The 57,671-nt window shown below is 49.1% G+C and carries 49 protein-coding genes and 1 tRNA gene (1 of these 50 running past the window's edge); 28 read left to right on the top strand and 22 right to left on the bottom strand.

Annotation, left to right across the window (positions count from 1 at the left end; translation table 11 throughout):
• The 5 genes from JXQ28_14155 to JXQ28_14135 form a co-directional block, all read right to left on the bottom strand.
• A protein-coding gene (locus JXQ28_14155; protein ID MBN2278875.1) for a hypothetical protein crosses the window boundary here: on the bottom strand, positions 1 to 375 show its start. Its footprint begins 831 nt before the window's first position; the window shows 375 of its 1,206 coding nt (coding positions 1-375); the start codon lies at positions 373 to 375; the stop codon falls past the left edge of the window.
• Positions 376 to 433: 58 nt separating this feature from the next.
• Positions 434 to 1,921, bottom strand: a complete 1,488-nt coding sequence (locus JXQ28_14150) for an oligosaccharide flippase family protein (GenBank protein MBN2278874.1) — start codon at positions 1,919 to 1,921, stop codon at positions 434 to 436.
• 107 nt (positions 1,922 to 2,028) lie between these two features.
• Positions 2,029 to 3,822 (bottom strand): VCBS repeat-containing protein, encoded by a 1,794-nt coding sequence (locus JXQ28_14145; protein MBN2278873.1) that lies wholly within the window; start codon positions 3,820 to 3,822, stop codon positions 2,029 to 2,031.
• A gap of 267 nt (positions 3,823 to 4,089) precedes the next feature.
• Positions 4,090 to 6,354, bottom strand: a complete 2,265-nt coding sequence (locus JXQ28_14140) for a thrombospondin type 3 repeat-containing protein (GenBank protein ID MBN2278872.1) — start codon at positions 6,352 to 6,354, stop codon at positions 4,090 to 4,092.
• Between the two features lie 193 nt (positions 6,355 to 6,547).
• Positions 6,548 to 8,665: a C10 family peptidase gene (locus JXQ28_14135; protein MBN2278871.1), complete on the bottom strand. Its 2,118-nt coding sequence runs from the start codon at positions 8,663 to 8,665 to the stop codon at positions 6,548 to 6,550.
• A 303-nt stretch (positions 8,666 to 8,968) separates the two neighbouring features.
• Between JXQ28_14135 and JXQ28_14130 the strand changes: the two genes are divergently transcribed.
• Positions 8,969 to 10,990 (top strand): S9 family peptidase, encoded by a 2,022-nt coding sequence (locus tag JXQ28_14130; GenBank protein MBN2278870.1) that lies wholly within the window; start codon positions 8,969 to 8,971, stop codon positions 10,988 to 10,990.
• A 69-nt stretch (positions 10,991 to 11,059) separates the two neighbouring features.
• Here JXQ28_14130 and JXQ28_14125 read toward each other — a convergent pair whose 3' ends face one another.
• The 8 genes from JXQ28_14125 to JXQ28_14090 form a co-directional block, all read right to left on the bottom strand.
• On the bottom strand, positions 11,060 to 11,449 hold the full coding sequence (locus tag JXQ28_14125) for a hypothetical protein (protein MBN2278869.1): 390 nt from the start codon (positions 11,447 to 11,449) through the stop codon (positions 11,060 to 11,062).
• Between the two features lie 89 nt (positions 11,450 to 11,538).
• Positions 11,539 to 11,928, bottom strand: coding sequence for a hypothetical protein (locus JXQ28_14120; protein ID MBN2278868.1), 390 nt, complete (start codon positions 11,926 to 11,928; stop codon positions 11,539 to 11,541).
• A 451-nt stretch (positions 11,929 to 12,379) separates the two neighbouring features.
• Entirely contained in the window at positions 12,380 to 14,719 is a 2,340-nt protein-coding gene (ccsA, locus tag JXQ28_14115; GenBank protein ID MBN2278867.1) for a cytochrome c biogenesis protein CcsA, read from the bottom strand.
• 6 nt (positions 14,720 to 14,725) lie between these two features.
• Positions 14,726 to 15,124 carry a cytochrome c maturation protein CcmE gene (locus JXQ28_14110; protein MBN2278866.1) on the bottom strand — a complete coding sequence of 133 codons (399 nt, stop codon included), beginning with the start codon at positions 15,122 to 15,124 and terminating at the stop codon, positions 14,726 to 14,728.
• Entirely contained in the window at positions 15,114 to 15,230 is a 117-nt protein-coding gene (locus JXQ28_14105) for a CcmD family protein (protein MBN2278865.1), read from the bottom strand. Before JXQ28_14105 ends, JXQ28_14110 begins: the two co-directional genes overlap by 11 nt.
• A gap of 1 nt (position 15,231) precedes the next feature.
• Positions 15,232 to 15,909, bottom strand: coding sequence for a cytochrome c biogenesis protein CcsA (ccsA, locus tag JXQ28_14100; protein ID MBN2278864.1), 678 nt, complete (start codon positions 15,907 to 15,909; stop codon positions 15,232 to 15,234).
• An 80-nt stretch (positions 15,910 to 15,989) separates the two neighbouring features.
• Positions 15,990 to 16,673 carry a heme exporter protein CcmB gene (locus JXQ28_14095; GenBank protein MBN2278863.1) on the bottom strand — a complete coding sequence of 228 codons (684 nt, stop codon included), beginning with the start codon at positions 16,671 to 16,673 and terminating at the stop codon, positions 15,990 to 15,992.
• Positions 16,642 to 17,259 carry an ABC transporter ATP-binding protein gene (locus JXQ28_14090; GenBank protein MBN2278862.1) on the bottom strand — a complete coding sequence of 206 codons (618 nt, stop codon included), beginning with the start codon at positions 17,257 to 17,259 and terminating at the stop codon, positions 16,642 to 16,644. The genes JXQ28_14095 and JXQ28_14090 overlap by 32 nt, the downstream gene beginning before the upstream one ends.
• 378 nt (positions 17,260 to 17,637) lie before the next feature.
• On the opposite strand from JXQ28_14090, the gene JXQ28_14085 reads away from it, so the two are divergent.
• Both JXQ28_14085 and JXQ28_14080 read left to right on the top strand, forming a co-directional pair.
• The gene (locus JXQ28_14085) at positions 17,638 to 20,562 is read left to right on the top strand and encodes a trypsin-like peptidase domain-containing protein (protein MBN2278861.1); all 2,925 of its coding nucleotides are present in this window, start codon (positions 17,638 to 17,640) and stop codon (positions 20,560 to 20,562) included.
• A gap of 361 nt (positions 20,563 to 20,923) precedes the next feature.
• Positions 20,924 to 21,292, top strand: a complete 369-nt coding sequence (locus JXQ28_14080; GenBank protein ID MBN2278860.1) for a PilZ domain-containing protein — start codon at positions 20,924 to 20,926, stop codon at positions 21,290 to 21,292.
• Positions 21,293 to 21,379: 87 nt separating this feature from the next.
• Here the strand turns inward: JXQ28_14080 and priA are convergent, their stop codons facing one another.
• From priA to JXQ28_14065, 3 genes are all read right to left on the bottom strand, one after another.
• A complete protein-coding gene (gene priA, locus JXQ28_14075; GenBank protein MBN2278859.1) occupies positions 21,380 to 23,797 on the bottom strand; it encodes a primosomal protein N' in 2,418 nt (805 codons plus the stop codon).
• A gap of 35 nt (positions 23,798 to 23,832) precedes the next feature.
• Entirely contained in the window at positions 23,833 to 25,218 is a 1,386-nt protein-coding gene (locus tag JXQ28_14070) for a tetratricopeptide repeat protein (protein MBN2278858.1), read from the bottom strand.
• A 93-nt stretch (positions 25,219 to 25,311) separates the two neighbouring features.
• Positions 25,312 to 26,676: a DUF4139 domain-containing protein gene (locus JXQ28_14065; protein MBN2278857.1), complete on the bottom strand. Its 1,365-nt coding sequence runs from the start codon at positions 26,674 to 26,676 to the stop codon at positions 25,312 to 25,314.
• Positions 26,677 to 26,976: 300 nt separating this feature from the next.
• Between JXQ28_14065 and JXQ28_14060 the strand changes: the two genes are divergently transcribed.
• The 6 genes from JXQ28_14060 to JXQ28_14035 all read left to right on the top strand — a co-directional run bounded on the left by JXQ28_14060 (position 26,977) and on the right by JXQ28_14035 (position 33,120).
• On the top strand, positions 26,977 to 28,257 hold the full coding sequence (locus JXQ28_14060; protein ID MBN2278856.1) for a sigma-54-dependent Fis family transcriptional regulator: 1,281 nt from the start codon (positions 26,977 to 26,979) through the stop codon (positions 28,255 to 28,257).
• Between the two features lie 278 nt (positions 28,258 to 28,535).
• On the top strand, positions 28,536 to 29,069 hold the full coding sequence (locus JXQ28_14055; protein ID MBN2278855.1) for a hypothetical protein: 534 nt from the start codon (positions 28,536 to 28,538) through the stop codon (positions 29,067 to 29,069).
• 69 nt (positions 29,070 to 29,138) lie between these two features.
• Positions 29,139 to 30,173, top strand: a complete 1,035-nt coding sequence (locus JXQ28_14050) for a tetratricopeptide repeat protein (protein ID MBN2278854.1) — start codon at positions 29,139 to 29,141, stop codon at positions 30,171 to 30,173.
• Between the two features lie 26 nt (positions 30,174 to 30,199).
• Positions 30,200 to 32,041 (top strand): tetratricopeptide repeat protein, encoded by a 1,842-nt coding sequence (locus JXQ28_14045; protein MBN2278853.1) that lies wholly within the window; start codon positions 30,200 to 30,202, stop codon positions 32,039 to 32,041.
• A gap of 95 nt (positions 32,042 to 32,136) precedes the next feature.
• Positions 32,137 to 32,346, top strand: coding sequence for a hypothetical protein (locus tag JXQ28_14040; GenBank protein MBN2278852.1), 210 nt, complete (start codon positions 32,137 to 32,139; stop codon positions 32,344 to 32,346).
• Between the two features lie 90 nt (positions 32,347 to 32,436).
• Complete coding sequence (locus JXQ28_14035) at positions 32,437 to 33,120, top strand: CDP-alcohol phosphatidyltransferase family protein (protein ID MBN2278851.1); 684 nt, start codon at positions 32,437 to 32,439, stop codon at positions 33,118 to 33,120.
• Positions 33,121 to 33,182: 62 nt separating this feature from the next.
• Here the strand turns inward: JXQ28_14035 and JXQ28_14030 are convergent, their stop codons facing one another.
• The 5 genes from JXQ28_14030 to ispE all read right to left on the bottom strand — a co-directional run bounded on the left by JXQ28_14030 (position 33,183) and on the right by ispE (position 36,261).
• On the bottom strand, positions 33,183 to 33,863 hold the full coding sequence (locus tag JXQ28_14030; protein MBN2278850.1) for a 50S ribosomal protein L25: 681 nt from the start codon (positions 33,861 to 33,863) through the stop codon (positions 33,183 to 33,185).
• A 34-nt stretch (positions 33,864 to 33,897) separates the two neighbouring features.
• The gene (locus JXQ28_14025; protein ID MBN2278849.1) at positions 33,898 to 34,845 is read right to left on the bottom strand and encodes a ribose-phosphate pyrophosphokinase; all 948 of its coding nucleotides are present in this window, start codon (positions 34,843 to 34,845) and stop codon (positions 33,898 to 33,900) included.
• 151 nt (positions 34,846 to 34,996) lie between these two features.
• Positions 34,997 to 35,071 (bottom strand) — tRNA-Gln (locus JXQ28_14020).
• Positions 35,072 to 35,076: 5 nt separating this feature from the next.
• Positions 35,077 to 35,352: a SpoVG family protein gene (locus tag JXQ28_14015; GenBank protein ID MBN2278848.1), complete on the bottom strand. Its 276-nt coding sequence runs from the start codon at positions 35,350 to 35,352 to the stop codon at positions 35,077 to 35,079.
• A gap of 33 nt (positions 35,353 to 35,385) precedes the next feature.
• Positions 35,386 to 36,261: a 4-(cytidine 5'-diphospho)-2-C-methyl-D-erythritol kinase gene (gene ispE / locus JXQ28_14010; protein MBN2278847.1), complete on the bottom strand. Its 876-nt coding sequence runs from the start codon at positions 36,259 to 36,261 to the stop codon at positions 35,386 to 35,388.
• A 219-nt stretch (positions 36,262 to 36,480) separates the two neighbouring features.
• On the opposite strand from ispE, the gene JXQ28_14005 reads away from it, so the two are divergent.
• The 12 genes from JXQ28_14005 (at position 36,481) to prfA (ending at position 50,333) form a co-directional block, all read left to right on the top strand.
• The gene (locus JXQ28_14005) at positions 36,481 to 38,409 is read left to right on the top strand and encodes an aconitate hydratase (GenBank protein ID MBN2278846.1); all 1,929 of its coding nucleotides are present in this window, start codon (positions 36,481 to 36,483) and stop codon (positions 38,407 to 38,409) included.
• A gap of 23 nt (positions 38,410 to 38,432) precedes the next feature.
• A complete protein-coding gene (gene gcvT / locus JXQ28_14000; GenBank protein MBN2278845.1) occupies positions 38,433 to 39,548 on the top strand; it encodes a glycine cleavage system aminomethyltransferase GcvT in 1,116 nt (371 codons plus the stop codon).
• Positions 39,549 to 40,277 (top strand): 2-phosphosulfolactate phosphatase, encoded by a 729-nt coding sequence (locus JXQ28_13995; protein MBN2278844.1) that lies wholly within the window; start codon positions 39,549 to 39,551, stop codon positions 40,275 to 40,277.
• A gap of 36 nt (positions 40,278 to 40,313) precedes the next feature.
• On the top strand, positions 40,314 to 42,236 hold the full coding sequence (locus JXQ28_13990) for a hypothetical protein (GenBank protein MBN2278843.1): 1,923 nt from the start codon (positions 40,314 to 40,316) through the stop codon (positions 42,234 to 42,236).
• 18 nt (positions 42,237 to 42,254) lie between these two features.
• Positions 42,255 to 44,336 (top strand): VWA domain-containing protein, encoded by a 2,082-nt coding sequence (locus JXQ28_13985; GenBank protein ID MBN2278842.1) that lies wholly within the window; start codon positions 42,255 to 42,257, stop codon positions 44,334 to 44,336.
• Positions 44,333 to 46,249, top strand: coding sequence for an ATP-binding cassette domain-containing protein (locus JXQ28_13980; GenBank protein ID MBN2278841.1), 1,917 nt, complete (start codon positions 44,333 to 44,335; stop codon positions 46,247 to 46,249). The genes JXQ28_13985 and JXQ28_13980 overlap by 4 nt, the downstream gene beginning before the upstream one ends.
• Positions 46,212 to 46,817 (top strand): flavodoxin family protein, encoded by a 606-nt coding sequence (locus JXQ28_13975; protein MBN2278840.1) that lies wholly within the window; start codon positions 46,212 to 46,214, stop codon positions 46,815 to 46,817. Before JXQ28_13980 ends, JXQ28_13975 begins: the two co-directional genes overlap by 38 nt.
• A gap of 120 nt (positions 46,818 to 46,937) precedes the next feature.
• Positions 46,938 to 47,198: a hypothetical protein gene (locus JXQ28_13970; GenBank protein MBN2278839.1), complete on the top strand. Its 261-nt coding sequence runs from the start codon at positions 46,938 to 46,940 to the stop codon at positions 47,196 to 47,198.
• Complete coding sequence (locus tag JXQ28_13965) at positions 47,195 to 47,785, top strand: class I SAM-dependent methyltransferase (GenBank protein MBN2278838.1); 591 nt, start codon at positions 47,195 to 47,197, stop codon at positions 47,783 to 47,785. The genes JXQ28_13970 and JXQ28_13965 overlap by 4 nt, the downstream gene beginning before the upstream one ends.
• A 99-nt stretch (positions 47,786 to 47,884) precedes the next feature.
• Positions 47,885 to 48,121: a 50S ribosomal protein L31 gene (gene rpmE / locus JXQ28_13960; GenBank protein ID MBN2278837.1), complete on the top strand. Its 237-nt coding sequence runs from the start codon at positions 47,885 to 47,887 to the stop codon at positions 48,119 to 48,121.
• Positions 48,122 to 48,231: 110 nt separating this feature from the next.
• Positions 48,232 to 49,197 (top strand): DUF1385 domain-containing protein, encoded by a 966-nt coding sequence (locus JXQ28_13955; GenBank protein ID MBN2278836.1) that lies wholly within the window; start codon positions 48,232 to 48,234, stop codon positions 49,195 to 49,197.
• Between the two features lie 50 nt (positions 49,198 to 49,247).
• Entirely contained in the window at positions 49,248 to 50,333 is a 1,086-nt protein-coding gene (gene prfA, locus JXQ28_13950; protein ID MBN2278835.1) for a peptide chain release factor 1, read from the top strand.
• Between the two features lie 31 nt (positions 50,334 to 50,364).
• On the opposite strand, the gene JXQ28_13945 is transcribed toward prfA, so the two are convergent.
• Positions 50,365 to 51,141, bottom strand: coding sequence for a hypothetical protein (locus tag JXQ28_13945; protein ID MBN2278834.1), 777 nt, complete (start codon positions 51,139 to 51,141; stop codon positions 50,365 to 50,367).
• Positions 51,142 to 51,331: 190 nt separating this feature from the next.
• Here JXQ28_13945 and JXQ28_13940 point away from each other — a divergent pair, with 190 nt between their 5' ends.
• The 7 genes from JXQ28_13940 to JXQ28_13910 all read left to right on the top strand — a co-directional run bounded on the left by JXQ28_13940 (position 51,332) and on the right by JXQ28_13910 (position 57,403).
• The gene (locus tag JXQ28_13940; GenBank protein ID MBN2278833.1) at positions 51,332 to 52,783 is read left to right on the top strand and encodes a TldD/PmbA family protein; all 1,452 of its coding nucleotides are present in this window, start codon (positions 51,332 to 51,334) and stop codon (positions 52,781 to 52,783) included.
• Between the two features lie 4 nt (positions 52,784 to 52,787).
• The gene (locus tag JXQ28_13935; protein MBN2278832.1) at positions 52,788 to 54,143 is read left to right on the top strand and encodes a TldD/PmbA family protein; all 1,356 of its coding nucleotides are present in this window, start codon (positions 52,788 to 52,790) and stop codon (positions 54,141 to 54,143) included.
• A gap of 296 nt (positions 54,144 to 54,439) precedes the next feature.
• On the top strand, positions 54,440 to 55,273 hold the full coding sequence (prmC, locus tag JXQ28_13930; GenBank protein MBN2278831.1) for a peptide chain release factor N(5)-glutamine methyltransferase: 834 nt from the start codon (positions 54,440 to 54,442) through the stop codon (positions 55,271 to 55,273).
• Between the two features lie 4 nt (positions 55,274 to 55,277).
• Positions 55,278 to 55,916 (top strand): endonuclease III, encoded by a 639-nt coding sequence (nth, locus tag JXQ28_13925; GenBank protein MBN2278830.1) that lies wholly within the window; start codon positions 55,278 to 55,280, stop codon positions 55,914 to 55,916.
• Between the two features lie 47 nt (positions 55,917 to 55,963).
• On the top strand, positions 55,964 to 56,569 hold the full coding sequence (locus JXQ28_13920) for a DUF2953 domain-containing protein (GenBank protein ID MBN2278829.1): 606 nt from the start codon (positions 55,964 to 55,966) through the stop codon (positions 56,567 to 56,569).
• On the top strand, positions 56,562 to 56,984 hold the full coding sequence (locus JXQ28_13915; GenBank protein ID MBN2278828.1) for a sporulation protein: 423 nt from the start codon (positions 56,562 to 56,564) through the stop codon (positions 56,982 to 56,984). Before JXQ28_13920 ends, JXQ28_13915 begins: the two co-directional genes overlap by 8 nt.
• 158 nt (positions 56,985 to 57,142) lie before the next feature.
• Entirely contained in the window at positions 57,143 to 57,403 is a 261-nt protein-coding gene (locus tag JXQ28_13910; GenBank protein ID MBN2278827.1) for a hypothetical protein, read from the top strand.
• The last annotated feature ends 268 nt before the right edge of the window (positions 57,404 to 57,671 follow it).

Below are 57,671 nucleotides of genomic sequence, written 5' to 3'. Positions count from 1 at the left end.
TCTTATGGCTGGATGAAATTCAAGATTCTCTAACGAGCCGCGAATATTCTCGATATAAACCGGCCGGGAATCGGGCCAGTACTGGAATGAATCCACGCGACCCGATTCATTAAGGAAAAAATGAAGGTTATATTCCAGGGGATAGCGGCTGGCGGGAATGTTTTCCCCTTCAATCGGTTCAAAGGCCCGGTCAGGGACAGGTATTTCCACCCCCAGCAATTCGAAAGCCTGACCATAAGGTCCTCCCCAGGTCAGCACAACAATCATGAAAATCAGCGTCGCCCGGTAAATCATTACCTGATTATAAACCCCTTTATCGCCGGTGTCAATTGCCCCGGACAATTTTTCATCCCTTGCACCAGGAGTCGGAATCATGCGGATTTCGATCTCCATAATATTGATACAAAATTATGTCAAATACGGATAAAGTTTCCTATGCCTTACCGCTCAGACGCGATATAATTGTCCTGATTTCCTCCCGATCGAAAATGAGTCCGGCCGCAAGTACACCGGCCATCCCGACCGCGGCGATTTCTGCAAAGAATACTGCCCAGTTTTCCGGCGGCTTCAGAAAACACAAAAATCTTGATATCAGGAAAGAAACCGCCAGGGCCGTCAAGGAGGCTTTCAGCATATTTCGATAAAAGGCCGCCAGATTAATATCCAGAATCATCTTGATCATCACCGGAACTGCAATGACATAGATAATAACCTGCGGAATTGCCGTACCATAGGCAACACCGGCAAGTTCATAATACCTGACCAAAATAATACTCAGCACCAGATTAAAAATCCCTTCGGCAATTATGACGTACAGCAGGTATTTATGTTTCTCAACCCCATACATTATGGAATTCGCGATAGACTGAGGCAGAAAAGCCGCCGCCGGAAGAATTAATATCCGGAGAATCATTGCCGATTGGTCATATCCCGGCCCCATCCAGAGTTTGATCATCGGTCCCCCGAAAACCATCAACCCGCCGGCTACCATAAAAGTGGCAAAATAGAGATATTTGGTGCCCCGCGTGTATATAAAGCGAATATTATCCTTTTTATTCAAAGCTTCATAATGACTGATCATGGGCCGAAGAGGAAAACTGACTGCCAGGACAAATGATCTCAGGTAAACGATGAATCCCGCCGCAATGGCATACATCGTCACCGACGAGGCATCGAGAAAATACCCGATCAAAACATTATCGGTATTGGCAATTAAAAGCCAGGCAATCGATATTAGAAAAGAAATAAAACCATAATTGACCAGAGTCCGGAATGTCTCCCGGTTGGCCAGCCGCGGATTTATACGGATTTCCGGGCGTATCCGGCGCAAAATCACGGCTCCGGCAATCATTTTTAAAAAGCCGAAAACAACATAACAGAGGGCAAAGGGAATCAATCCATACCCCGATTTAAACAGGATTATAATCGCCCCCGTGCGCAGGATATCCTCGGCTATCATTAAACCATAGGTAATATCAAAACGATGGAAGGCCCCGTGCGAATCGCCCCAGCACAACAGGCCGAAATTGAGAGCCGTATTGATACCCACCAGAAATAAAACTACCCGGCCCTGCCAGACAAGATCGGATGGGATTTTAAACCAGTCGAGCGCGAAAAAAGATAAAATCAGGGTCAGACCGATTACTGCCAGGCTGACCAGCGAATAGATGATAAACCCGGTGTTAAGCAGGGCATTGATTTTGTCATATTCACCCAGACCCAGGAATTTCGATATAAAACGAATCAGCGCCTGTTTCAGCCCCAGGTCCAGAATCGTCATGTAGTTTATTATGGAAACCGCCAATACCCAGACCCCATAGCGATCATTGCCGAGAGTGTGAATGATATATGGATTGACCAGAAAAACAAGAATTGCCCGGACCCCGAGCGAAGCCCAGCTGGTGGAGATATTTTTTCCCAACTGCCCGACAATATTCGCCATGATGGGGCAATATAATGAGATAAAATTCCGAGAGTAATATTTTTATCCAGGCAATCGGCATCACCAAGCTGCCGATTTTGGTCACATTAACAAATCGGCGCCGGTCCGGCACGATACAAATAATTAATTAAAAACGTCGCATCGAGAATATTAACTGTTCCACCGCCATCGGCATCGGCCGCCTGCACCGGTTCCGGAGCCGATCCGCCCCGATAAAGATAATTTATTATGAAGGCCACATCAAGTAGATTGACTGACCCGCCACCGTCGGCGTCGCCGCAGACAAATTCACAGGCATCGCCGATGCCGTCTTGATCGGTATCGGTCTGATCCAGATTGGGAATGTCCGGGCAATTGTCACAGGAATCACCAACCAGATCGAAATCGCTGTCAATCTGAGCCGGATTGTAAACCAGCTGGCAGTTATCGCAGACATCGCCGGTCCCGTCATCATCGACATCCCCCTGATCGGGATTATAAGTCTCAGGGCAATTATCACAGGCATAACCGAACTGATCTCCATCGCTGTCATACCGGGCAACCGTCTCAGCCGCCCATTCGGATCGTTGATAACTGCCATCCTGACTCTGAACCGACCAGTATATCACGCAATAAGGCGTCATATCGATTGTGATCGTCCAACTTGTATTATGCTCCGCATTGGGACACCAGCCCGGCGTCATCCCTGACATAATATCCTGGCCATCGGGAACCGTTCCGACCCGAAGGTTATACTTGAGCAAAGCCACCGGGGTATGATCATCCGAAGCGGGATTCCAGTGAAAAGTCACCGAACCGGAATCGGCGGCGGCATAAAGCCCGCCCGGCGTTGTCGGGGCCAGATTGATGATCGTATCAAGGATATTGTAATATATATATCCGTCACATCCGGCCTGATCAGGAAGTCCGTCATTATCAAGATCACCCAGCCCGCGCCAGTACGGCCAGGATTCGCCTGCGGAAGCGAGAAAACCGGTCCCGTTGTTTAGATATTTCGGCGCCACATCATCGTCACCATCGCAGTCAATATCAATCGATCTAAAATACCCGAAATCACCCGGCACTCCCAACGGATCATCCAGAAGTGTAAAATCCCCGGTCGTGGTGTTAAGATAACGATAAGTGGAACTACTCAGGTACTCCATCAGAAGAATATCCAGAAAACCGTCATTATTGAGATCGGTGAAAGTGCTCCAGGGCGATCCCGAAACATATGTATCCCTCAGGAGTACCCGCCCCGAAAAATCACGGCCGCCTTTGTTGACATATACGGCTGAAGCATTATCGTTATTGGACCATAGAAGATCATAATCGCCGTCATTGTCGAAATCGCCGACATCGACATCCTTGGAAATTCCATTCGGTTTGATGGCCTGATCAAAAAAGGTGCGGTTACCCTGATTCCAGAGTATATCGGCCGGGTAATCGAAACCATGGCCATTGACAACGATATCAAGATAACCATCATTATCCAGATCCCGAACCCGCCCGGCATAGACTGCCCCCGGACGGACATCATAGGCCGAATCGGATATGAAATGACCGGTTCCATCATTAAAATATATATAAACATGATCGCTGTCGGTCTGAACAAAATCCAGATCGCCATCATTATCCAGATCCCCCAGCTCATTGCTTCCCATCCCGACCGACAGGGAATCATAATAGATAAATCCGGTGTCGTCGAACAAGTAAACGGCCCCGGCAATAATATCATTGTGACCGTCATTATTAAGATCGGCAACGATATTCCTGCAATTTCCCCCGATAAAAATCCCGGATTTGGAAAAAACAGCCGCTCGCCCGGTTCCAAATACAATAAAACCGATCAGGATCATTATTAATATCCGCCCCTCCCGCAATACTCGTCGCCGATTCATAAGCCTCCTCACCCCATAAAATTAGCCATAGCCGTCATCAACCCACCCTGTTACGATCCGCAGGCAAATCAAATTTCTATACTCCTGAGATCGGATCTCTTCTGTCCACAGGTTTCAAAATTAAAGCATTATCTTAAACCGCTGATCCCCTGATAGACGTAATAGTCCGCATCTCAGTCAAAAATAAATACGGAAAAATGGCGCTCCCGGTTTCAGAACATTCTTCTCTTAATTATCAGCTCTTATTATTATCAGCTCTTATTATTATCAGCACACCGGCGCCGGTCCCCCGCGATAAAGGTAATTTATCAGGTAGGTAACATCCAGGATGTTTATACTGCCGCTCCCATTCATATCACCCGCCTCATCAAGTGGTGTCGGCGGCGGGCCGGAGCGGTAAAGGTAGTTTATTAAGTAGGTGGCATCCAGGATATTAACCGCCCCGCTTCCATCGGCGTCGCCGCAGATATAATCACAGGCATCGCCGATTCCGTCGAAATTACTGTCGGTCTGATCCGGGTTGGCCACCCGCGGGCAGTTATCGTCCGGACAGGTATTGGCCGGATATTCCGGGTCGCCATATCCGTCGCCATCGATATCGGTACAGTCATCACAGGGGTCACCCAGACCGTCATCATCGGCATCGAGCTGATCGGCATTGGCAATCGAGAGGCAATTATCACAGACATCACCCACCCCGTCACCATCGCCGTCAGCCTGATCATCGTTGTAAATATCGGGACAATTATCGACCGTACAGGTATTGCCCGGATAACCGGGATCTCCATAGCCATCACCATCACTATCGGTGCATAAATCACATACGTCGCCCATCCCATCACCGTCCCCGTCAAGCTGATCGAGATTGGCCGCCGCCGGGCAATTGTCGCACTCATCCCCGATCGTATCGCCATCGGCATCATCTTGTGAGACATTGGCCACAGTCGGGCAGTTGTCGCATTCATCGCCGACCTCGTCGCCATCGGTATCGGTTTGCAGGGAGTTGGCCAGCGCCGGGCAATTGTCACAGTCATCTCCGACCCCGTCGCTATCCTCATCGAGTTGATTTGGGTTCGCCAGTGACGGACAGTTATCGCAAACGTCACCGCAACCGTCACCGTCCGTGTCGGTCTGGGCCGTATTGCTCATCAGCGGGCAGTTATCATCATAGAAATAAATCCCATCACCATCGTAATCGATTGAATCGAAACGAACCATTTGCAGATAAACATTATCGTCGCCAATCAGACTATAGGAGTAAACGACTCGAACACCATTCTCACCGATATCGGCACTTCGATAATCCTCGACCACCTCGTGCCCGGTTTCGCTGATCGGTTCGGGCGTACTCCAGTCGGCGCCCCCGTTATCGGTTTGACTGCCGTACAGAATCTTATCCCTGATAAAAGTACAAACGAAAGTCGTCCCCCCGACATAGTCCAGCTCGGGGTAATTTTCACCGTCAACCGATCCGGCCACATAACTGCTGTTGGTCAGATGATCGAGATCGCCATCATCGGTATACCAGCAGATGATATCATAATCACCCGGTGTGCTTTCGTTGTAAGTTGCGGCCAATATCACCAGATTGTCGTTGTTGGCGGCTACCACGGGGTAAATAATATGCTGATCGGGATCGGTAAAGGATTTCTCCAGGGCGGTCGTGGTCGAATCCCAGTTGGCGAAATAATCCTGCCGGATAAACAATTTATACTGCTCATCGGTATCGTCATAGCGGTCATAAACAGCATATGTTTTCGAAGTGACATGGTCAATCGCCGCCGAGGTTGTCCGACAGCTGTCGGCCGCGGAGTAATAACTGATCATGCTGTAACCGAGAGCATCGGTCTGATAGAAAATATGCGGCGCATCAAACAAATCATAACCAGGGTAATCGCGGCTGGCCACCGCCGACATGAAACCCCAGTTCCATGATTGAGCCCCGTCATCGGCGGCCAGTTCAATCATTTTAATACTGTGCCATCCCTGCGAGGCATAACTGGCCCACCAACCCTCCCAGCTCCCTCCATTAACCGGTCCCGGGAAACTCATCAGCATAAAGGCCCCGCCGTTCTGGAACGCGAACGGAGCGACATAAGCCCCGTAAAACTGGGTCCCGGATCCCCAGTAATCAATCGTCGGATAGGTGGATCCGTACAGATCCAGATAGGCCGTCGAGGCCCAGTCGCTGTCGTCATCGATCCGTCCCCGCCAGTAAAGAACACTCGGCGGTGCCAAATCCGGATAATATTCAAATCCCTGAATCAGGTTTTCCGCATTGTCATAAGCCAGAGCCGGATGTAACCGGTAGTAGATCGAGGTGTCTCGGGTATCCTTTGGATTGAAACCGATCGGATCGACTTTGATCTCTTCCATTTTTATTGACGCCCGTTCCGGTTTTTCGGAGATTATTATCGAATGGATCGCCTCTTGATTGGTTAATACGACCGTTCTCTCGGCGAATGCCAATCCACAGATTGTCAGATAAATAAGTACCAAAAAAAGACCTGCCGATAATCCAAGAGTTTTCATACCGATTTCCTCCCGGTTATAGAGTTTTGGAATTATCTCCACTTAGGGCATTATATAAACAGTAGTAAAAGCGGTAAAATGAAACACCCCGCATTTATGACTTATTTATTATAATATTGGTTGAAAAAAAGGCCCTGTCAATCTATTTCATAAATCAACAGGACCGTTTTTTCAAAAAGATGGGCCAATATCGTCAGGGACAAATCGGGCCCGGGCCATTTTTATAAAGATAACTTATCATGTAGGTCACATCCAGAATATTCGTAGCTCCACTGCCGTTAACATCACCGGCCGCCGATGGAATCGGTTCCGGACCGCTCCGGTAAAGATACGTAACCATATAGGTCACATCCAGGATATTAACGGCCTCATTGAAATCGGCGTCTCCGCAGAGATAATCAAGCGATATCGTGGCCGATTCAAGCAGGGGACAGTAGTTTAAAATCGGACCATAAAAAAGCGGTTCATAAGAGGAGTATCCCTCGAATCTTACCTCCGTGGTCTGATCCAGACTGCTTCCGGCCGGAATGGTAAAATATATTTTCAGGATTGGGCCGTTTCCGGCCTCCAGGTCGGCGGTTGTACTCTCGATGTTGTAGAGAGAAAACATACAGGTTTTGTTGACTGGATCAAGACTGATTCTTTTGGCATAGTCGAAATACTCCGTCCGGCAACCGATAGTATTGAAAGAGTCATATGTAATCCCCAGCAGTCCACTGTACTGCACGGGCATCTTAATTCCGCGCAGAGGCACCGTATTGGCGGCGTTGACAACCACCTCCACCGACTGCCCCGGATCCCCTTTGATACTCATCGCCATCATGGTATCGGCCAGGACGGTAATGTACTTGGTGGTGGCATAACTGCGAATCTCGCCGCCGGCGTTGACTTGTAGTGTAACATCATAGCGCCCCGGCTGGGTGAAAAGATGTTTGGGCGATTGCACCTCAGATGTTCCCCCATCGCCGAAATTCCAACTCCAGCTATCCACCGTTAGCTCGCTTTCGCCGAAAAACTCCACCTCAAGGGGATACTGCCCCCAGGTTGTATCGGCTGAAAAATACACCCCGCGATCCGGTACAATATTGGTCATAGCATACTCAACCGAGGGACTGCAGCCGTCCCAGTTGCAATACAGATCATCGATGGCGTACCAGTAATTGTTGCTGCCGCCCCAGCCGTAATTCATATGCACCTGGTGGGTCTCACCGTACATTCTCCAGCCGTCGCAGACAATCGAATGACTGCTGATCCGGTACTGCATTGGCCGCCCGGCCTCGATTTCGCTTTGCATCAGGTTCGACCAGTTCAACAAATTATAGGCATAGCGATCATGCTTCTCGATTTGATTGAGATATCGAAAATGATCCGGGAAAACCTGCTGAACATCGGCCGTGTAAGCCCCGGAACCGCACACGCCGTAATCCATATTGAAAGCCACCCCGACCTCAAAACACAACTCGGTCAGGGCGTTTATTTGATCGAGGGTGCAACCACCGGTACACTGGTCGACAATATTGTCCCAGTCATAGGGATCGGTGTAGTCCGCCGTAATAATCTGGGAGGCACTGCTTCCTTCACAGGAATTATCCCCGTACCAAAAATATCCGTGTGTTCCGGTTCCCTCCGGCGGCCACCGGTGGTACGCCAGAATCTGAGCCGCGGCCGTGGCCACACAACCCACCACCGTTCGCCCGCCGTCGCCGTACGGGCATAACTGATTATAAGGATAATCCTGATGCCACTTGGTGGTCAGAAGCGGCCCCAACTCATCCATCGGAGCCGGTTTGTTTCCCTTCAGATCATCCTGAAACTCCTTTTCACTTTTAAGATATCTCGCCCACTCGATTCCATGTTCCGGTCCGAACATCATTTCATCTCTATCCATCTGAGCGGCCTCGATACTCCCGTAACGCTCGATGTACATTCCGATCCGATTGGCCAGAACCTCCCGCAACAGGACCGGAACCCCGTCGGCATCATTCCAGTCGATCCCGTTTTCATCCGAGTACGCCATAATCGGCGGCATTTCTTTTAACACGGGAATAACCGCCCAGCCCTCCGGTTCGAATTTGAAACATCGTCCCAAAAGCATTCCATCCTGCCGGATTTCTTCTTCCGATATTCTTTGCGGATCGGCCGCACCGGCCCAATCGCCCTGCATCATCGTGATATGGGTCAGCCAGTTGCCGCAAACCAGATCCATCTCCTCTTTGGTGGCCATGGTGCCGAAGACTGTTCCGGTCAATAATGTCATGATTAGTGCGGCCCGGATAAATAGCCGGGTTTTATGAAAGAACGATGTGAGCATGATCATCCTCATCTCTTATGCGGTTCTCGAGGCCAAACGTGAGGTAATGTCTTTGTCCAAATATAATTATAAATCAAAAAGTGTCAAGAAATTATAGGAACCGACAGGCAGTATCTTATAAACTGGAGGCTTAATTTTTGAGATTTGAAATTATAGGGATTGACGGCAAAATGCCTTTTGGGTGTAACCCCTTTAATTTCTTTCATCAAGCAAAGGGGTTCGACAGAAGTTAGTTGCTGCGTGATATTGAAATTCGTATGGTTATTTATGTAACGAAATAAAACCCAAAAATCCGAGGTGACCATGTCAAGAATAAAATCCCCCAAAATAAAAAAACGACGACTCGTGGCTGAAGATCTCTACCGGCTGGAATTAATGACATGGGCCGTTCTGTCACCCGATGAAAGCCGGGTGGCCTATACGGTCGAGACCATATCCGAGGACCACCGGAAATACTTCTCTCATATTTATGTCGCAGACTGTAAAACCGGTCGCACCCGGCAATATACTCATGGTGAGGTTAATGATCAAAGCCCGCTTTGGTCGCCCGATGGACGGCACCTTGCTTTTATATCCACCCGAAACAAAAAAAGCGGAATTTATATTATCCCGACCGAGGGTGGCGCGGAACGGAAAATTATTGAAGAGGATGGCTCTTTCTCCAGTCTGGTCTGGACGCCCGATGGACGCGAACTGGTTTTTGTCTTCCGGTATAACGATTCTCACACCGAAAAGGATGACAAAAAGAAAAGAGAGACTCCGCTCTATCGTCATATCACCCGTATTTTCTACCGTCTCGACGCCTCGGGCTTTCTGCCCAAAGACCGCTATCATATCTGGAAAGTCGAGATTGAGTCAGGTCATAAAACACAATTGACCGGAGACAGCCGCTATGATGATTATGCTCCGGCGGTCTCACCCGATGGTAAGATGGTGACCTTCGTATCCAACCGTTCCAAAAATCCTGATGTTGATTCCCTGTTGAATGACCTCTTTATTATGCCGCTCAAAGGAGGGAAAGAAAAGAAAATCAAAACCCCGGCCGGACCGATCACTGCCCCGGTTTTCTCACCTGATAGTAAGCGAATCGCTTATATCGGTCATGATAACCCGGACGATGGCTGGGGGGTGGAAAATCTTCATATTTGGACCGTCGGTGTTACAGGCCGCCCGGCCGCACGTGACCTCATGCGTAATTTCGACCGGAGTGTCTATGATACCACTATCAGTGACATGGGTGAAGGCCTAGGAATACAGCCGCTGTTCTGGTCACCGGATGGCAAACGTATTTATTTCGCTTCGTCCGATACCGGCTCAACTCACCTTTTCTATATCCCCTTTCGCGGCGGACGACCGACCCGTATCACCAGGAAACCATGCCATATCAAATGCTTTGATCTTGGTCAAAAAGGACGAACTGTCGCCGCTGTTTATGGCGACCTGACCACTCCGGGTGACCTTCATCTCCTGAAACCAGTCTATGATGCTGACCGAAAATCACAAAAACTGATAACCCTCAACAAAAGGCTTTTTTCCGAAATCGACTTCCCCAAAACCCGTGAAATCTGGTTTAAAAGTCATGATGGTATCGAACTCCAGGGCTGGCTGGTCACCCCTCCGGCATTTAACCGCAGGAAAAAATACCCGGCTATTTTGGAGATTCATGGAGGCCCTCGAACCCAGTACGGCTTCACTTTTTTCCATGAAATGCTGTGGCTGGCTTCCAGAGGATATATCGTCTTTTATACCAATCCGAGGGGCGGCACCGGACGCGGCGAGACTTTCGCCGATGCCATTTCCGGAGGCTGGGGTGAGATCGATTACCGCGACTGTCTTTCGGCCGCCGATTACCTGGAAAAATTGCCTTATATCAACCCCCGAAAAATCGGCGTTACCGGCGGTTCCTACGGCGGTTACATGACTAACTGGATTGTCGGTCATACCAATCGTTTCCGCGCCGCCGTGACCCAGCGTTCGGTGGTCAATCTCGAATCCTTCTATGGTTCCTCTGACATCGGTTATAATCTGAGAAAGGAATTCGATGGCGATCCCTGGACCAATTTCGAAAATTATCGGAAATGCTCCCCGCTGACCTATGCCGGGAATATAAAGACTCCGCTTCTGATAATCCATTCCGAGCAGGATTTGAGATGCGGTATCGAGCAAGCCGAACAGCTTTTCGCCACCCTGAAAATCATGAAAAAGACGGTTGAGATGGTTCGTTTTCCCGAAGAACCCCACGGCCTGTCCCGTCATGGACGACCCGATCGAAGAATTGCCCGGCTGGAATGGATACTGAAATGGTTTAACAAATATCTGAAATAATATCAGCCCCGAGAAATCAAATAGCCGGCCCCAAAAAGCCGGCTTTTTTACCGGCGGGTAATATATTGATTAAAAACCCTTTTCTTTCAAAAATCGGTCGGCCTCATCATAAGACCGAAAAAGCTTGGCGGATTCATCGGCGCCAGCCTGCTCAATCATCTGTTTGAGTTGGCGGGTCGTAACCGGATTATCAATGGCATAGATCGAATATACGGCGCCGTTTTCATGACACCAGCGCATATGCTCACCGATTATCTGGATTATTTCCGGATACGATGACTTCCAGTTGGCCAGATTGGTTAATTTCGACCATTTTTCCCTCAAAAGCGGCTGGACTGCCTGCATATAATCCTCATGATAACTGCGGGCCGTTTCCTCCTTCCAGATGCTATATATCTTTGAAATGACAATCTTGCGCTGCTCATCAATCTCAATATTGTAATACATACTTAGGCTCATGCTGCAACTCCTGATGTATTTGTTCCGAATTGTCCGTCTGGCGGCAATACTTTCTGTTTCCGGCAGTGGTTGAATTCTTTTAACGTTTTCTAAAAACCATTCTCTTTGAGAAATCGGTCGGCCTCTTCGACAGTTCGAAACACCCGGCTGATTTCTTCGGTGCCCCCGATTCCGAACATCCGCTTTAACTGGCTCAAGGTCACCGGATTATCAATGACGTTAACCGAGTAAACCATCCCGTTCTCCCGGCACCATTTTAAATGCTGTCCGATAATTTCAATGATTTCGGGATATGATGACTTCCAGTTACGCAAATCTATCAACTTCGCCCAGGGGCCTTTTAATAGAGGTTTGGCTGTTTCCATAAATTCCCGATAATAGTCATTGGCCGTCTCTTCTTTCCAGATACCATATATCTTCTCCCTTATTATTTTCCGATCCGGATCCGCCTCGATTGTAAAATTCATACTAATATTCATTATAACTCCGATCAATACTGGATATAGCGGAAAACCACGCGTACTATAAGGGCGAAAATGGTATCGACTAGCGATGCTCTAATAAATGATATATCGGCAAAAAGTCAAACACTTTCTGCCGCTCCACAAATAAAAAAGATGCCGCCGTTACCGGCGACATCCTTCTGGGAGGGACTATGTGTAAGGCACTATATTATACGCCGAATTATTAAATTGATCTCAAAAAAATTTAATTTTTTTAGATTTTTTCTCACTATTCTGCGGTTGATACAATTGTCACGGTTTTGTCATTAATATCCCATATGCCGAACTCCCGGAGTAAAAAAAGGATATCTCACTTCAACAGTATAAAACGATAGATTTATGTTAGAATATTAACGTCAGATAGTTGCCGATCATAGACTCAGACAATCCATTCTCCCCCCATCGCAACAGCCGTGGAAATCACCGCTTAAGATTGGTTGTAAAGGCGGCGCCAAAAAGATAAGAATATGCCCGCGAAGACCATAAGAGTGCCGATCCAGAGCAAATTGATCAACGGTTTTCGAGAGATATCGAGAATCAGCCGATCCGGTGGGGCGGTTTCGATCAAACCCGGTATTGAAAAAGCCGCCATTCCATTGTCGGCATAAATCCGATCCAGAAAGATATCATAATCCAATCCCGATGCCAATCGAACCGGTTCCGATTTCATTGACCCCGTCCCACCCGATGGATCACTGACCAGGAGCGGCGTCACCGTATCTATCGTCCCATTGTATTCTACCTGCAACCTGGCTCCGACCGACATGGCCGACTGTGACGCGTGCGACCCAATTTTAAAACCTAAAAAAGTTATCGAAATACTGTCCAGGACCCGGGTTTCCCCTTTACTCAGTATCAGCCCATGCCCACTTTCGGTTTCCTGAACCTCCTGTGGAGACAGATACAAGTCGGAAAACAGCCTTTTTTCGATATGTGGGCGTTTCATAATCCCGTCCATCCGCCGGGTATAGAAATAATGAGGAAAGGCCTCAATCCGTCGACCATCCTTTTCCAGGGTCAGCAATATCTCATTGTTTGGCTCCATAATACTTCCCCGCATCCCATGATAGATAATATCATAACCCATGGCCGTGGAACACCATTCCCTTGGCAGGGTAATCCTTTCGCTGGAAGAAAAAGCCGACGATGCCAGAATTCCGAGAATCATCAAGCCATACCCGAAATGCGTCAGATGCCCGCCCAGATGACCGATTCGATCCGGGATATATTTCCATATTGCGATAATCTGGGAAGCCGCCGCAGTGGCAGCGGCCCCGATAAAAAATAAATAGGAAAAATCGGTGACATCCAGCAATACGGCGACTGCGACCGCCACCACTCCAATGACCATGGCCGCGATGATTTTGCCGGACCAGTCCCCATTCAGATAAATCATTATGGTGAAAACATATATCAGAGCCATCAGGGATATCGTCAGATTGGACATTTCGGTCAAAAATATTATCCCGCCAACAAGCAGGCCAAACGCTCCGGCAATCGTCACCCTCAATTTTAGATCCTCCCCCTTTCGGCCGGCCATATTTATAAACGGGCCCAGGGTCATAAACAGGCTGAAGACAATCGCCAGCGGAAAGGCAAAGGTATTATAGGTCGCCGGTTCGGCGGCCGTTGGTGCTTCCGAAATATACCTGGTCAAAAACGGCAAAGAAGACCAGAATAATACGATCAGACCAAAGGCCAGAAGCAGAACCATCCCCGCCAGAAGAATAAAATCTCGTGAATAAATATTGTAATTCATCGGCCTCCCGATAATCTCTCCGCGGTTGGCCCTTAGAAATATAATAATAGTTCCGATCAGGAAAAGGGTCACGAAGGCAATCAGGACAGCGTTAACCCCCAGATCGACAAATGAATGGACCGAAAAATCGGCCAGCACTCCTGAACGGGTTAAAAAAGTGCCGTAAACCACCAGGAGAAAAATAAAGACCGATAGGAGAAGATTCGATCTTCTCATCGCCCCGATTCTCTTTTCGATCAACATACCGTGAACCAGCGCCAGCGAAATCAACCAGGGAATCAGGGAAGTATTTTCAACCGGGTCCCAGGCCCAGTAACCACCCCAGCCAAGAGTTTTATAGGCCCAGTAACCGCCTAAGACATTGGCAATGGCCAAAGCCAGCGAGGTTAAAACTACATACGGAAAGACCAGCCTCAGCCAGTCGGTGTAATCACGGCGCATCATGGCTGTCACGGCCAGCGCAAACGGCACCCCCGCCATGGCGAAAGCCATAAACATCACCGGCGGATGAATAACCATCCAGGGATCCTGTAACAACGGATTTAACCCGGCTCCCTCTGAAGCCGCGAATTTTAGCGGTTCGAACGGCGATAATGTGATCAGCATAATCATCAAAAATAAATTGACGAAAGTATACACCACCATTCCCGACAAACGATACCGCCCCCCACCGTGAATTATGATCAGACCGAACAGCGAACTGAATAGAAGCCATAGAAGATAGGTTCCTTCCTGCCCGCCCCAGAAGGCCGACACCAGGTAAAAAAACGGCAGATCGGTCGAGGAATAACTGAAAACATACTCTATATTGAAATCATGGCTGAAGAAAAGATAAAATAAATATGTCGAGGCCGCCGCCACCATGACAATCTGAAGGTAATAGGCCCTGGTGGCCAGATTATAAAGATTCTTCCTGCCGATAGAGGTAATTAAAAAGGCCGTTCCCGAAAGAAGGGCCATACCGAATGACAGGAAAATTGCCAGATTGCCCGGAAGTCCAGAGTCCATATATTTCTATCCCTGTGATTGTTCCGCCAGCCCCTGGTATTTCGATGGGCACTTCACCAAAAGCTTCTCGGCCTCGAAAACACCATTCCCCGGTTTTCCTATGACAAGAACCGAAGTGGCCTGGTCGAAATTCCCCGGGACTATACCGCCGTAAACGACTTTCATCCGCTCCGGGATTTTTTCACTGTCGTTCTTGAGTTCGATTATGGAAAATTCCAGCCGATTTTTTTCGGCATCAAAATGAACATCATTGAAATCTATCCGGCCCGCCACCTGAACTGTTCGTGTGGCTTCCCGGGCTTCGGCAAAAGTGACATATTTAATTGTGGTTTTCAGGAAAGCCGAGGCTCCCCAAATAACGAAAACAACTATGATTATCGATCCGATAATATATTTAGCTTTCATTCTTCTTTTCCAGTTTTCTCAACTTCTTATCCAGCGAAAACATATATAAGAATATCCCCAGCCAGATTATGAGAACAACAAGCATTACGATAAAGTTCACATCCATTTTAACTCCCCGATAGACTTTTTTCTGCCAGCCGGGCGGTCCTGACCGACAGGCCGTACATCCATAAAAACAGCATCGTAAATGAAAAAAGCGACAATCCAAAAATAATCGCGACCGACGCGCCCATGGTTATCTGCCCGGTTTTATCCACAATCGAATCGGACGGGTGTTGCGAAAAAACGGCATAAATACGGGGCAGGATAAATATTAAAAACAGCGCCGACACCGCAAACAGAATCGACATAACCGCCGAGAGCGCCGCCCGTGTCTCGGGATTGGGCAAAGCCGACCGAAGGGCAAAATAGGCGCCGTAAATAATCAGAAGAATAAAAATCGAAACTTCCCTGATTTCCGACCAGTTCCAGAATTCACCCCAGGTCATCCGTGCGAAGATCGAACCTGTAACAGTCGCCAGAATGCAGAAAATCAGGCCCAGTCGGGCCGCCGTTACCGCCCTCAAATCATCATCCATTCGGTGATTTTTGAGATATCTTATGGAAAAAAACATGGATATGATAAAGGCCAGCGAAGCCACCCAGGCCTGAGGAACATGAAAATAAAAAATCCGATAAACATCCGTCGCGCCGACCGCACTCCCGGGATTCATCGGCGACGGAGTCATAAAAGCGGCGATTATCACGGCGCCCATAACCGGCAGTAAAAGTATTTTCCACCACATAATATCTTAAGCAATCTTACGTATTGAAACGGCCATAAAGTAACTAAAATAATCTACAATTTTAATCCTCTTTGACATCTTTACTGTCGCCAGACAAAATCAAACAACATCATCGAAACCGTTATCATAACCACATTATAGGCAACCAGAAGTTGCAGTGGCGCGGAGATATCGCCAAAACCACCGCCCGCCAGACCGACCTTGCTGATCTCGATCACCGCTATCAAAAGCGGCGCCAGCACCGGAAACGACAACACCGTAAACAAGGCACCCTTGATCGATGCCCTGGCAACTATGGCCGCAATGATGGTAGTCGCCCCGGCCAGACCGGCTACGCCTAAAGCCAATCCCGTTAAAAATACTGCCCAGTTATTCGGTGAACTATGGAACAGAATTATAAACAGCGGAACGATCAATATTGCCAGCGTTGTCAGGAGAAGCAGATTGAACAACAGCTTGCCGAAAAAAATAGTCAATCCGGGCGACGATAATTTCAGAATCATTGCCGTCCCGGTTTCTTCCTCCCGAATGAACACTTGCGCCAGACCGGACATGGCGGCGAAAAAGAGAATAATCCAGAACAGGGCCGCCAGCAGTTCGGTCGACGGTACCATCATCCCCAGCGACATGGATATCACCGTCAGTGTCACCAGCGCGAACATCACCACGGCGTTGACGGCATACCGGGTCCGAAATTCCGAAACCAGATCCTTACGCGTGACCGCCAATATCTTAGCCGCCCAGTTGACAGAGTTGTCCGGCAAGCGAATACTCCTCCTTCTCATTGGTGGCCAGTATCAAAATGACATTCTCCCGGTATAAATCGATCAATCCACGAATGATTCCCCTACCGGCTTCATCAAGATTGGCGCTCGGTTCATCGAGTAATAATACTTTTGGCCGCTTGATAATGGCCGCGGCGTATTTAAGACGCTGTTTCATCCCGGTCGAATATGCCTCGACCATATCACCGCCCCGTCCTTCCAGACCAACTTTTTTCAGAACCGTTTCGATCTCAGTATTTGTAACCTTTTGACCATTGACGCGGGACAGAAAACGCAGATTTTCGACGGCTGTCAGGGAATCGTATAACGCCAGATATGGAGCCACCAGAGATAATTTCGGACGATACATATCGAAATCCAGCTTACAGCCATTATCTGAAAAAATCACCCGGCCTTTGGTTGGCAGTCCCAATCCCGTTATAATCTTAATAAGAGTCGTTTTCCCTGACCCGTTCGGGCCAACCACCGCCAGCGATTCTCCGGGTTGCAGAGTAAAATTGATATTCTCGAATACCATGCGGCGCCCGAACCATCGCCCCACATTTTCCACATTAAGTCTGAGCATATATTAATCAACAGAATAACGCCTGCGATCGTGTCAAGTCAAGCCTATAAAACCGCAAACATTTCACTCAGTTACGCCAAAATTGCCTTGACTAGTTCCTGTTTTGCCGACACAGAGGTTTTAAAACGTCCGCTCTGTATTCATGATTTCGAATTTATGTTAAGAAATCGATTGCAGGGATTTTTTTTTAGTCTATATTAAAGATGATACTGACATAAACTGACCACAATACTAAAGTATTAAAATTTGAGTCATTCAACATCATAATAAAATTGATTGATTTTATATTGGCTTAACCTCACGGGAAAATCTTCCGACACCGGAACATAATCCCCGTTGACAGGCGATAAACATGGGAAGAAAAAACGAGAGGCAGTTATGAAACCGTTACAGGTGACTATTCTTGCGGCCATCATCATTCTGATTCTGGGTTCCTCCGCAAGTGCCCAGATCAGCGCCGGAGGTACTCCGGTAAGTTTCGGCAAAGCCATTATCACCGAACCGCCGGAGATGGAAATGCCGGCTTTCGATATCCAGGCGATGCTGGCCGAAGATGCCGAGGAAGCCAAGCTGGGGATACCATTCCGTTTCGGCAAACCATTTGAGGTCGATTTTAATCTTGATAATTCCGGTTTCTGGACTGAACTCGAGGATGGCAGCCATATTTGGAGAATTCAAATCGTTTCCCCCGGAGCATATTCCATCAATTTGATTTACAGCCGATACCGTCTTCCCGATGGAGCCCGGCTCTTTGTGTACAACGAAGACCGGACCGCCGTCCTGGGAGCCTTCACCTCGGCCAACAATAAAGACCACGGGCAGTTTGCCACTTCTCCCACCCCCGGCGAAGCCTGCGTGGTTGAATATTATGAACCGGTCGATGTTCGCGGCAAGGGTGAATTGACCATCTCGAGTGTCATACATGGTTATCGCGATGTTTTCGGATTTGGTCGAACCTCGGCCGATAAAGGCTATGGCGAATCGGGGTCATGCAATAATAACATTAACTGTCCCGAGGGAGAACCGTGGCAGGATGAAAAACGCGCCGTGGCCATGATCCTGACTGCAGGCGGTTCGCGGATATGTTCCGGATCCCTGGTCAACAATATCCGTCAGGATGAAACCCCCTATTTCCTGACTGCCAATCACTGTCTCGGCGGTGAAACCACCTGGATTTTCATGTTTAATTATGAAAGTCCCGGATGCACCAATGCCAATGGGCCGACCTATATGACCGTCCAGGGTTCGACCCTCAGGGCCACCTATACCACGTCCGACTTTGCCCTGCTGGAATTGACTGAACAGCCGCCGGAATTTTATGGTGTTTATTTCGCCGGATGGTCCAATATCGATGTTGCCTCGACTTCCTCGACCGGCATCCACCACCCCAGCGGTGATATTAAAAAGATCTCTTTCGATTACGATCCTGTCACATCGGCTAATTATCTCCAGACTTCCGGAACCACCCACTGGCGGATCGGTAACTGGGAAGACGGGACGACCGAAGGCGGTTCCTCCGGTTCACCCCTGTTCGATCAGAACCACCGCGTGGTCGGACAGCTTCACGGCGGTTATGCTTCATGCACCAGTATAACTCCGGACTGGTATGGTAAATTCGCCATGTCATGGGACGGCGGCGGGTCATCCTCAAACCGTCTCAAAGACTGGCTCGATCCCGATAATACCGGGGCTACGACTCTTGATGGTTTCGATCCCTATGCCAGTGTTACCATCACCCATGATCCTTTATCCAATACCATTGACACTTTGAACGACTACGGAGTAATCTGCACTATCAAATCCAATGCCGATCTGGTTGCCGATTCTCTCCTTCTTTTCTACGAAATCAATTCCGTCTGGTCCACTGATTTGCTTGAGTCAACCGGTGCCGGCGACGAATATCATGGTTTCATCCCGACTCAACCTCAGGGAACCTCGATCTATTATTATATATTCGCCAAAGATTCAGAAGGTCGAGTTGATACTACCGATATTTACAGCTTTATGGTCGAATACATTCCCGCCATTTCTGTAACTCCGGCCTCTTTCGATATAACCCTGGAACTGGATCAATCGACTCAGGATACTCTGGTGATTACCAATAGCGGCCTGGGGATTCTCAACTACAGTATTAAGACCGAATCGACGGCTAAAAACAGCGGTCTGATAGCCCGGCTTGAATCGGAAAACGGTTTGGCTCCCGCCCGTCGGGATTATTCAGAAGAATTTTATACCTATTATGAACCAAAAGGTGACTCCCCTTCGCTCTGCGGGTATGTGGTCGATAAGGATGCCGGCGGCCCTGATGAGTACGGTTACTACTGGATTGATTCCGATGAACCCGAGGGCCCGGTTTTCGACTGGATCGATATTACCGGAAGCGGGGAGGATATGGCCGACCTTCTGGACGATGACAGCTATGCCGGTCCGTTCGATATCGGTTTCGCCTTTAATTTTTATGGCAACGTCTATACTCAATTGTATGTCGGCTCCAACGGGATTATTGGCTTCGACACCACCAGTATGAAACTGCGCCAGCGAACCCCTCTGCCCACCGCCACCACCCCGAATAATATCATGGCTTGGCTGTGGGATGATCTCGATCCAACCGATGATGCCAATCCCGGCGCCCAGGTTCTCATCCATAATGATGGCAGTCGCTGTGTGATCCAGTTTGTTGACTACCCCGAATATAACGCGGCCACAGGCGATGTTATTACTGCCGAGGTAGTTTTATATAATGACGGGACAATTATTTATCAGTATCTGTCTATTGCTTCCGGATTCGATGTTTCATCCTGTGCCGTGGGAATAGAGAGTGCTGATGGCACTGATGGCCTTGAAGTAGCCTATCTTTCCGAGTATCTTCATGATAGTCTGACCGTCAAATTCTTTCTTCCTTACCAGTGGCTGACCATGGGCAAAACGGCCGGCGTTCTCGAATATAACATGGCTGATACCATCCCGTGCGAATTCGCTACCGCTGAATTAGATACCGGTCTGTATAATCTGAATATTATCATTTCCAGTAATGATCCCGATCAACCGGATAATCCCTGGAATATTCCGGCCCAGCTTCATGTCACCGCCGAACCGACTTATGTCTGCGGCGACGCCAGCGGAAACGGATTGGTCAATATCCTTGATGTCACCTTCCTGATTAAATACCTTTACCAGGATGGACCCGCACCGGATCCAATCGAGGCGGGTGACGCCGACGGAAACGGAGCGATTAATATTCTTGATGTCACTTACCTGGTCCATTATTTATATTTGGAAGGTTCGGAACCGGTTTGTCCATAGGCATTGAGTCAGCGGGAATATCCGGCCAAGAAATCAATACTCTCAAGACAGCCTCACCGGGGCTGTCTTTTTTTATACAGTTTTCTATAGGGGAGTCTTTTAATCCTCTATCGTACGGTTCTTCATATAGTAGCAATCAATAGCCGAACAATAATATAGAAAAATAAATGCCATATTCTCATCCCGCCGCCGTTATATCTAAACTGGTTACGGGTTTTTGATTTTCTTCAAGATTATCGTATCAGAGGTCGATAACCGGAATATAGCTTCATGAACGGTGCTCTCGCACCTTCCGAAGTCAGATAATTGAAACTAATTTCGATCACGATAGACTGATGTCTGAATTGGAAGGAGAAGCGATATGAATGAAAGGCGAAGACACGAAAGAAAACCGACCAAAACCTATTTCGCCGTTCTTGATCGGAAAACCGACCTGCTCATCGGTTGCCTGGCCGATATTTCTAAACAGGGTTTGAAACTGGTAGGCGAAAAAGAAATCTCGGTAGGTACTGTCGAGCAATTACGACTGGTTATGCCAAAAGAGATTGATGGCAGTCCTTATGTCACATTCGATGCCACCTGTGTCTGGAACCGACAGAGTGATGACGGCAATTATTTCGACATGGGTTTCCGGTTTTCCACTATTGCTCGAAGCGAATTGAAAAGAATCGACAAACTGATGCGCAGTTCCCTATTCAGGGTGCACAAACTGGCCGTTGTCGGACCATAATGGTTTTTGCATTCGTGTAATCCGATCCGGATTCTGGGCCTGACACGGCAGGTTCAGGACCTGTGATCGCTCCGCCTTAAAAAGCCCTCACATCATATCATAGGGATCGATATCGACCACCGGCCTGGCACTCGAAATCAGACCAAAATTAGACTCGTGATATTCCCACTCTCCGATGATTCTGATCGCCTTGAGTATCTGTCTGGTTTTCAGAAACAGATGGCGGCGGTACATCCCCCGCAACCGGTACAACGGGCTGGGAGCCGGACCGAGAATTTGTCCCGACAAATCATTCTCTTTCACTTTCATTTCCAGGCGTTGCCGGAAATCCAGGGCCGATTTCTCCAGTGACTTTTCATTTTTTGACGACAACCGGAAATTTATCAGATGCGCAAATGGCGGATACTGCAACTGCTTCCGCGACAATATCTCCCGGGCGTAAAAGGAGTCATAATCCTGCCGCGCCGCATCATCGATCAGGTCCGTCTCAGGATTAAAAGTCTGGATGACCACTTCCCCCGGAATAATCCCCCGGCCGGACCGCCCCGAAACCTGGATCAGCTTGGCAAACAGTTTTTCCGAGGCCCGAAAATCGGGCATATCCAACCCGATATCTGCCATAAGGACTCCGACCAGAGAAACATCGGGGAAATCAATTCCCTTGGTCACCATCTGAGTTCCCAGTAATATATCGTGTTTCCTCGAGGCAAATTCCGACAGGATCACATGGACCCTGTCCCGACCGGCCGCCGAATCCGAGTCCAGCCGAACTATGGCCGCCTCGGGAAATAATTCGCCCAGCTTATCTTCGATTTTTTGCGTCCCCGTCCCCAGATGAAGGAAATTATCCCCACCGCAGGATGCACATTTATTATAATTGCTGTTTATAAAGCCGCAGAAATGACACACCAGCCGATTGCCCGAACGGTGATAGGTAAGACTGATATTGCAGTGCGGGCATTCCGGAGTAAAACCGCAGTCCAGGCACTTAATCCGAGGGGAAAAACCGCGCCGGTTAAGATAAAGAATAATCTGGTTTTTTTCGTCCAGAGATCGGCGGATTTTGTCTTTAAGAATCGGCGTAAAAAAAAGATCCCCCGTCGAATATCGCTCTTTTTTCAAATCAACAACCCGAACCAGTGGAACCGCCGCCTGTTCCGGTCGGCGCGTCAGTTTGAGAAGACGATACCGGCCCGACTCGGCATTGTAAAAAGACTCCACCGAGGGTGACGCCGAACCCAAAATAATCGGAATTCCGGCCATCTTGGCCCGCATCACGGCCGCATCGCGGGCTTGGAAACGCGGCGAGGGATCATCCTGCTTGTATGATTCATCATGTTCCTCATCCACCACGATCATTCCAAGGTTCTCCATTGGTGAAAAAATGGCTGAACGAGCCCCGATAACTATCCGGAAATGGCCGTTACGAATATTCTGCCAGACCAAAACTCGTTCTCTGGATTTCAGGGCCGAATGCAAAAGCGCCACCGAATCGCCGAAAAAAGCTTTGAAATAGGTCAGAAGGGTTCCGGCCAGGGCGATTTCCGGAACCAGCACCAGAACCGTCCCTCCGCGTTCGAGAACCTCCCGGGCCAGGTGGCAGTAAACCAGAGTTTTGCCCGATCCGGTTATGCCGTATAATAAAAATGGTTCGAACCGCCCCATACAAGCCATAATCTTTTTTATCGCTTCGGCCTGCTCATTATTAGGAGTGATCGTGTTAATCTCCGGACGCGGTCGAAAATAGTCGAACAATCCCGGCAAGCCGTAAACCGGCATCAGAGTATTTTGTTCAACCATTTTGCGAAAACGATATTGGCTGACGCCGCTTTCAAGAATCGCCTCCCGGCTTAAGAGATCGGCCTCCGGGGCAAGAGACGCCAAACGATCATAATCCTTATTCCCTTCGCCATCCAGTGGTGCGAGCTTGTACCCCAGTATAATTTCGCCTTTAATCCCCGCAATCCCCGACCAATCTGCTTTAAGGGCTCCGGTGGTCACCAGCCTGTCAAGCAAACCCGGCCATCCGGCTTCCATGGCCTTTATATCCCCGGCGCCGAGAATACCTTTGGCTCCAAGCCGACGTCGCCATCCTGCCTCAAGTCCGGATTCCCCGGCGACCTGTTCGAAAATATCCGTTACCCGGTAATGCGGCTTACGAATTTTGCGTAAGTCCGGCGGCAGGGAGGCATTGAGAACATCACCCGGATTGGCAAAATAATACTCACTCATCCATTGTAGGAATTTCCATAGCTCGGAATTGAAGAGCGTCTCATGATCTATGACGTCGATGATCGGTTTCAACCGTGCCTTCGGTTCGATTCCGGTCGATTCGACATAATATCCGGCCACCCGGCGGCGTCCCAGCGGAACCAGACAGCGTTGCCCCGGCCGAAGAGAAATCGTCCAGCCTTCGGGTAGACTATAGGTAAACAGCCGCGGCGGCATGTTGGGGATAGCTATATTTACCAGTCGGTTTTTCATCTGAAAAAAAAGGCAGGCCATCCTGGCGGCCTGCCTTACTCCTGCCGATTGACAGGTTACATATTTTTCAATTCTTCGGCCTTGCTTTTGGCGGCTTTGGCCTTCTGGGTCTGGCCCGATGATTCATACAGGTCGGCTAGAATTTCCCACAAACGCACATCACTTGGATCCAGCTCTGAAGCCTTCTCGAATGGGGCTATGGCCTCATCGAATTTCTGCAACTGAACGTAGGTATCACCCAAATCGATCCAGTGTTCCTTCCGGTTTGGCTCCAGTTCCGTCAACTTGGTGAAAACCATCTCCGAAGCATTATAATCCCCGGTAATCATGCTGATAATTCCGTAATTTTCCAGACCGGTGATATTTTCCGGATTCAACTCGACACCTTTCTTGAAGTAGGTCGCGCAGGAATCGAACAGCCGATCGCGCTCAACTATGAATTTCTCCGCACTCTTTTGATCCCCATTGGTCTGGTACTCCTTGACGGAATCTGAAATCCTCTGCGATTTCAGCAGGTAATACTGACCGATATCGATAAAGGCATCGGCATCGGTGGAATCCGCCTTGACGACCATCATATTGTAGGCAAAGGCCGAATCATACAACTGTTTATTATTGAAACAAATGGCCACATTGGTCATCGTCCCGACATCATCGGGAACCTTTTCCAGCAGCTTCCGGAACCACAAGATGGCATTATCCCAGTCATTCTGCATAATAAAGGCATAGGCAATATTCTGAATTATATTAAGAGAATCGGGAACGATATTATGGGCCTTGATAAACCAGGCCGCGGAAGAATCAAGCATCTTCAGACGGTCATAAACTATACCTGTACCCTCAAAAGCCCGGTACTCACTGGGGTCCACCATCATCGCCGCCTTGAAATAAAGCAGACTGCTGTCAACCGCGGCATCAACGATTTTCTTAGCTTCCGCTTCGATCACGGAATCGGTTGCATTGCGGTAGGTCGGAAGATATTCCTTGTCAAGATGACCCAGGACAGTTATAGCGCTGTTGAAATTTTCGATCCATAAAGCGGATTTGACCGAATCCAGAATATCATGATATTCCTTACAATTCTTCTTCAGCTTTTTATCCGTCTCTTTGTCATCGCAACTGATGTAAACTGAATCATAACTGGTCATCATGGAATCAATCAGGTCGTTTTTCCTGGCGAGATCGTATTCCCGGCTGACATATTCCCCATAAATACTGCCTTTATAAAAATAAGCTTCCGGAAGCGGACCTTCGTTTTCCAGGACCTCATTAAGATACCCCATGGCTTCCTCAAGTCGGGGGGGATTCCCGCGCATGGCAATTTTGGCCGATGAAAGCAACGCCCCGGCGTTTTTAATTTCCTTCTTCCGGCGCTCCGCAAAAACCGGTACGGCCAGCACGGCAATCAGAACAAAAATAATTATCAATTTAATCCGTTGCATTTAATCCTCCTAACTCCAGTTCGCCTCGTCTCATCCAATTTAAATGGCGAATTTAATATCTTTTGTACGCCCTGTCAACCACATAAAATCGTTCTAACTCCTGATCCTCACCAGAAAGTCGATAACCGCCTTTCCGTTGGCCAATACCGGGACCTCGAATTCAATCGTCACAGCGTCCTTTTTCTTATACTCATAATTCGTCTTGATCATCTCCCAATCACCGTAAAATTTCTTCTCGACCTGGATAGTGACGTTCTCATCCTTATGATTGCGCAACTCTATTTCATAAGAATATTCTTCCACCCGTTGGGAGACTTGTTGCATGTTGAGTATCTTGGTCTCAGCCGAAATATCGAAAGCATTGCCAACCGTCAATTTCACTTCCTCGTCTTTGGGCGTATGGTCGATTCGGTCCTCGCCCAGCAGTATCATGGAACCATCGCTGTCGGCTTTGAAAAGACGGACTCTCCCTTCCGGAAGCGGCATCCCCAGACCGGCCTGGATCGAATTGACGAATTCCACCGAAACCTTGACATTTTTATCATTAACATCCGGTTGATAATAATATTTCTTGGTTACCCTCGAAGCCGTCGGATCGAACAGAGAAATCTGCTTTATCTCATTATCCGCAATAGTCGCCTTCCGCGGAAGAGTATAGAGATGATACTCGAAAAATTGTTTTTCTTCAAAACCGGCCGAGCCCTTGGCCAGCATCATATCCTCGGCCTGCGGTAGATATCGCCCACCTCGTACCTGAGGCGTTGCCCTATTAATATCCCCGGCAATCAGCTTTAGAGTGGCATCACGGTAGGCCGCGCCGGAATTATTGGTGATCGAGGCCCAACCCGAAAAAGCCAAATCTTTTTCCTTTTCATCCAGTATCCCCACATACTCCGCCGACCAGTTCAGACCGGCGGTCTGATAACTGACCCGGCAATCGGCTTTTCCGGTAAAATCCGAATTGTATTTCCAGAACAGCGTCGGCCGAGTCACCAGCCCTTCAGGCAAACCAGGCAGGTTAGCATTGACCACCTTTTCCATCCGGACGATTTGAATCTGGCCTCCCTCACCCCTGAGAACCGATGATTCCCGGTTGGTGGATAGCAATTCTCCGCTGTACATCTGGCCGTTTTCATCCATCAGGTCAATCTTCCGGTCGATATATTTGGCATATATTTTATCCGGTGACGCCAGATCATAAGAAAAATTCTGCTCCAGAATCACCGCCGCCTTGTTTTTCTCAACCATCTCGAATCCAACCGAAGTCGGATCGATCTGCGAGGGCACGTCGACAAATGAAACCATTCCCATCCCCTTGATAAAATCAAGCGCCCGGGTTTCATGGACCACACCCAAATTACTGTTATAAACCGTGACTGAAAGATCCCCGGCCACAGCCCACCCACAACCGATAATGGTTGCTAAACCAACCACTCCCGAAATTAAAAATCCTCTCACTTAATCCTCCTTAAATGATTTGTAACTTATACACCGACAATTGGCAATTCTTCCCCGGCAATCAACAAAAATCTGCCCTGTTTCCTGTAATCCGTTATTCACTCGATATTTATATGTCCGGTCTTGAAGTCGGAAAATATCAAAATCGACGGGAACAACGTCAAAACCGTTTCTTAACAGATTCAAGTATTTGCCGATAAACAGGATATGGCCGCAATATATCAAACCAGTATCATCCTCTTCGGGAACAAATTGAATTCTCCCCGATGGGATGAAATTCGGGCAGGAATGAATTCCCCGGTGGCTGGGTTGTCAGTTTGCGATAAACCCGGTATTCCTCCCTGTCAGACTGCCGAGGCAACAGCCTATATCGACCTGGAAAAGGAAGAATTCCGGCAGGAATCATTCTACGAGGAGCTTTCCGAATCATTCGATAAATTGAAAATAATCGGTATCGCCGATTCCATTTCCGACGATCAAACTCTGCGGTTGGCGCGGATGGGCGTTTCTGAAATTCTCTCCCACCAGCAATATCGGGATCACCTGGAAAGTCTGCTAAAAAAGGAAGAAACATCACCAGCAGTAAGTACTGTTGTTGCAAATAAATATGATATTTCCGCTATTATCGGTCACTCGCCCCGAATTATGGCTACCAAGGAAATGATTGATAACCTCCGTGATGTCGATTATCCCAATGCCATTATTTTCGGCGAAACCGGAACCGGCAAAGATTTACTGGCCAAGGTGATGCATTATAGCGGTATCCGCCGCAATAACCATTTTATTGAGGTCAATTGCTCGGCCATCCCCGATGAATTATTTGAATCGGAATTGTTCGGCCATAAAAAGGGTGCTTTCACCGATGCCCGGAACGATAAAAAGGGCCTTTTTGAATTCGCCGATAACGGGACCATCTTTCTTGATGAGATCGGTAACCTTACCCCCTCGGCCCAGGCCAAGTTACTTAAGATTCTCGAAAGCCGAAAACTCCGACCCCTCGGCACCGTAAGAGAAACCGAAATCAATGTCAGGGTTCTGGCGGCCACCAATATCGATCTTGAACGGGCTGTGGGTGACGGCCGCTTCCGCGAGGACCTGCTTTTCCGCCTGAACCTGATCGCCATCCATCTTCCTCCCCTTCGGGAACGTAAGGAGGATATTCCCGATCTGGCCAAGAATAATTTCGAATTTTATCGGTCTCTTTATAATAAAAAAACTCTGGTTCTCGAAAAAGGTGCCATTGACAAACTGGTCGAACACCACTGGCCCGGTAATGTCAGAGAATTACGAAATGTGATTGAACGTTCCGTCCTCCTGACTCTTTCGCCTAAAATCGGCGCCCGGCAAATCGGCGAGGCTATTATCAACGGTCGTATCACCGCCCGGGAGCGAAAATTTATCAGAGTGGAAATTCCGGAAACCGGCCTTGCCCTGAAATCCATCGAAAAACAGATCGTGGGCGAAATCCTTAATATGGTATCCTGGAATCGTTCCGAGGCCGCTCGGATTCTCCACATATCCCGCGCCCGGCTTCGGAGGATTATGGAAGAGAATAAGTTACAAAAAGATCGCCGCCATTGATAAAAAACCGGTTCATTTTGAACCAGTTCGTATTTAGAGACAATGCCATACCTCACAAAAGCTTAACCACAATTCAACAGCTCGGTATAAAAATTGGGCTGGTTTGTTTTGAACCAGACAACCCATCGGCCCGCTTTTAAATGGGTCTTTCGATCGCTGTCGACAGGACCATAATCTTTTGATAGATAGAGACATAAACAACAAAATCCCATTTCGGCACAAATTTTGTCTATATCCTTTTACGAAGCACTAAAAGGGTTAACGGAAGGGAGAACGAAATGGTTAAAATGAAGGATTACAGAAGCATCATGGCCTTGACGGCTCTGGTTCTGATGGCCCTGTTCTCGACGATCGGCTGTTCGAAAATGCCGACCGCCAACGATGATCCGGCCACCACAACGCTTCTGAAACGCAATCTGTCGGCATTGAAAGTTACTGATGCCGTGGCACATATCGACACTGTTCTGAACGCCGCCGAAGGCGGAGTTGTGACACTGCTCGATGTGGAACTGGATTTCCCACCCAAGGCACTGCCGAATGACACCTTGATTTCCATTGACATTCCCGATCTGGCGGTGTTTGCCAATGATTTCGGAACCAACGGGCTGATCTTCAATGTTCCGGTCAGGGTGACCATGAGTTATCGTGACGCCGATCTTTCCGGCCTGGACGAAACCACCATTAAAATGGCGTGGTACAATCCCCATAGCGGCAATTGGGATATCATTGACTGCCATATTAATCCTCTCGATATGACGGTCACAGCCTTTGTCAGTCATTTTTCCGCCTATGCCCTGATAACCGATGAATGAACGAGGAGCTTTGGATATTAACGGCCCAGTAAAGGCAAAAATTAGAGAATAATGGTAATAGGTGAACGCATGAAACAGGATGCAAAACAGCTACTCGATCTGGCCAAAGGCTGGATGAAGCAGGGAAATACGACGGTCGTATTCCAGCTCCTTAGAGATGCGCTCAAACTCAATGAAGCCGATCAGGACAGAATGGTTGGGGCCATGATTTCCAAGGAATTAGGTCGAGCGTTCATGCAGACCGGCCAATGGGACAGGGCAGATGATGCATTCCGGCAGGCCGCGACAATCTACCTTTATGAGGCGGACTATCGCGGAGCGGCCGAATCAATCAGGAATCTTGCAAATATGAAATTCCAGATGGGTCAATTCGGTGATTGCGAATTGTTGTGCGATCAGGCTGTCGATCTTGCCACCAAATCTGGTGATTTCCAGCTTCGGGCAACTATCCTGAACACCCAGGGGGCCCTGGCATCAATCCAGGGTATGCAGAAGGAATCGATTAAAATCTTCAATTTGTGCCTGTCAGACTTCCGCAAAGCCGGTAACCGATTGCGCCAGGCTTACGCTTTGCATAATATCGGCCTGGCATACCTGGAGCTCGGACAATTCCCCGAGACTAAAAAGGCTTTCGAGGAAGCTATGACTATGGCTCTGGAGAACAACGATACCAACCTGGTTGAAATTTGCTACCAGAATATGGCAAAACTGCAATTAAAAACCGGCGATATCGTCGCCGCACGCTCGCTAATTTCAGCGGCGGAGGAGTTACTTGATACGCTTAAATCTCCCCAGCTGGCCGCCGATCTGGCCATTATCAAGGCCATGGTTTACCGCCAGTCCGGGGATCAGCGTCAGGCGCGCACTATTATCGACCGGGCCCTGAAGCTCACCCGTTCCAATAACCTGTTGCAGCACGAAGCGGAACTCCTATATGAGCTTGGCTGCCTGGAAATCGAAACCGGTGAAGCCAGTGCGGCCCGTTCTTCGCTTGAAGCCGCCATCACCTTGCTTAAAAAAACCGGCGGTAATCAACTGAAAAAAGCTGTCGAAAAGCTAAAGAGTTTGGAGGCTTCGGCGAAAAATATGATAAGAGCTGCATGAATACCGCCTGAAGGGAATGCCGCGGAATGAAACAAATAGCCGGCCCGCCATCTGAATACTCCGGCATCAAGTGGGTTGAGACTCTTTACGAATTCCTTGAGCTCGCTCGCAAGGCAAGCGATAGCTTCGACTACGAGCGAGCTCTGATGCATTTGGATAATCTGGAACAACTCTGGCTGACCAAAGGACTCCCCGCTTTTTCACCGGAACTGCGTTATGACTTGCATCATGAGAAAGGCAAGGTCCTTTCCCGGCTGGGTCGATACGCCGAAGCGGTCGCCCAGTACCAGCAACTTTTGGAATATTGCCAGGATAAAAATCTGGCCCCCCGGAGGGTCGAAGTTTTCCTGGAAATCGGCCAGCTTCTCGCTAAAACCGGCGAGCTGGATCGGGCTCTCGGTTATGTCCACCGCGCTCTGGCGGGCAACCGCCGTTTGAACGATCCCCTGGGAATTTGTAAAAGCCTCCGCAACCTGGGTGCTATTTATATTGAGCTGGGAGAATTCGATGATGCCGAGGCCGCCTATGAAGAAGGGATCGGTATCGCCCTCAATAATCAGCTGAATCTCCTCCATGCCGATCTGTCCAATAACCTCGGGACAATCAAAAATATTAAGGGCGAATGGCAGGCGGCTCTGGAATGCTACAAAACCGCCCGGACTACCTATGAATCCGAGGGGGAAGTCCGCAAATCGGCGTATACATTCAATAACATCGGGATCACTCTGATGGAGCAGGATGATTATGAACAGGCCCATCAAAACTATGTCGCCGCCCTGCGGATTGCCGATAGTATTAAAGATGAATCGCTCATTTTAATCCTGAACATCAACCTGACCGACTTGCTTCTCAAAATAAAGAATATCCCCGAGGCCCGAAAATACTGCCTGTCCGCTCATCAGTTGATTCGCAATAAAGGTCTCAAGAATAGTCAGCTTGTCGAAACCATCAAACTGGCCGGGAAAATAGCCCTGTTCGAGGAGAATTACAATGAGGCTCTGGCCCGGTTCAATGAAGCCCGCGACCTGTGTGAGGAACTCGGCCTGCAGTTTTTAGAAGCTGAAATCCTGTTTGAAATCGGCAGCCTCTGCCAGATGACCGAGCAGCATATGCAGGCTCTCCAGATTCTGGAACAGGCCTTCCAGCTGTTCCATCAACTCAATGTAACCGGCCGCCTTGAAAAAACCCGTAAATTGATTTGCTCGGTTGAAGACTTATATTTGAAAGTCTTTGAGGCTATGGCTTCCCAGGTCGACCAAAAAGACCCTTATACCAAAGGGCATTCCGACCGTGTCGCCAACCTCGCTCTTTTCATAGCCCGAAAACTCGGCCTCTCCGATCATGAAACCAAATCGATTGTCGCCGCCGGGCTGTTGCATGATATCGGAAAATTGCAGGTTCCCGATGAAATCCTTAAGAAACCGGGGCGACTGACACCGGCGGAATTCGATGAAATCAAAAAACATCCCGATACCGGAATACGGATCCTGGCCGGCATTAAATTGCCTTGGGAGGTCATTCCCCTTATCCGCCATCATCATGAAAAATTCAATGGCGAAGGATATCCGTCGGGCCTTTCCGGTGATAATATCCCGATCGGCGCCAGAGTTATATGTGTGGCCGACGTTTTCGATGCTTTGACTTCGGCCCGGCCTTATCGTAAGGCCTTCGATGCCTCAAAAGCCATCGGCATCATGGAGAAAGAAATGATCGGATCCTTCGATCCGGTCGTCCTGGAAACCCTGATTGAATTAATTACTATCGGCGAGATCGATCATATCATCAACCGCCAGACCGATGCCGACGAGATGTATAAAATATGGGCGCAGTGCCGTTTCACGCCAAATCGCGTCGAGAGCCTGGTCTGATTTACAATTCCAATAAATAAAGATTGCCTTAAACCATCTCCTGTCTTATTTCTAATCGTATTGACCGAATAATGATTGTTATTGGAACCACTCCTATGAGTAAAAAAAAACGCTCCCGGCCTGAAAAAGACGATCCCGAATCAACGGGAGCATCCTGCCCCATATCTCCTGGTAAAAATACTGTTGTCTATATCTCGGAAGGCCAGCTTTGCCCCAACTGCGGGTTCGCCTCACTGCAACGCGAACCCGGAAATATCATCAGGTGTCCGATCTGCGGCTATGGCAATGGTGCCGGATGTACCTGATAGCCGGTTTCATTATCCGCCGGTCGGCGGAATATCGAACAATATCATTTAAGATTGACGCTTACCCACAAAAAAACTATCCTCAGATATATGGATCACCAAACCCGAACAGAAATATCCTTAAGGCAGTTATTTCTGCCCCCTAATCTGTTAACTCTCTCCAGAATCGCCCTGACCCTGCCGATTGCCTGGCTGATCATGGCCGGGACCGGACAGGCGACCCTGATATGCTTTATCCTGATCACCATTGCCGCCATCACCGATTTTCTCGATGGTTACCTGGCCCGACATTTAAACCAGATCACGCCGCTCGGCCTGATTCTGGATCCTCTCGCCGACAAGTTCATGGCTATCACGATTATTATTATGCTGATTCTTTCCCGTGATTTTTCTTGGTGGCTGGCTTCCGTCATAATCCTTCGCGATTTGCTGATTCTGTCGGGAGGCGCCATCCTGAGTCACCGAGGCGGGCGGATCCCGCCCTCAACTCTGACCGGTAAGTACTATTTCGCGGCCCTGGCAATCCTGCTTATGACTTATATTATCAGGTTTGATTTCGGGATCGGGATGTTTGGTTATATTACCATAATCCTGCTAATCTTATCGACTATCATTTATATTCGCCGATTTTACTATTTTATCCGAACCGGCGCTGATCGGATCTTTAAGGATAAACCACTCTATATCCGGCTCCGGGCCGTCGCCGTTATAATAACAACCATGATTTTCCTCTACCGGCTATATACCGATTTTCTGGGCGGCATAATCGGTTAGGCCCCAAAAAAAGGCCGCCCCATATCCGGGCGGCCTCTGACTCATAATTAAAAGAAAATAATTTATTCTTTCCCTTCGTCTTCTTTCTTCTCTTCGCCTTCGGCAGTGCCCTCACCTTCGCCCTCGGCTACTTCTTCGCCCTCGACCACTCCGGCTTCGGCAGCGGTTTCCGCGGCCGTCTTAATGACTGTCGGAGGAACCACCGTCACGATAGTTCTTTTGGGATTATCCAGAATTTCAACTTTCTCCAGCGACAATTCACTGACATGAATTACGTCGCCGATCATTAAACTCGACACGTCAAGATCAATCCGATCGGGAATATCGGTCGGCAGACACTCCACTTCGATTTCCCGAATAATGTGTTGCAAAATTCCGCCCAGTTTGACACCCTCGGGTGTTCCGATCAGATGGATTCGGACCGGCACTGTCAGTTTTTTCTTCATCGAAACCTGGTACAGGTCGACATGTTTAAAATCCCCCGAAACCGGGTCGCGTTGAAGATCTCTGATAATCACCTTACGGCTGTCGTTCTCACCGTTGACCAGCAAATCAATCAGTTTTCTGGAGCTGTTGCCGGTCCGCATTAAAGCGGCCAGTTCTTTGTTGTTCAGAGAGAGTGAAAACGGTTCCACTTCAGGACCATAGAGAACGCCGGGGATAAATCCTTTCATTCGCAACTGCCGCGAAGTACCTTTACCGGTTCCGATTCTTTTTTCGGCGGATAGTCTGATTTCATCCATTTCTATTTCAACCTCCAATAAATTATTTACGTATTCAATCGGGAAAATCATTAAACAAAGAGGATACCGATTTTTCCCCGGAAATCCTCATTATTGCCTCGCCGAACAAATTGGCGCAGGTCAAAACCTCAAACTTTTCGGATAACTGCTTATTCTCAAGATTCAATGAATCGGATATATAAATTTTCTGAATGGCTGAATCATTGATCCGTTCAATGGCGCTCCCCGATAATACGGCATGCGTGCAGATGGCCATAATCTCCAGGGCTCCCTTTTCCGCAATCGCATTCGCCGCCTGCGTCATGGTACCCGCCGTATCAACCATATCATCGCGGATGATTATATTCTTGCCTTCCACATTACCGATAATATTGACGATTTCCGAAAAATTCGGTGCCGGCCGTCGCTTATCAATTATGGCCAGGTCGGCCTTACAATGTTTGGCGAAAGCCCGCGCCATCTTTATCGAACCCACATCGGGTGATACCACCACCACAGGCTCGCGATTAAAAGCCATAACCACATCCCGAAAAACCCGGGTCGAATACAGATGGTCGTGCGGAATATCGAAAAACCCCTGAATTTGCGAAGCATGCAGGTCCATGGTTATTATCCGGTTGGCGCCCGCCGTGGTTATCAGGTTGGCCATCAACTTGGCCGCTATCGAAACCCGCGGACGATCTTTACGATCCTGACGGGCATATCCGAAATACGGTATCACGGCTGTTATTCTGGCCGCGGAAGCCCGGCGCGAAGCCTCAATCAACATCAATAACTCCACCAGGTTCTCGGCCGGAGGATTGGTCGATTGAATAATAAATACATCCGCCCCGCGAATGTTGTCGTTTATCTGGACAAACACTTCGCCGTCAGAAAATCTTTTCACCTCACATGCGGCTAAATCTACCCCGATATACTTGGCGATTTTCTCCGCCAGCGGTCGGTTGGCATTACCGGTAATAAGTTTTAATTCCGCCATCATAAATCCCTGAAATTTCTTAGTTTAACAGTATAATAATAAAGCTTCAATTTGGCAAACGATTATTTGGATAATTATGAACCGGCCGGCTCAGCCTTGAATTGGCAGCTTTTCGATATTTCGGGAAGAAGGCACCCGTCGCCATAATCACTTATGGCTGGGGCGCCAGGATTCGAACCTGGGAATGCAAGCTCCAAAGGCTTGTGTCTTACCGCTTGACGACGCCCCAGGGCACTAATAATTCAATACGTTGTTGTTCTTGACTTCGGACTCGTAGGCGGCCAGAATTCGCTGCTCCAGCAGTTGCCGGGTCTCATTGTTAACCGGATGCGCCACATCCTGATGAGAACCGTCCGGCCTCCGGCGGCTGGGCATTGAGATAAACAACCCCCGGTTGCCGGATATAATCTTCAGGCCGCGAACCACGAAAACGTTGTCAAACGTCACATTGGCAAATGCCTTAAGCTTATCCTCATCCCTCAAAATAATCCGAATCTCTGTGATTTCCACGTTCGATCCTCCCGGCAAAGGTCTTTGTAATATCTATCCTGCAACCGGCCAGGCTGTCGGAAAAACCGGATATATCTTCCAGTCATCCTTCTGCAATCGATTCAGGTCTTCCTTTTCGGGCATTTTCTCAAACAGCCCGAAAACAGTCGGACCGGAACCGCTCATACGGGTCAAAATGGAACCACAGTCTGTCAAAACAGCACGGATTTTGTTAAGTACCGGGTAATTCTGAAAATGATTTTCCTCAAAATCATTCCCAACCCCGCGGATCAAGTGCACCAGATCCGAAAAACCCTTTGGCTCAGGCAACTTAACATCATCCCTGCGGCCTGTCAAGGCCATTTTAAGACCCGCGTAACTGGCGGTCGTCGATATTGCTATATTTGGAATTACCAACACGATGGCATAATCGAGCGGTAGCTTGATTTCATCTATAATCTCTCCCCTTCCGGTCACTTCGGCCTGACCTCCTGAAAAGAAAAAGGGAATATCCGAGCCAAATTTCGCCCCCAACGATTTCATATCCGACACACTTAAGTCTAAATCATACATCTGATTAATGGCGAAAATGGTCGCCGCTGAATCCGATGATCCGCCGCCCATTCCGGCGGCCACGGGAATATTTTTGGTCAGATTAATCTTCAAGCCGCTCCCAAGACGATATTCCCTAAAAATAAATCGAGCCGTTCTGATAATCAGGTTTCCATCATCAACCGGAATTCGGTCGCCGTATTCGCCGATCGTTTTCAACTTTATGCCGGGGATCGACGTGTTTTCAAATGTCAATATATCATAAAGACTTACGGCCTGAAACCAGGAGTAAATATTATGGTATTGATCGGCTCGCCGACCTAATACACGCAGAAATAAATTTATTTTCGCAGGTGTCTTCACTTCAAGTATGTCCATCCTATTCACCTCTTAGATTACCTTGGTCCGATTTTAATACATAAAAACATGAATTTCCCCAAAAAAACCAGAAATTTCATTCTGCCTAATCCCAAAAATTACCGTTCTCGTCATATCCGGTAGCCCCCAATCCATTATCCCAAATATTGTATTGACTTTTACCCGGGGTGCTGTTTCTTATGTAAATTTGGAGAAATCGAGTAAAAAAGGAGTAATGTAATGGGTAAATCCTTAGCGGAAAAGATCCTTGCCGAACATCTTGTCTCCGGAAAGATGGCTCCCGGCGAAGATATTGCCATAAAAATCGACCAGACTCTGACTCAGGATGCTACGGGGACCATGGCCTACCTGCAGTTCGAAGCGTTGGGTATGAATAAGGTCAAAACCGAAGTGTCGGTGTCCTATGTCGACCATAATATGCTTCAGGCCAGTTTCGAGAACGCCGATGATCACCAGTACCTCCAGTCCGTAGCCTCCAAATATGGCATCTATTTCTCCCGCCCTGGTAATGGTATCTGCCACCAGGTACACCTGGAAAGGTTCGGGGTCCCCGGCAAGACCCTGCTCGGTTCCGATTCTCACACCCCAACCGGAGGCGGTATCGGAATGATTGCCATGGGAGCCGGGGGACTTGATGTTGCGGTGGCGATGGGCGGCGGCCCTTTTTACTTGAAAATGCCGGAAATAATCAATGTTTATCTGACCGGAAAACTCAAACCGTTTGTGACCGCCAAAGATGTTATCCTTGAAGTTCTGAGAATTTTAACGGTCAAAGGCGGCGTCGGCAAAATTATCGAGTATGGCGGTCCCGGTGTGGCCGGGATGTCCGTTCCCGAACGAGCCACTATCACCAATATGGGGGCTGAATTGGGCGCCACCACCTCCCTTTTCCCCTCCGATGAAAAAACCGGGCAATTCCTGAAATGGCAAAAACGCGGCAAAGATTTCCGTAAACTGGAGGCTGATCCGGATGCCACCTATTCCCGCATAATTAAAATCGATCTTGCCAGACTGCAACCTCTGATTGCTCAGCCGCATATGCCCGATAATGTCACCCCGGTTGCCAAACTGAAAAATATCGGTGTCTGCCAGGTATGTGTTGGTAGTTGCACGAATTCCTCCCTGGCCGATCTGACTATCGTAGCCAAACTGCTCAAGGGGAAAAAGGTCCATCCCAATGTGTCGATGACTGTTTCACCCGGTTCCAAACAGGTTTTCGAGGCTATCGCCGCCAGCGGCGCGCTGACCGATATTATTGCCTCCGGGGCCCGAATTCTCGAATCGGGATGCGGACCGTGCATCGGAATGGGTCAGGCTCCGTCCACCGAGGGAGTCTCGGTTCGATCTTTCAACCGCAATTTCCTTGGCCGGACCGGGACTAAAAGCGCCAAAGCCTATCTGGCCAGTCCGGAAACATGTGTTGCCGCGGCGCTCACCGGGGCTATCACCGATCCCAGAAAATTGGGCAAATATCCCCGGATAACTCTACCCAAGACAATCAAAATCGACGACTCGGGGATTATCCCGCCCTCAAAGACTCCGGCTAAAGTCACAATTATCCGCGGTCCCAATATCGCCGAACTACCTCTGAATATCGCCCTGCCTGAAACCTATACCGGTGAAGTGATATTGAAAGTCGAAGACAACATCACCACCGATCATATCATGCCGGCCGGGGCTAAAATCCTGCCCCTTCGTTCCAATATTCCCAAGATTTCGGAATTCGTCTATCATGTGATCGATCCCGATTTCGCCCAACGGGCCAAGGAAAAAGGCGGCGGTTTTATTATCGGCGGCGAAAATTACGGTCAGGGTTCTTCCCGCGAACATGCCGCGTTGGCACCCATGTACCTCGGGATCAAGCTGGTGGCGGTCAAATCTTTCGCCCGTATCCACCTGGCCAACCTGATTAATTTCGGAATTCTTCCCGTCACCTTCGCCGATCCGGCCGATTATGATAAAATCTGCCAGGGTGATACGCTCGAGGTGCCCCGGTTCAAAGATAACGTCAGCAACTCCGACAAACTTGAGATTGTCAATAAATCCAAAAATGAAACCTACTATTTGAAAATTGATTTGAACCCGCGCCAGCGGAAGATTATCAATGCCGGCGGCCTGCTCAATTACACCAGGGCCGGTGGCAAATAAATAATTAGCTGAAGGTATAATTGATGACAGAAAATAAATCCGAATCCGAACCAAAAAAGACCCCCTTCTATCGTTACCACATGGAAGCCGGGGCCAAAATGGTTCCCTTTGCCGGTTATATCATGCCTGTCCAGTACACCGGCATGACCGAAGAACATCTCGCGGTCAGAAACAATGTCGGCATGTTCGATATCTCTCACATGGGAGAATTCGACATCTCCGGGCCGGATGCCCTTGCCTTTTTGCAAAAGATGACCGTTAATGATGTCTCCCGACTATCCATCGGGGAGATTCAGTATTCATGCATGTGCTATGATGATGGCGGAATTGTCGATGACCTGCTGGTTTATCGTCTCGAGGATCGCTTCATGCTGGTTGTCAACGCCGCCAACCTGGACAAGGATTTCGACTGGCTCGAATCTCATCTTGAAGGCGATGTGTCGCTGGTGAACCGTTCCGATGACTACGGACTGCTGGCCATCCAGGGTCCCAATGCCCACAAAGTCGTTGCGGAAATGTCCGATTATGATTTCGAAAACCTCTCCTACTATCACTCCGCGATGGTAGAAATGGGCGCGCACCGGGTTTTGCTGTCACGAACCGGATACACCGGCGAAGACGGCATGGAAATTTATATTCCGGGCAAAATCGCCGATGATATCTGGGCTATGGCCATCCGGGCCGGAAAACAATATGATATGAAATTGATCGGTCTGGGCGCTCGCGATTCGCTTCGTCTGGAAATGAAAATGGCTCTTTACGGTAACGATATAGACCGGACCACATCTCCTATCGAGGCCGGCCTGGCCTGGATTATCACCCTCGATAAGGGCGACTTCATCGGCCGCGATATTATCGCCCGGCAAAAAGAAGAAAAACCGAAACGGCGGCTTATCTGTCTCGAAATGGACGGAAAAATCTTTCCGCGCCACGGTTATGATCTGGTTCATGAAGGCAAAGCAGTCGGCCAGGTGACTTCGGGTATCTTCTCCCCCAGCCTGCAAAAACCGATTGCCCTTGGCTACTTACCCCTGGATCTGACCAAAATCGGAAGTCAGGTCAATATAAAAATCCGGGATAAGCTATTTCCGGCGGTGGTGGTCAAACCGCCGTTTTACAAGGAGGGTTCCCACAGGTAAATGCGTACCGAATTATTTCTCATTCCCGGATCGGTCAGTGAGGAACGTCTGGCCGGAAAAACGCTGGTGATGATCGACGTCCTTCGGGCTTCGACCACCATCTGTCAATCTCTCCGGGCCGGGGCAAGAGCCGTTATTCCGGTGGAGCGCCCCGGTGAAGCCGCCGAATTGCGCTCCAAACTGGGTGTCGAGGATACCATCCTTGGCGGGGAACGGAAAGGCATAAAGATCGACAATTTCGATCTCGGCAATTCACCCCTGGAATATACCGAAGAGCGGGTCAAAGGCAAAGTGGTTATTCTGACCACCTCAAATGGCACTCAGGGTTATGCCCGGGCCAACGCCTCCAAACTGATTATCACTGCCGGCCTGGTGAATATATCCAGAGTGGCCCGAAAAGTGGCCGAGGCCGGACAGGATGTGGCAATAATCTGTGCCGGCGAGGAAGGCGATTTCTCGATTGAGGATACTCTCTGCGGCGGGATGTTGATTGAACGCCTTTTGATCGGCGAAAATCTGGATATGGAGTTGAATGATGCGGCCTCGCTGGCTCTGCTTCTCTATCGTTCTAATAAAGACCGGCTGAAACAGACTATCGCCCACGGCGAGCATGGCCGTTATTTAAAGCAGATCGGTTTTGATGACGATGTAAGGCTGGCAACCGAGGCCGATTCCATCGCGGTTCTGCCGGTCCTGAAAGATAGAAGAATCGTCCTGGATGAAAGTTAATTTCATCCTGACACGGGACCGGCTGTAAAAGGAATTATGAAGAAAATATTATACTGCCTGGCTTCAATAATTTTATTTGTCGGCTCAACTGGCCTGTCATCTGCAATTGCAACCGCCGCGCCCAACGGGGTTGAATTCGAGCTCATTGTCCGCCAGAAACCGGCGGCTCTCGACAAATACTTCGAAATCACCCGCGATACCGTTCAGGCCGTGATTGGCCGCCGGCTTTATACCTCCCTGGTCAATATGACCCTCGATCTCAATATTGAAACGGCCGACTCCCAATCGGTGACTTTCACCGGCCATCTGGTGACAATCGGCCGCGATCCATTCAATCTGGGCGAGCGTTATCGGATAGAATTTAATCTTCCGGCCCGCATGGACAATATCCCCGGCAAAAACGGATCGGTCTATCAACTCCTTATCAGCCCCCGTCACCATGTCGATATCGACACTGTCCTTTGCCCTTATGATCCAGGCCGCGATGGCGATTTTAAAATGGATCCGTCCTCGCATTTCAATATCTACTATGTCCCTGGCTCGCTGGCCGATCACTTCTGGAATAATATAAAAAACTATCTCGAGGCCGATATCACCCAGTTCCGTCATGCGCTCGATATCAATGCACCCGGTAAGATCGATCTCCATATCGCCCCCTGCGCCGTGCCGACAATTCACTGGGATAAGCGCTTCGGTTATGCCATCGACCCCGGACGATCGAATATATACGCCATCCATAACCTGTCCTTCTCTTCGGTCGATGCCATCCTTCCCAACATGGTTCTTCTGATGCATCTCTGGGGATATGCCCCGCCGTTTCTGGTCGAGGGTTTGGCCGGGTATTTCGATTTCGTCACCTATAAGATGAAAAAAATCAAAAAGGCCGGCGACTTCCCCATACCGGAACAGCTTCTGACCACGAGCGGATATTATAATGCCGATCCGGACCGGGCTGAAATCATCGCGGCCTCATTTGTCAAATTCCTGGCCGACAGCAGGGGAATCGGCAGCGTTCGGAAGCTGTACGAAAAATCCGATGATCTCACCCTGATGCGAAATATAACCGAAATTTACGGCCTTCCCATTGATTCACTGGAAGCCGAATGGCTTCATTACCTGGATACTTTGCATTTGAATCGAAACCTGTTTGATCTTTATGCCGGCAAAGCCAATGCTCTTTTCCGAAGCGACCTGCAACTGGAATACCTGGAAGTCATGACTCAATATGACGAAAATTCCTTTGATTCACTCGACACCTGGCGTAAACTGGCTACGACCTGTTATCAGTACGGCCATTATTACCGGGCCGAAGAAGCTTATCGCCGACTTCTTAAAATCGACTCGGCCAAAACGGTGTACTATCTGATCTTGGGCAATCTGGCCATGATCAATGGTGAATATGATCATGCTTGGACATTAATGGATACCGTCCTGGCCTCCGACAGCACCTACTCCACCGCCCTTCTTCAAATGGCCATGATTCGCCTGATTAAGGGTGATACTGCCCTGGCTCTGGATCTTGCACGGAAGGGGTTGATTCAAGAAGAAACCGTGGCCGGGAAAATTGAGTATTTACTTTTTCTCGGAGAACTTTATGATACTCCCGGTAAATACCGCGACTCCGCTAAAGTTGAAGAAAACTATAAGGAAGCTTTGCTGTCGGCCACCGACTTGATGCAAAAAGTGCCGCAGGATCCGGCCATGAAACTCCGGGTTGGGATGGCCCTGATGGGTTTGCGAAGGTACGATGAGGCGCGGCAATATCTCGAGGTGGCCCGGTTTACCGAACAGCGAACATTTTATCTCGGGCGAATCGCTCTTTACCTTGGCCGCCTGTACGACCTGATGAATGACCGCGATCGGGCCATGGAATACTATCGTGAAGGTCTGGGGCCGGGTGTGGCTTCGTACCACCGCGATCTCTGTCAACATTATCTCGAACAACCTTACAAAAAATAACTTGCGTATACTATTCACATGTTCAACTTCCTGAATTCTGCTGTCTTGATCGCCGCGGCCGCGGCCTTGATCCCGCTTCTGATTCATCTCTTTTCGAAAAGAAAAGTCAAGGTGGTGGAGTTCTCCTCACTTCGTCATCTCAAAGAAATGCAGAAACGCCAGGTCCGCCGTCTCAAAATCAGGCAGATTCTACTGCTTTTACTCAGGATGCTGATTATCCTGACCGCCGTCCTGGCCTTCGCCCGCCCGGCTTCCAAGGGAGGTTATGTCGGGTCTCATGCCGGCGTTTCAGCTGTCATTCTTCTGGATAAATCAGCCTCGATGCAACGGCAAGTCAAAGACGGCCGCCTGTATGATTTGGCCAAGCGCGCCGCCGCCGATATTCTCGGAAATTTCGGGGAGGCCGATGAGCTCCTCCTGATTCCGTTCGACCGACAAACTTATTTCCCGGCCGGGGAAAGATTTTTCAGCCGCGATATCGCGGAGAAAATCCTGAACGAAACCGAACCCGGATACGACACCGGGATTCTTGGCCAAGCTTATAACCAGGCCGCCAGACTCCTGAATAGCGCTCATAACCTGAATAAGGAATTGTACCTGATTACCGACCGCCAGGCCAGCTCTCTGCCGGAAACAGCCGATACCGCCGCCTCCGGGATGACCGTCTATTTTGTCGATTTACCTCTTGAAACCGATGGTAATTGCGGTATCATCGGTGTTGATCTGGGGGGGCAGTTGATCGAAGTGGGCTCGGATTTCACCGTTCGCGCCCCCGTCAAAAATTATGACAATTTCTCCAAATCTGAGGTCTTAGCCTCGCTTTTTCTCGATAATCTCCGGGTAGTGCAGTCGGAATTGAAACTCAATGAAAAGGCCAAAGAAACCATCGCCTTCAAAAGCACCGTCCAGAAACCATCCTTCCATTATGGCTGGGTGGAGTTGTCCGACGATGGTTTTCTGCCTGATAATAAATTCTATTTCAGTTTCCAATTGCCCGAGCAATTCAATGTCCTGATAGTCGATGGGGACAACAGCGGTGAACTTCTGAAACTGGCTCTCGTGCCTTCGGAAAAACTGGCCCGGTACTGGTCGGTTAAAATGACCGACCCCTCCCAACTGGCATCCCTGAAACTGCGTGATTATAATGTTATTGTCCTGGCCGGGGTCGATCGGCTGGCCGCGGTGGAAAGCTCGCGGCTTCTCACTTATGTTGACAATGGCGGCGGCTTATTTATAATCGCCGGGGCTGCCATGCACCCGGCTGCTTTTAATCAGAATTTCGGAAACAAAATGGGGGTTAAATATTTACAGCCTCCTCCGGCTTCCTTCAGTGGAACCGGTTACTATACTCTGGAACGTTTCGATTACACTCACCCCATCTTTAAGGCCTTCGATAATTTCCGGAAAGATTCCCTGCCCGTTTTCCGGTTTTTTGCTCTGCCGCAATTCGAGGATAACGGGCCCAACCGGGATCTGGCTTATTTTTCCGGGGGACTCCCGGCTCTTATCGAATCCGGTTATGGCCTCGGCAAAATCATCATGATGACCGCGCCAATTATCCCGCGTTATACTGATATTGCCTCCCACTCTTTCTTTGTTCCCTTTGTCATTCGTACGATGGTATATCTGTCCGGTGATGTCGGCGAATTCGAAATCGATAATTTCGTGGGTGAAAACGTCATGCGGTCGATTTCCTCGCGCCGAACAATCTACGGAACAGTAACCATGGTCACGCCGGACGGCCGATCCTATGAAATCGCCGGAACCGAACAACCCGGTCAGGTGGTTTACGATTGCCGGCCGATTGATCAACCCGGTATTTATCAGCTCCGCAGTGGTGACAAATTGGTGGATATTTTCCCGGTCAACCTGACATCAGCCGAAGGCGATCTGGCCGCGGCTGATATGGCCCGGTTCGAAACCGCCCTGGGAATTGAAAAATCACGCACGATTCCTTATAATAAATCATCAGCCGCCCTGATATCGGAAGCCCGGTTTGGACGAGAACTCTGGAAAATCTTCCTCTGGGCGGCCATTTTGATCATGGCAGTGGAAATGGTTTTTGCGCGAGAGAGTAAACCCGATCCCGAAGAACAATGACCCTGATCGCCGGTGAAAATATTTCCAGGCAGTTCGAAGACCGCCTGCTGTTTAACGATCTCTCTTTCTCCGTCAACGAAACCGACCGGATTGGCCTGGTCGGACCCAACGGAATCGGTAAAACCACTCTTTTTGAAATCATGGCTGGGCGTATGCGCCCCGACAGCGGCCAGATTACCCGCGCCAAACATTGCCGTATTGCCTATGTCGAACAGGAGTTCGAATCGCACCGGGATAAAACCCTGTTCGATTTTGTCTGTGATGCCCGTGCCGATTTGATCGCCATGCGCGCTGAAATCGAGAGTCTCAGCCGCCGTCTAAGCGATTCTCCTGATGACAATGACCTTCTCGAAAAACTTGGCGAGCTTCAGCATCGTTTCGAGGTCGCCGGCGGTTATAAACTGGAGGCCGAAATTAAAATAGTTTTGGTCGGGCTCGGCTTCCCCGAAAACCGCTTCCACAACCGTCTCAGCGATTTCTCCGGCGGCGAAAAAAACCGCGCCGCTTTGGCCCGGGTTCTGGCCGGACAGAGCAATCTGCTTTTGCTTGATGAGCCGACCAACCATCTCGATTTAGACTCCACCATCTGGCTTGAGGAATATCTGAAAAACCTTGACCGGGCCTATATAATCGTTTCCCACGACCGCACCTTCCTCTCCAATACGATTGAAAAGGTTTGGGAGATTTCCGCCCGAAAAATCAATCAGTATTTCAACGGATTCGATAAATACCTTATCGAACGGCGCGAACGGATCGATCAATTGCACCATCAGTACCGCCACCAGCAGGAGGAAATTAAGCGGATCGAGGATTTCATCCGCCGCAATATGGCCGGCCAGAAAACCAAACAGGCCCAATCGCGGCAAAAATATCTCTCCCGGATCAAACGCATCGAATTACCCCAGTCGGAATATATTGCTCCGTCGTTCTCGGTCGCCTCGGGCCAGCGGTCCTTTAACCTGGTTCTGGCGGTCGATTCGGCTTCATTCGGCTATGGCAATCATGCTGTTATACGCGAGGTCGATTTAAATCTTTACCGCTCCGACCGGCTGGCCCTGATCGGTGCCAACGGAACCGGCAAAACAACTTTTCTCAAATCTATTCTGGGGGAACTGGAACCGCTGGAAGGCTCGATTAAAATCGGGCAGAAAGTCGATCCGGCCTATTTCGACCAGGAACTGGCCGACCTTGATGAAAGTAATACCGTTCTCGATGAAATCTGGATGGTCGAACCGACCGCCGAGGCGGGAGCCCTGCGCTATTACTTGGCCCGGTTTGGATTTTCCGGTGAGGATGTTTTTAAAAAAATTTCCGTCCTTTCCGGCGGCGAAAAAACTAAACTGGCCCTTGCCAAACTTCTTTTCAAACCGACTAATTTCCTGATTCTCGACGAACCCACCAATCACCTCGATATCGATTCCCGCTTGGCCCTTGAGGAGGCTCTGCGCGATTTCGACGGCACTCTGCTTATTGTCAGCCATGATCGCTATTTCCTCGATCAGGTGGCCGACCGTATTGCCGCTATTGAAAGCGGTCGGATCAGAATCTTTAACGGTAATTACAGTTATTACCGGGGTAAAAAAAAAGCCGAAAAGGAAATCACCGTCAAAAAAACGACCGACCCCGAACGCCTGCGACAATATGCCGATTTTAAAAAAATTTCCCAGACCAAAGGACGGCTCAAAAAGGAACTTCGTTCCACCATGTCCAAAATCCAAGACCATGAGAAGACCCTCGAAAAACTGGAAAAAGATATCCTGTATAATATTCCCAAATCGGATTGGCAGAAACTGGCCGAGGTCTCCCGACAAAAATCCGAGATTGAAGAAACCCTGATAAAACTCTATAATAATCTCGAGGAGCTGGAGAAACTAAATGATCAATATTCTGACTCTGATCGGCAGTCCGATTAAAAGCGGTTCGACCGAAATACTGCTCGAACGAATTGCCGATGGCATCATTAACGGCTCCGTTCAACCGGTTTCCAATGAAATTATCCGACTTAACAACTACCAGTATCTCCCCTGCCAATCATGCGGCAAAAGTCCCGAACCGGAATACTGCTTTTTCCATGATGAGATATACCAGGTTTATGAACAACTGCTTGATTGCGATATTATTCTGTTCGGCTCGCCGATCTATTTCGACACCGTCTCGGCCCAAGCCAAGCTCTTTATTGATCGTTGTAACTGCCTTCGCCCGCCGGATTTCGATGGCAAAAGCGGACATCATTTTAAAAGGATCATCAGCCGTAAACGAGTCGGAGCTATGGTCCTGGTTGGCGGCGAGCGTCAGGAATTCGAATATGCCCGTAAGGTCATTGCCGGTTTTTTCCAATGGGTCGAAGTCGAAAACTGCGGGACAATAACTTATGCCGGTTCAGGATGGAATATTGGTATGGTTTCAGACGACGAGAAAAAACTCGATGAAGCCTATTCGCTTGGCGGCAAAATCGCCTCGAACTTAATTATCAATAGGTAATAGCCCATAGCCGCCTTCCCCCTTTCTGATCACCTTTTCAACAATATTATTCGCTATCCGAATCTACATCCCGGTTGGATATTTTAAGACTTTGCCCGGCTTCCGATTCTAAAAAAGGATATGCGGACGGCAAATACAAAATACTTCGACTACGACTTGATTCTCAAGGAACCGGTTCCCTTTGAAATGGATTTACCGTGGGAAGATTATGGTTTTTCCCGCCGCTTTTACCAGATTGTCCATGACTGGGGTATTCCAACCGGCGAAGAAATCGAATTTCTTGACAGTTTTTTGACCGATCAAAATAACTGCGTCCTCGACCTCGCCTGCGGCGGCGGCCGCCATACTCTCGGCGCCTGGCCGCCCGCGGACATAAGGTGACCGGGATCGATATCGGCCGTTATCCCATCGACCTCGCTCGCACCCGGGTTGCCGATGATAAAATCGATGCCGAATTTCTCTGCGCAGATATTCTCCGAATCGAATATAAAAACGAATTTGACCTCGTTTTTCTAATCTGTGGCCAGATGGGACATTTCTCCCCCGAAGAATGCCGGGTCATCTTCGCCCGGACAGCCGCAAGTCTCAAAGACGGTGGCGTCTTCATTATCCACCTGCCAACCTTCTCCCGGGAAGACATGGCCAGCTATACCCAATGGTATCAGGAAAAACAACCTTTCTATTTCGACCATCCGGCCATCATCCATCGTGAGCAGTATTTCTTTGAGAATGAACAGGTTAAGTTAATTCGTGATTTTGCCGTCGATACCGTCACCCGCCATAACACGCTCTTCGGAGTTTCTGAAAAAGCCTATACTCAGTCCGAACTGGAATCATATGCCTCCGAACAGGGGCTGATTCTGACCGAAGTTTTCGGCGATTATAAAAAATCCCCCCGGGAGATTAATTCTTCAGAAAAAATATACGTCTTCCGCAAAAAAGATTCTCCGGCTGACGATAATTATTAAAGTCGAGCGTATTAATATTTGACTTGCGTTTTTCATTCGGTCACGTATATTAATAGGCTGATTTATGAGAGATATTTGAAATGCTTTTAAGGATATGAAATGAAACCGAAAATTCACCCGAACTATTACGACACGACCATCACGTGCCACTGCGGAAATGTGATTAAGACGCGGTCGACTGCCAAGGATATCAAGGTGGAAATCTGTTCCAACTGCCATCCCTATTTCACCGGCCGCCAGAAACTGGTTGATACCGCGGGAAGAATCGAGCGTTTCCGCCGGAAATACGGGCTGGATAAAAAAGACCAGAACAAAACCAAAGAATCCGGCAAATAAGCCGTATTAATTGTCGTTGACGCTCCGATGTTTTATCGGGGTGGATTATTCTTGCTCTTGGAAGATAGGTCTTCCGTGATAGATTTTAATTGATATTGAACGAGGTCCGGATGCCTGACTTATCTGTCGGCGGACAAGCGGTAATTGAGGGAGTCATGATGCGCTCCACCGACAAAATCTCGACCGCCGTCCGCATTCCCTCCGGTGAAATCCTGGTCAAAACCGAAAAATATATTTCGCTTGCCAAAAGACATAAATTCCTGGGCCTGCTTGTTATTCGTGGCGTTATCACTTTTTTCGAAATGCTGGTGATGGGCATCAAAACCCTAAATTTCTCGGCCGATGTGGCGGTTAAGGAAATGGAAAAGAAGGAAGCCGAGGAAAAGGGCCAGGAGTATAATCCCCGCGAAAGACAGATGAGTAATTTTACCATATTCGGCACCGTCGTGATTGCCCTCGGCCTGGGTATCCTGATATTCTTTTTCACCCCCCTTTTGATCTCCTCCCTTCTGCATGTCGAGAAGGATGCCCTCTCATTCAATCTTGTCGCCGGAATTATTCGCGTCATTCTGTTCCTTCTGTATGTATGGTTCATTTCTCTCTTTGGCGAATTCAAGAAAGTCTTCCAGTATCACGGCGCCGAGCATAAATCGATTTTCGCCTACGAAAACGGCGATGAACTGACCCCGGAAAGTGTCGGCAAATATACCACCCACCACCCCCGGTGCGGCACCAGCTTTATCCTGATCGTAGCCCTTTTCGCCATCCTGGTTTACTCCATATCCGATACTGTCTTCGCGGTTATCACCGGTTACCCCCCGGCTCTTCTAACCCGTTTTGCCATCCATTTCAGCCTCTTGCCGCTGGTAGCCGGCGGTTCTTACGAATTACTTAAACTCTCCGGGAAAACCCGCGATAACGCCCTGACCCGCACCCTCATCCAGCCCGGACTCTGGCTCCAGCGTATCACCACCAAAGAACCCTCCCCGGAACAGATGGAAGTCGCGATTGTCGCCCTGGAGACCGCCCTCGGTATCACTGAGTCGAAAATCACCGTTAAAAGAACTTGCCTTTAGCGGTCCCACTCGTTATCCTTATCCACCATTTTTATTCACGGTGAATTATTATGCTTGAGATTATAGAAAAATATGAAAAACGCCTCGAGGAAATCAATCGGGACCTGATGAAACCGGAAGTCCTCTCCAACCAGAACCGCCTGCGGGAATTATCTCGCGAGCGGCGTCAGGTTGAGGAAATTCTGGAAACGGGGCGGCTTTACCGCCAATGCCGCCGCAATATCGATGATGCCAGGGAAATCCTGGATACTTCCGATGATTCCGAGATGATGTCTATGGCCGAGGAGGAATTGGCGGCTTCCGATTCCAGACTCGAGGGACTTGAGGAAAAACTGAATCTGCTGCTAAGCCCCAAAGACCCCCGCGATATTAAAAACGTCATTATCGAAATCCGGGCCGGGACCGGCGGCAATGAGGCCGCCATATTCGCCAGCGATCTGTACCGGATGTACACCCGCTATGCCGAAGAGAAAGGATGGAAGGTCGATGTTCTCTCATCCAATCCGATTGAACTGGGCGGTGTCAAGGAAATTATCTTCATTATCAAAGGCGAGGGAGCCTATGGCCGCCTTAAATACGAATCCGGTGTTCACCGGGTTCAGCGCGTCCCTTTGACCGAATCCCAGGGTCGGATCCACACTTCCGCCGCCACTGTGGCGGTCTTACTCGAGGCCGAAGAGGTTGATCTCAAAATAAATGAGAACGATCTTAAAATCGACGTCTACCGTTCCTCCGGGCCGGGCGGCCAGTCGGTCAACACCACCGATTCGGCCGTGCGCATAACCCACCTGCCCACCGGGCTGGTGGTTACCTGCCAGGATGAAAAATCCCAGCACAAAAACAAGGCCCGCGCACTCCAGGTGTTACGCGCCCGCCTGCTGGATAAGATTATCGAAGAGCAAAACGAGGAAATCGCCCGGGAACGGAAATCAATGGTCGGAACCGGCGATCGTTCGGCCAAAATCCGCACCTACAATTTCCCCCAGTCACGCGTGACCGATCATCGCATCGGTTTGACTCTGCACCGTCTCAATGACATTCTTGATGGTCATCTTGACGAAATCGTTACTGCCCTGGAAAAACATGACCGTCAATCCCGGCTGGAATCCGAAAAACCGCAAAAGAAAACCGGCTGATCAACTTCTATCTCAAAGACGCGGCGGTAATTCAATTCTCCATCTTTGTATAATCGATTTCCGATCCCAGGACGCTGTGCGGAATAAGATATATCAATAGCGTCACCAGTGAGGCCGTAATAATCCATCCCCGGCCACTCCTGCCGCCCCGGCTTCGCCAGAGAGCAATCAGCCAGAAGATTATGGCCACGAAGGTTTTATTATCGGTCAAATCATGGCCGTGCGGCCATCCCGTCCAGAAAGCCCCGAAAGCATATTTCTGGACAATCGGTCCGAAAATCAATCCCCCCAGCACCATCAAAATAGTGGTAATCAACCCGTAAGAAAAAACTCCTTTACCTCCGACTACAGCTTCCAGACCGGCCCGGTTCGATACCAGCATACCGATAAACATGAACACTACATGGGGCCATAGAACATAAGGCGGGACGACTCCCTTGAACCTTATGATAACCGACTCATCGGTTAATTTACGCTCGATACCGTCAGGTCCCGTCAAACTGACATCATAAATGACTTTTCCCGCCGCCGGTTGTTTTGGAATGGCAAGAACCAGTTTATCGTCCCGGCGGTTCAGGCTGTCGGTCGTCCATTCATCATAGCTTTTAAATCTTTTCCAGCGCACCCGGCCACTGACATCCATATCCCCGACTGTCATTTCCATGACAGCATCGGAGATCGTTTCATGAGTTGTCAGAAGACGATAAGATATTTCCCTCCCGGATATATCCGTTTTGCCGCGAATCGAGTATGTCGGACCGGTCATCCGCTGATAAACAACCGATGATAAAGTAATAATTACTGTCAATATCCATAAAAAAATGGGCCGCCGCACTATTCCAATACTCCCGGTCTGACTTATGACAAAAATTGAAACTCCTCAACTAATTCACATTTAATGAGTTTACAATATTACGAAAATATTCTTTCCCTTACAAGTATGATTTAGTATATAACCGGTGGAATTATCAAAGGAATTCAAACTGGATCGATAACATATGAGCATCAATAGAGAAAAACTGGCCCGCCTGGCGCTTAACAAATGCCGCCAGCTGGACGTTGAATACGCCGATGTTCGTTTTGAACGGATTGAGGATGAAAATATTTCCATATCCTCCGGAACGGTCGAACCGATTGAGCGCACCGTCACCGAAGGCCTCGGTATCCGGGTGATTCATAACGGAGCCTGGGGATTTGCCTCAACCGATGATCTTTCAGAAGACAATATCAGGAGAAAAGCCGAAATGGCGTCCGAGATTGCCCAGGCCTCGGCCCTGGTTAATGAGGCCCGGGTCGTACTGGCCCCGCTTGAGCCGGCTATCGGGCGCTATATTTCCCCATACGAAATCGATCCTTTCAGCCTCTCTCTCGAGGAGAAAATAAATTTCCTGCGGGAGATTGACAGCGCCATGGCCATATCCGGCCCGGGGATGGACTCCCGCACCTGCTTCGCCTCTTTCCGCAAGAGAGAGAAATACTTCACCTCGACCGACGGAGCCGATATCCAGCAATTCATTATTCAGACCGGAGGCGGGCTATCGCTCGGCATGACTCCTTCACATCGTGAACGCTATGAGCGCTCTTTCCCCACTTCTTCGGGACAATATGAATCGAAAGGTTATGAACTGCTGGAGGAATTGAATCTCAAAGAGGCTATTCCCCGTCTGGCCGAGGAAATTAAAATGCTAACCACGGCCGAGGAATGCCCGGTTAAAGAAACCACTCTGGTTTTGTCCGGTGACCAGGTTTCGCTTCAGATACACGAATCGATCGGTCATGCTCTCGAACTGGATCGGGTTTTCGGAGCCGAGAGAAATTTCTCCGGGACTTCCTTTGCCACCCCGGATAAACTCGGAAACCTGCAATTCGCCTCGGATATTGTTACTGTTCGCACCGACGGTACCGTCCCGCATGCGCTGGCTTCCTGCGGTTACGATGATGAAGGCGTTCCCAGTTACTCAACTGATCTGATAAGAAACGGCCTTCTGGTCAATTACCTGTCCTCACGCGAAACCGCCGCCCGGATCGGTAAATCGTCCACAGCGGCCATGCGGGCTAACAGCTGGCGCAATATCCCCATCGTCCGCATCTGCAACATCCTTCTCGAACCCGGCAATAAGTCATTCGATCAGATCATTTCGGAAGTCGATGACGGTATTTATATGGATACGGTGGAATCGTGGTCAATCGACGATGAACGAAAATATTTTCAATTTGGTTGTGAAATCGGCTGGTTAATCGAGGGCGGAAAACTGACCCGCCCGGTCAAGAATCCAACCTACTCGGGTTGCACTACGGACTTTTGGAATCGATGTTCCGCCATCGCCGACCGCAATTCCTACCGCGTCTGGGGGACACCCAACTGCGGCAAAGGTCAACCCGGGCAGAATGCCCGAACCGCCCAGGGTGCCGCCCCGGCCAGATTTGACCGGATTCAGATTGGAGAATAATGCCGTGATCGATAAAAGCAAATCTCAAGAAATACTCAAAAAGGCCCTGGCCCTTTCCACCGGCGATATGACCGAGGCTGTTCTGGAAAGCGAGCGCCTGTCGCTGACTCGTTTCGCAGAATCAAAGATCAGCGACAATATCGACACCGAGGAAACCACCCTGTACATCCGGGCTGTTAAAAACAAAAAAATCGGCGTCGCCGCCGGTGGTGACTTGTCTGATGATGGTATTCGGCGCACCATACAGAACTGCGAAACGATTTTATCTTTCATGGAGCCCGATGAGCAGTTTGTCTCTTTCCCGAAACCGGAAAGCGATATTCTCAAGGAAGATTACCTGGTGCCCGGCACCGCCCGGTGCGGACCGGTAGAGCGTTCCATGGCAATCGAGAAAATATCCCGCATCTGTCACAAGGCCGGCCTGAAAATCTCAGGAGCATACCGTATCGAGGAAAACCGCCTGGCCGTGGCCAACAGCCTCGGGATGGAGCGTTATTTTGCCGGGAATCATGCCGAGCTGTCCCTGACCGCTTCCGGCGAACATAATAACTCCGGCTGGGCCCAGGCTTTTGCGGCCGATGCTTCCCAAATCAATATCGACAGACTGGCCAAAAACGCCCTGCAGAAAGCCGCCACATCACGGGATCCGATCTCCCTGCCTGATGGGCAGTACGCTGTCATCCTCGAACCGGCCGCCGTCGGTCAACTCCTCCTGCTTCTTGCTTTCATGGGATTTGGATGTAAGACTCTTTATCAGCGCCGCTCTTTCATGGCCGGTAAAATCGACGAAAAAATAACCGGTGATAATTTCACCGTCTATGAAGATAACCGCGATCCCGATTTCAATTTCCGACCTTTCGATTATGAAGGCGTCGCCCGGAAGAAGGTCCCCCTGATCGAGAATGGCCTGGCCCGCGGGGTAGTCTATAATTCATACTATGCCGCTTTGATGAATACATCTTCCACCGGACATGCTCTCTCCCCCACCAATACCTTCGGACCGTACCCGAAAACCATGGTGGTCGCGCCCGGAAAAAGCTCAATTGAGGAAATGATCAAATCTACCGACAAAGGTATCCTGATCACTCATTTCTGGTATCTTAACTTCCTCAATCCGATGAAAACTATGGTTACCGGCACCACCCTCGATGGAACCTTTCTAATCGAAAATGGTTCCATCAAATCACCGGTGAAGAATATGCGAACCAACCAGTCCATCCTCGAGGCCTTTTCCAATATTGAAGCTATCACCGCTGATCGGATAATCTACCCGCAGTTTTCAGTCCTGATGAAAGTCCCGGGAATGAAAATCAACGACTTTAATCTGGCCGCCGAGGAAGAGGAGAACAATAAATGCTGAGAAGGGAATTCATCAAAAAATCAACTATCACCCTGGGCGGTTTAGCGATTTTGACATATTTCCCATGGCGTTCAATATCAGGACAAACCCAAATCGTCCGCCGCTCAATCCCAAAACGGTATCACCTTCATGGTCATGCCCGTTCCGGGTGCGCCTCGCCCCCGGAATTACAACCGATAATGGAACAGGGCATTTATTCCCTGCCGGACTATCCATAAAGTCTCGGTGATGCAGGACAATATATCCCGAAATAATTACCGTTACCCGTTATGAATCAGCAGGAAATTCATAAAATATTGAAAACAGCCGAAGAAAAATTGCGGCAGGCCGGAATCGAGTCGGCCGCCGTCGAAATTGAAATTATTCTGGAAACTCTGCTTGATGTCGAACGGATAGATATCTATCTGCATGGTGAGCGGTTGATCGACAATACCGTTCTGGAAAAATTCAATCGGATTGTCGATCAGCGAACCACCCGTCGCCCCCTGCAATACATTCTTGGAGAGGCCTATTTCTATGGTCGGAAATTCCTGGTCAGCGATGATGTCATGATTCCCACCCCGGAAACCGAACTTCTCTGTCAACTGGCAATCGGCTATGTCAACAACGAAGCTATGGAAACTGCCGAAATCCTCGATCTCGGCACCGGTTCGGGAGTTATTGCGGTTACTATCACCGCTGAACTCGCCGGGGCATATGTCACGGCCGTCGATATCTCCCGTGCCGCGCTGATGATGGCTCGCAAGAACGCGGCCATCCACGCCCTGGACAGCCGCATAAAATTCGCTGTCTCGGATCTTTTCTCCGGTATCCTGACCGATGAGAAATACGATCTGATTCTTTCCAACCCGCCTTATATCGCCGAGAAAGAATACGATACCCTCCCTCCGGAAGTGCTGGCTGACCCCCGGCAGGCCCTTGTCTCGGGTCCGGAAGGACTCGACCTGATTAAAAGGCTGATTGACAAAGCCCCCGATCATCTAAACCCGAACGGTCGGCTGATGTTTGAGATCGGCTATGATCAGGGCAAAAAAATCGCGAAACTGACTGCCGATGATTCCCGCTATCGATCGCTTTCGATTATAAAAGACCTTAACGACATCGACCGGGTGGTTATTTTGAGTGTTTGAAATTATGAAAGAAAATCCCGATCGCACTAAAAAAATCATTGCCAGACTGAAAAAGGCTTATCCCGACGCCCGCTGTACTCTGGATTTCAAAACACCTCATCAGCTTCTGGTTGCGACTATTCTTTCCGCCCAGTGTACCGACGAGCGCGTCAATATTGTCACCCGGGATTTATTCAAGAAATACAAAACTCCCGAGGATTTCGCCCGCGCAGATATAAAAGAAATCGAACAGGATATCCGGTCCACCGGGTTTTTCCGCAATAAGGCCAGATCGATCAAGGAATCGGCAAAGGCCCTGATTGAAAGCCATAACGGCCGGATGCCGGAGACCATGGATCAACTGGTTCAACTGGCCGGGGTCGGGCGCAAAACCGCCTCGGTTATCCTGGGCGCCGCCTTCAATAAGGCCGAGGGAATCGTGGTCGATACCCATGTGGCCCGCCTCTCACAGCGTCTGGGATTCACCACACATAAGGACCCGATCAAAATCGAACGGGATCTGATGACTATCATCCCTGAGAAAGACTGGATTATTATTGCCCAACTCCTGATCGACCACGGCCGCGCCGTATGCCGGGCCAGACGCCCTGATTGCGATAATTGCATTCTGGCCGAATATTGCCCTTCGGCCCATGAAATTTAAAGCTTTTTTAAACCTGTTGCGCGCCGATACAGTATAATAGAGTAGTTATGATTATCTGGTATATCCTGTTACTTATAATCATCCTGATGTTCCTGGCCCTGGTTTCCTCGATCAGGATCCGGTTCAGTCTCGAACATGCGGCTAAAAAGCTGTGGGTCAGTTACACCCTGCTGGGGGTGATACTTGATCTCACAACGAAGCAAGGAACGGTCACTATTGCAAAAATCCCCCTCTATCGGTTCGATATGAAACGGCCGACCCGGCCTGAGAAGAAAAAGAAACGTAAATTCAGATTCAAACTCAAACCGTCTGATTTCAGAGTCGCCTATCTCGAATATTTTAGATCCCTGCTGAATAAAATCCGAATTGACTCTCTCGATCTCCGGGTTGACGGCGGTTTCAGCGACCCTTATAACACCGGACGGACTTGTGCTTTCTACTGGGCGGCCAAAGGGATATTTCCCCGATTGATGAATCATGTTACCTTCAATCCCGATTTCGACCGCGAGGATTTCGATTTTTACGGCCGAGGCAATATTGCCCTGCGCCTGTGTCATATTATCCGCTTTGCCGGTCGAATTCTATTCGAGAAACTCAATAAAAAAATTCCGCAATGGTATATAATAAGAAGAAAAGGAGAAAGTTATGGCTAATGACAACAAGGTCTCCGAAATCCTCAAGGATATTGTCGGGGAACTCAAGGATATCGCCCGATCGCAGACGGTGGTCGGAAACCCGATTACGGTCAAAGACAAAACCGTCATTCCCGTGGTTAAAATCTCGGTCGGGTTCGGGGCCGGCGGCGGCCAGGGTGAAGCCAAAGAAAAAGGCGCCGGATTCGGCGGCGGCGGCGGCGGAGCGGCCAAAATCGAGCCGGCCGCGTTCATTATTATGGATGAACACAAAATCTCCCTGCTCTCGGCCAAACCGGGTAAACTCGATGCCCTGGTCGAGGCGGTCCCGGAGTTAATCGGCAAAATCAGGGATGTCCGCGATAAAATGAAAAAGGACAAACCGGCCGAATCATCGCCGGAGGGAAACCCGGGTGACGAGAATCCCGGGTATTGATCCGTACCTGCCAATGACATCATTTGACAGCCGGGGATGGTTTTCCCCGGCTCTTTTTTTGCTCTATAATCGCACACTGTTTTTTTGCCTCATCCGTTAATTATTGGCCGATATTTCCGACTTTCTTAAGAAAAGACATCCTTTGGAGGGATCCACTCATGCCGACCTCGATTTGCCAGGCATGTGCCCGGCTTATGCGCAGTAAAAACGATTATCCCCGGGGTAACTTTTCAAGTGAATTTTGTTCCGAATGCGTTGATGAACGCGGTCATCTCAAACCGCGCAAAATCATTCGCGAAAATATGATCAGGTTTCGTATCGAACACCACAACATCAGTGAAGAGGAGGCGATCGAGATTGTCGATAATCTGATGCCGGCTCTTCCCGCCTGGATGGGACAGAAGGCAACGGTTTTATAGACTCCTATCCAACCTGATCAGGTCTCCCATTTTTGATAAATGCGGCCGGATTACCCGCCCGGCCGCATTATTCTTGTACCCCTTAGCATAGATGGTTTTCAATTCCGGTTTTTTTGCCATCCATAGCCTGCCGAACATTTGATCAATACAGTCAATAAAATTAATTCCTTTTCCCCCAACTCACTGACAGCACTTGTCATCAAAACTGCTTTTTTTACCGAAACATCAAAAAATATTGATTTTCCCCACTTGACAATATTGATCTCTC

The sequence above is a fragment of the Candidatus Zixiibacteriota bacterium genome (assembly GCA_016933955.1).
Lineage (GTDB): Bacteria > Zixibacteria > MSB-5A5 > GN15 > PGXB01 > JAFGTT01.
Note: the sequence above shows the minus strand (reverse complement) of the source record. Positions and strands in the feature narration are given on the sequence as shown.

Coding starts and splice junctions, on each gene's coding strand:
- JXQ28_14145 (MBN2278873.1), bottom strand. CDS start 3,822: ATGAATCGGCGACGAGTATTGCGGGAGGGGCGGATATTAATAATGATC.
- JXQ28_14140 (MBN2278872.1), bottom strand. CDS start 6,354: ATGAAAACTCTTGGATTATCGGCAGGTCTTTTTTTGGTACTTATTTAT.
- JXQ28_14135 (MBN2278871.1), bottom strand. CDS start 8,665: ATGCTCACATCGTTCTTTCATAAAACCCGGCTATTTATCCGGGCCGCA.
- JXQ28_14130 (MBN2278870.1), top strand. CDS start 8,969: ATGTCAAGAATAAAATCCCCCAAAATAAAAAAACGACGACTCGTGGCT.
- JXQ28_14125 (MBN2278869.1), bottom strand. CDS start 11,449: ATGAGCCTAAGTATGTATTACAATATTGAGATTGATGAGCAGCGCAAG.
- JXQ28_14120 (MBN2278868.1), bottom strand. CDS start 11,928: ATGAATATTAGTATGAATTTTACAATCGAGGCGGATCCGGATCGGAAA.
- ccsA (MBN2278867.1), bottom strand. CDS start 14,719: ATGGACTCTGGACTTCCGGGCAATCTGGCAATTTTCCTGTCATTCGGT.
- JXQ28_14110 (MBN2278866.1), bottom strand. CDS start 15,124: ATGAAAGCTAAATATATTATCGGATCGATAATCATAGTTGTTTTCGTT.
- JXQ28_14105 (MBN2278865.1), bottom strand. CDS start 15,230: ATGGATGTGAACTTTATCGTAATGCTTGTTGTTCTCATAATCTGGCTG.
- ccsA (MBN2278864.1), bottom strand. CDS start 15,909: ATGTGGTGGAAAATACTTTTACTGCCGGTTATGGGCGCCGTGATAATC.
- JXQ28_14090 (MBN2278862.1), bottom strand. CDS start 17,259: ATGCTCAGACTTAATGTGGAAAATGTGGGGCGATGGTTCGGGCGCCGC.
- JXQ28_14085 (MBN2278861.1), top strand. CDS start 17,638: ATGAAACCGTTACAGGTGACTATTCTTGCGGCCATCATCATTCTGATT.
- JXQ28_14080 (MBN2278860.1), top strand. CDS start 20,924: ATGAATGAAAGGCGAAGACACGAAAGAAAACCGACCAAAACCTATTTC.
- priA (MBN2278859.1), bottom strand. CDS start 23,797: ATGGCCTGCCTTTTTTTTCAGATGAAAAACCGACTGGTAAATATAGCT.
- JXQ28_14070 (MBN2278858.1), bottom strand. CDS start 25,218: ATGCAACGGATTAAATTGATAATTATTTTTGTTCTGATTGCCGTGCTG.
- JXQ28_14055 (MBN2278855.1), top strand. CDS start 28,536: ATGGTTAAAATGAAGGATTACAGAAGCATCATGGCCTTGACGGCTCTG.
- JXQ28_14050 (MBN2278854.1), top strand. CDS start 29,139: ATGAAACAGGATGCAAAACAGCTACTCGATCTGGCCAAAGGCTGGATG.
- JXQ28_14045 (MBN2278853.1), top strand. CDS start 30,200: ATGAAACAAATAGCCGGCCCGCCATCTGAATACTCCGGCATCAAGTGG.
- JXQ28_14040 (MBN2278852.1), top strand. CDS start 32,137: ATGAGTAAAAAAAAACGCTCCCGGCCTGAAAAAGACGATCCCGAATCA.
- JXQ28_14035 (MBN2278851.1), top strand. CDS start 32,437: ATGGATCACCAAACCCGAACAGAAATATCCTTAAGGCAGTTATTTCTG.
- JXQ28_14030 (MBN2278850.1), bottom strand. CDS start 33,863: ATGGATGAAATCAGACTATCCGCCGAAAAAAGAATCGGAACCGGTAAA.
- JXQ28_14025 (MBN2278849.1), bottom strand. CDS start 34,845: ATGATGGCGGAATTAAAACTTATTACCGGTAATGCCAACCGACCGCTG.
- ispE (MBN2278847.1), bottom strand. CDS start 36,261: ATGGACATACTTGAAGTGAAGACACCTGCGAAAATAAATTTATTTCTG.
- JXQ28_14005 (MBN2278846.1), top strand. CDS start 36,481: ATGGGTAAATCCTTAGCGGAAAAGATCCTTGCCGAACATCTTGTCTCC.
- gcvT (MBN2278845.1), top strand. CDS start 38,433: ATGACAGAAAATAAATCCGAATCCGAACCAAAAAAGACCCCCTTCTAT.
- JXQ28_13995 (MBN2278844.1), top strand. CDS start 39,549: ATGCGTACCGAATTATTTCTCATTCCCGGATCGGTCAGTGAGGAACGT.
- JXQ28_13990 (MBN2278843.1), top strand. CDS start 40,314: ATGAAGAAAATATTATACTGCCTGGCTTCAATAATTTTATTTGTCGGC.
- JXQ28_13985 (MBN2278842.1), top strand. CDS start 42,255: ATGTTCAACTTCCTGAATTCTGCTGTCTTGATCGCCGCGGCCGCGGCC.
- JXQ28_13980 (MBN2278841.1), top strand. CDS start 44,333: ATGACCCTGATCGCCGGTGAAAATATTTCCAGGCAGTTCGAAGACCGC.
- JXQ28_13975 (MBN2278840.1), top strand. CDS start 46,212: ATGATCAATATTCTGACTCTGATCGGCAGTCCGATTAAAAGCGGTTCG.
- JXQ28_13970 (MBN2278839.1), top strand. CDS start 46,938: ATGCGGACGGCAAATACAAAATACTTCGACTACGACTTGATTCTCAAG.
- rpmE (MBN2278837.1), top strand. CDS start 47,885: ATGAAACCGAAAATTCACCCGAACTATTACGACACGACCATCACGTGC.
- JXQ28_13955 (MBN2278836.1), top strand. CDS start 48,232: ATGCCTGACTTATCTGTCGGCGGACAAGCGGTAATTGAGGGAGTCATG.
- prfA (MBN2278835.1), top strand. CDS start 49,248: ATGCTTGAGATTATAGAAAAATATGAAAAACGCCTCGAGGAAATCAAT.
- JXQ28_13940 (MBN2278833.1), top strand. CDS start 51,332: ATGAGCATCAATAGAGAAAAACTGGCCCGCCTGGCGCTTAACAAATGC.
- nth (MBN2278830.1), top strand. CDS start 55,278: ATGAAAGAAAATCCCGATCGCACTAAAAAAATCATTGCCAGACTGAAA.
- JXQ28_13920 (MBN2278829.1), top strand. CDS start 55,964: ATGATTATCTGGTATATCCTGTTACTTATAATCATCCTGATGTTCCTG.
- JXQ28_13915 (MBN2278828.1), top strand. CDS start 56,562: ATGGCTAATGACAACAAGGTCTCCGAAATCCTCAAGGATATTGTCGGG.
- JXQ28_13910 (MBN2278827.1), top strand. CDS start 57,143: ATGCCGACCTCGATTTGCCAGGCATGTGCCCGGCTTATGCGCAGTAAA.